This window comes from Shinella granuli (genome assembly GCF_004341885.1).
In the GTDB taxonomy this organism is placed as follows: domain Bacteria; phylum Pseudomonadota; class Alphaproteobacteria; order Rhizobiales; family Rhizobiaceae; genus Shinella; species Shinella granuli.
Window position 1 is genome coordinate 1 of sequence record NZ_SLVX01000007.1, and the last position, 55148, is coordinate 55148.

Here is a 55148-nt window from a genome sequence, read left to right on the forward strand (position 1 = left end):
TCCGCTGTCCGTACCCGGAATTCACTCCCGTGTTCGGCGCTGAACATCAAATTCACGCCGACCGCTGGCGTGTCGCCGGCGTTATAGATAATTTCTAAGAAACGTTCCAGAGTGCCGGCCGGCAAATCGGGACAATTTTTTGCGTTGCGACCAAGGTCGTAAAGGGAAAGTGAAACATCATGCGGCTCGTCGCCGAAGGATTGAGTGCCAAGCGCGGCGAGGATTTGATTTTCCACGATATTTCCTTCGAAATCGCCGGCGGCGAGGCGCTTGTCGTCAAGGGGCCGAACGGCTCCGGCAAGTCGACGCTGCTGCGGGTGCTCGCGGGCCTTCTGCCGGCGGAATCGGGAACGGCGAAACTTCTTGCTGCAGCGCAACCGGTCGAGCGCGTCGGCGAGGCCGCGCATTATCTCGGCCACCGCAATGCGATGAAGCGCGAGCTGACGGTGGAGGAGAACCTTACCTTCTGGAAGGCCTTCTTCGGCGATTTTGCCGGAGGCGAGGGCGTCACCGTCGATGCGGCGGTGGAGGCCGTCGGCCTCGGCGGCATCGCCCACCTGCCGTTCGGCTATCTCTCGGCCGGCCAGCAGCGCCGCATGGCGATGGCCAAGCTGCTCGTCGCCTGGCGGCCGGTCTGGATCCTCGACGAGCCGACGGCGGCGCTGGACGTCGCAGCCGAGGAGATGTTTTCCGGCCTCGTCATGGCGCATCTGGCCCGCGGCGGCCTCGCCATCGCCGCGACGCACCAGCCGCTCGGGCTTGAGGGTGCGCGGGAGCTGCGGCTGGCGGGGTTCGTGTCGGTCGACGCGGGAGGCTGGGCATGATTCCCCTCCTCTTGCGCGACATCAAACTCTCCGTGCGTGCCGGCGGCGGCGCGCTGATCGGTGTCCTCTTCTTCATGACGGTCGTCGCGGTCATTCCCTTCGGTGTCGGGCCGGACCTCAACCTGCTCTCGCGCATCGGCCCGGCGATCCTGTGGATCGGCGCGCTGCTCGCCGCGTTGCTCGGGCTCGACCGGCTGTTCCAGGCCGAGCGTGAGGACGGATCGCTCGATCTTCTCCTGATGCAGGAGACGCCGCTGGTGCTGACGGTGTTCGTCAAGTGCCTGGCGCACTGGATCGCGACCGGCCTGCCGCTCGTTATGGCCTCGCCGCTGCTCGGGCTCTTCATGAACATGGACGAGATTGCGATCGGGGCGACGACGCTGACGCTGCTTGCCGGCACGCCGGCGCTCACCTTCATCGGGGCGGCTGGGGCGGGCATTGCCGTGGCGCTGCCGCGCGGCGGCCTGCTCGTGTCGATCCTCGTTCTGCCGCTCGCCATTCCTGTGCTGATCTTCGGCGTCAGCGCGGTCCATGCGGCGATTGAGGACCCGGCGCCCTTCCTGCCGCCCTTCCTCGTCCTCGTCGCGCTCAACCTGTTCTTCGCCGTCATCGGCCCGGTGGCGGCGGCGGCGGCGCTTCGGCTTTCGAGCGACTGACGCGACGAATTGACGGGAATGTGATTGCGGCAGATCAATTGAAGCGGGGGGGCTTCCGCGTTAAAGAACCATCATGAGCGAACCAAGCCTTGCCATCCGCAAATTCAGCGACCTCGCCAACCCGACCCGGTTCCTGGCGCTGGTCGCGATCGTCTGGCCCTATCTTGCCGGGCTGACGCTCTGTCTTTTCGCCGCGGGGCTCTATCTCTCCTTCACCACAACAGGCGACTACCAGCAGGGCGAGACGGTGCGCATCATGTATGTGCATGTGCCGGCGGCCTGGCTTTCCATGATGTGCTATACGGTCATGGCGCTTTCGGCGCTCGGCACGCTCGTCTGGCGCCATCCGCTCGCCGATGTGTCCGCCAAGGCGGCCGCGCCGATCGGCGCCTGCTTCACGCTGGTCGCGCTCATCACCGGCTCGCTCTGGGGCAAGCCCATGTGGGGCACCTGGTGGGTGTGGGATGCGCGGCTCACCTCCGTCTTCGTGCTGTTCCTGATGTATCTCGGCCTGATCGCGCTCAACCGGGCCATGGACGACCCGACGCGGGCGGCCAAGGTCAGCGCCGTGCTGATCCTCGTCGGCTTCGTCAACATCCCGATCATCAAGTTCTCCGTCGAATGGTGGAACACGCTGCACCAGCCGGCCAGCGTCGTGCGGCTCGACGGGCCGACCATCGACCCGGAATTCCTCTGGCCGCTCCTCGTGATGGCGGTCGCCTTCACGTTCCTGTTCTTCACGCTGCACGTCCTTGCCATGCGCAACGAGATCCTGCGCCGGCGCATCGCCGTGCTGCGTCGGCATGCCGCCCGCTCCGCCGGCCGTCCGGGAGATGCGGCATGAGCCATGCCTTCTATGTGACGGCCTCCTATGTCGCCGCCTTCGCCGTCGTGGCGGTCCTCGTCCTGTGGGTCTGGCTGGACCATCGCGCGCGCCACCGCGAGCTGGCGCAGCTCGAAGCGGCGGGAATCCGCCGCCGTTCGGCGCGCAGCGGGGAAAAGCCATGAGCAGCACCGACGGCAATGCGGAGAGCGGCGGCAAGCGCACGCGCCTCGTCCTTGCGGCGCTTCCCCTGGCGATCTTCGCGGGCATGGCGGCGATCTTCTTCACCATGCTGACCGATCCCAACCGCAACACGTCCGAAATCCCCTCCGCGCTGATCGGCACCAAGGCGCCCTACCGCGACCTGGAGCCGCTGGTCGGGGCGATGAAGGACGGCGCGCAGGTGCCGGCGCTGACGGCCGAGAGCGGCAAGGGCAAGCTGACGCTCGTCAATTTCTGGGCGTCCTGGTGCGTGCCCTGCCGACAGGAGCATCCGGTCATCCTGGCGCTGTCCAAGGACCCGCGCCTCAACGTCGTCGGCGTCAACTACAAGGACGGCAGCGAGAACGCGCTGCGCTTCCTCGGCGAGCTCGGCAATCCCTTCTCCGCCATCGGCCTCGACCCCGTCGGCAAGATGGCGATCGACTGGGGCGTCTACGGCATCCCGGAATCCTACCTTGTCGGGCCGGACGGGACGATCCTCTACAAGAAGGTCGGCCCCTTCGACGACAGGAGCCTCAAGGACGGGCTCTATCCCGCCATCGAAAAGGCGCTCGGCACGCCGGCGCAGGCCGGCTGAGGCAGGCCGCCGACCGGGCCATGGAGCCCGGCCGGAATGGCCATCAGGCGGCGAGGCCCTTCTTTTCCAGCATGGCCTCCGGGCTCGGCAGCTTGCCGCGGAAGGCCTTGTAGGCGTCTTCCGGATCGACCGAGCCGCCGACGGCGTAGATATAGGTCTTCAGCCGCGCGGCCATGGCCGGGTCGAAGGCATCACCTGTCTCGGTGAAGGCGGCGAAGGCGTCGGCGTCGAGCACCTCCGACCACATGTAGGAATAGTAGCCCGCCGAATAGCCGTCGCCGGAGAAGACGTGCTGGAAATGCGGCGTGGCGTGGCGCATGACGATGGATGCCGGCAGGCCGATCGTTTCCAGCACCTCCTGCTGCACCGCCATCGGGTCCTCGACGGCGCCGCGCGTGTGGAAGGCCATGTCGACCAGGGCGGAGGATGTGAACTCCACCGTCGCGAAACCGGAATTGAAGGTGTGGGCGGCGAGCACCTTGTCGAGCAGCGCCGCGGGCATCGCCTCGCCGGTCTGGTAGTGCACCGCATAGCGCGTCAGGATCTCCGGCACGGTAAGCCAGTGCTCGTAGAGCTGCGAGGGCAGTTCGACGAAATCGCGCGCGACGCCGGTGCCCGAGACCGAGGGGTAGGTGACGTCGGAGAGCATGCCGTGCAGGGCATGGCCGAATTCATGGAAGAGCGTGCGCGCATCGTCGAGCGAAAGCAGCGCCGGCTTGCCTTCGGCAGGCTTGGCGAAGTTGCAGACATTGTAGATGATCGGCAGTTCGCCGACCGTGCCGTTCTTGAGCGGCAGGCGGTGCTGGCTCTGGTAGGAGCTCATCCACGCGCCCGAACGCTTGGAGGCGCGGGCGAAGTAGTCGCCGAGGAACATGGCGACAAGCCGGTCGTCGCGGTCGCGGACCTCGAAGACGCGGACATCGGGGTGATAGACCGGCACGCCGGTCTTCTCGACGGCGCGGATGCCGAACAGCCGCCCGGCGACGTCGAAGCAGGCGTCGATGATCTTTTCCAGTTGCAGATAGGGCTTCAGCTCCGCCTCGGAGAAGCTGAACTTCTTCGCGCGCAGTTTTTCGGCATGATAGCGCCAGTCCCAGGGCATGACCGCATGGTTGTGGCCTTCCTCAGCGGCGAGGGCGGCGAGTTCCGCCTCTTCCTCGCGCGCCCGCGCCACGGCCTTTTCCCAGACCTGCATCAAGAGGCCGTTCACCGCCTCCGGCGTCTTGGCCATGGTGTTGTCGAGTTTCAGCGCGGCGAAATTCGTATAGCCGAGCAGGCCGGCCTTTTCGGCGCGCAGCGCCAGCGTCTCCCTGACGATGCCGCGATTGTCCGTCTCACCATCGTTCTCGCCCCGCGCCACCCAGGCGCGAAAGGCCTGTTCGCGCAGGTCCCGGCGGGCGGAGAAGGTGAGGAAGGGCTCAATGATCGAGCGCGACAGCGTGACGGCGAAGCGGCCGTCCTCGCCGCGTTCGCGGGCCGCGGCGGCCATGGCGTCCTTCAGGAAGTCCGGCAGGCCGTCGAGCGCATCGCCCTCGTCGAGCAGGAGCGCCCAGTTCTTCTCGTCGGCCAGCACGTTCTGGCCGAATTTCGCGCCGAGCCCGGCCAGCGTCTCGTTGATCGCGGCGAGCCGGTCCTGTTCCGGCTTTGCCAGCCTGGCGCCGGACTTGACGAAGCCCTTCCAGTGCCGCTCCAGCACGCGGGTCTGTTCCAGCGAGAGGTTCAGCGTCTCGCGGGCCTCCCAGAGCGCGTCGATACGGGCGAAGAGCGCGGCATTGGTGCCGATCTTCGAATAGTGCCGCGACATCTTTGGCGCGATGTCGCGTTCCAGGGCCTGGATCGTGTCGTTGGTGTTGGCGCCGGCCCGGCTCCAGAAGAGCGCGGAGACTCGGGAGAGTTCGTCGCCGGCAATTTCGAGCGCGGCGATCGTGTTGTCGAAGGTCGCGGGCTCCGGATTGCCGGCGATGGCGTCGATCTCCGCCTCGTGCGCGGCGAGCGCGGCGGCAAACCCGTCCGCGAAGGCGTCGTCCTTCACGAGATCGAAACGCGGCAGGCCGTTGAGGCCGGTCCACTCGACGAGGGCGGGATCGATGCGCGTTTCGGTCATGGGAGTCTGGTCCTTTCTGGCAAATCAGCGTGCGGCGAATATAGGAATGGAGGAGGGCTTTGGTACAGGGCGGCCGCGCAAAATAGACGGGAACCGCTGGGCGATCACGGCGTTAGGGCACGAGCGGCGGCCCGCCTCTTGACGCGGAGGGCAACTTCGGTGAAAAGATGGCCATCCGCGGCCTTTGACATCGGGTTGCCGCGGTGAACCTTGGTGCCGGGCCCCTCTGGCGAGAGTTTTTACGGCGCTCTCGTGATGTCGGTACCGCCAGCAATTAGCCGGCGGATTCATACGCACATGAACATCCTGACCATGCCTGACCCGCATGCCCTTCGCGGTATGCGTTTTTCGCTTTCCCGTACCTCCAGCATGGAGGCGCTGTCATGATCGGCAACGGCGAAGGCAAATCCACCCTTTCCTACCTGAAGTGGGCGTTCATCTTCACCGCCATCGGCCTGGTGCTCGGCGCCTGGCTCGGCTGGCAGACGACCGGAACGCTTTCCGGCATGGCGACCGTCTTCTTCATCTGCGCCGTGCTTGCGGTGCTGGAGATCTCGCTCTCCTTCGACAACGCCATCGTCAATGCGAACAAGCTGAAGGACATGACGCCGGTGTGGCAGCACCGCTTCCTGACCTGGGGCATCATCATCGCCGTCTTCGGCATGCGCATCGTCTTCCCGCTGCTGATCGTGGTGATCGCGGCCCGCATCGGCCCGTTCGAGGCGATCCTGCTGGCGGCCCGCGAGCCGGCGGAATATGCCCGCATCATGAACGACGCGCATCTGCCGATCGCTGCCTTTGGCGGCACCTTCCTGATGATGGTCGGCCTTACCTACTTCTTCAACCATGAGAAGGACGTGCACTGGATCGGCTTCATCGAGAAGCACATGGCCCGCTCGGCCACCGTCAAGGGCATCGAGATCGCCTTCGTGCTGCTGCTGATCCTGGTCTTCTCGAACCTGCTTGAGGGCGAGGACGCCAACACCTTCGTCTTCTCCGCCATCTACGGCCTCCTGACCTTCCTTGCGGTGGAAGTCGTCGGCGGCCTGCTCGATGCCTCGCAGAAGGCGATGTCGGAAGCGGCCAAGGGCGGCCTCGGCGCCTTCATCTACCTGGAAGTGCTCGATGCCAGCTTCTCCTTCGACGGCGTCATCGGCGCCTTCGCGCTGACGCAGAACCTCTTCATCATCGCGATCGGCCTCGGCATCGGCGCCATGTATGTGCGCTCGATGACGATCATGCTCGTCGACAAGGGCACGCTGGCCGAATACCGCTACCTGGAGCACGGCGCGTTCTACGCGATCCTCATCCTCTCGGTGGTCATGTATTGCCAGACGCTGGTGCACATTCCGGAAGTCATCACCGGCCTTGGCGGCGCGACGCTGATCGGCATCTCGCTCTGGTCGTCGATCCGCTACAACAAGCGGGAACGCGCGCGGGAAATCCATGGCGACCTGCACGGCTCCGACCGCGTGGCGGCCCATCTCGGCGAACGCGCCTGAGGCACCATGGGCCGGCCGTTCCGACGGCCGGCTTCCTTCTTCTTCAGAAGAAGACGAAGCCCTGAATATAGAAGGCCCGCCGGTCTTGCGACCAGCGGGCCTTTCGTTCAAGGAATTCTCTCTACGGCGTCAGATGCGCGGGAAGTCGGCGGGATTGATGCCGAGCGTTCTCAGGTCGCGTTCCTTCGGGCGGCGGTGCCCTTCGACAGCCGCGGCGGCTGCATTGGCAGCGCTCAGTACGGCGAAGGCCCGGCCGAAGAAGCCCTGGGCGAAGGAGTTGCGGAGGGTGGTCATTGGATTGCTCGCTTTCTGTTTTAGCTTACGAGCAGAAGATGATGTCTCGGGCCTCAAAGGACAAGTAACGGAATCTCAGCCCAGCCATGCAACGGACGCAGGCCGGAAACGGGTGTTTCCGGCCTGCGTCTTGTTCGGCCTTGGGAGGGACCGTCGGTAAGGTTCAGTCTTCGTTGGCCGCGAACTGCGAGAGCACTTCGCCCTTGCCGCGGGCGCGCAGGATGAGCGGCACGACGACGGCGAGGATCGCCAGCACGAAGAGTACGGCGGCGATCGGCGACAGGAAGAGCGCGGAGACATCGCCCTGACTGATCGCCAGCGCCCGGCGCAATTGCTGCTCCGCCATCGGCCCGAGGATGAGGCCGACGACGACGGGCGCGATCGGATAGCCGAAGATGCGCATGGCAAAGCCGAGCAGGCCGAAGACGAGCAGCATGCCGAGTTCGAAGACCGACGGGTTGGCGCCGATCGTGCCGAGCGTCGCAAAGAGCAGGATGCCGGCATAGAGCCAGGGTTTCGGGATCGTCAGCAGCTTCACCCAGAGGCCGATCAGCGGCAGGTTCAAGACCAGCAGCATGAAATTGGCGATGAGCAGGCTGGCGATCAGACCCCAGACGAGCTGCGGATTGGTCGCGAACAGGAGCGGGCCTGGCTGCAGGCCGTATTGCTGGAAGCCGGCGAGCATGATCGCCGCCGTCGCCGTGGTCGGCAGGCCGAGCGAGAGCAGCGGCACGAGCGTGCCGGCGGCGGACGCATTGTTCGCCGCCTCCGGGCCGGCGACGCCCTCGATGGCGCCCTTGCCGAACTCTTCCTTGTGGCTGGAGAACTGCTTTTCCGTCGAATAGGACAGGAAGCTGGCGATATCGGCGCCGCCGGCCGGCATGGCGCCGATCGGGAAGCCGATGAAGGTGCCGCGCAGCCACGGTTTCCAGGAGCGGGCCCAGTCCTGCGCGCTCATCCAGATCGAACCCTTCACCGCCTCGACCTTGTCGGGGATGCGGTCGCCCTGGCAGGCGACGTAGAGCGTCTCGCCGATGGCGAACATGGCGACGGCGAGCGTCGTCACCTCGATGCCGTCGAGCAGGTCCGGAATGCCGAAGGAAAGCCGCGCCTGGCCGGTCTGCTGGTCGATGCCGATGACGGCAAGGCTGAGGCCGACGAAGAGGGCGGTGAGGCCGCGCAGCGTCGAATCGCCGAAGGCCGCCGAAACGGTGACGAAGGCGAGCACCATCAGCGCGAAATATTCCCGCGGGCCGAAGGAGAGCGCGAACTTGACCACGAAGGGCGCGATGAAGGCGAGACAGAGCGTGGCGATGAGACCGGCCACGAAGGAGCCGATCGCCGCCGTCGCAAGCGCCGGCCCGCCGCGGCCGGCGCGGGCCATCTTGTTGCCCTCGAGCGCGGTGACGACGGAGGCGCTTTCGCCCGGCGTGTTGAGCAGGATCGAGGTCGTCGAGCCGCCATACATGCCGCCGTAGTAGATGCCCGCGAACATGATGAGGGAGCCGGCCGGATCGAGCTTGTAGGTGACGGGCAGCAGGAGCGCCACGGTGAGGGCCGGGCCGATGCCGGGCAGAACGCCGACGGCGGTGCCGAGCGTCACGCCGATCAGCGCATAGAGCAGGTTCATCGGCTGGGCGGCAATGGTGACGCCCTGCAGCAGGAATTCGAATGTACCCATCGTCAGCTCCTCAGAAGAACAGGTGTTCCAGCGGCCCGGCGGGCAGCGAGAGCTGCAGGAAGCGGCCGAAGATGATGTAGACGACGAAGCTGAAGGCGATGCCGATCGGCAGCGAGATCCACAGCTTGCGCCGGCCGAAGCCGAAGGCGGTCAGGGCGAAGAGCACGCCCGTCGCAATCGAGAAGCCCGCAGTCTTGAGCAGCAGCATCTGCCCGGCAAGGCCCGCCACGATGAAGACGACCGGCTTGACCTCGATCGGCTCGCGCTCCGGGAAGTCGCCGCGCCAGGCTTCGAAAGCCGTCCAGACGGCGAGCAGGGCAAGGCCGATGGCAACGACATGCGGCACGGTGGCGGGGCCGATGCGGGAATAGTTGCTCATCTCCGCAAGGCGTCCGGCATCCCACCAGATCACGGCGGCGATGGCGAAGAGGACGGGGGCGATGACCAGCGCCGCCCGGTCGGGGCGGCGCCTTTCGTTGGAGGGGACCCCGCTCATTTGACGAGCCCGATGTCCTTGAGGATGCTTTCCGTCGCGGCGACGTCCTTTTCGAGCTGCTCCTTGAAGGCATTGCCGGCCAGATAGGTGTTCTGCCAGCCCTTGGTCTTCAGGGTGTCCTGCCAGGCGGCGGAGTTCACGACCTTCTCGATATCGGTGTTGATGGCTGCCACCTGCTCGGCCGAAAGGCCGGGCGCTGCGGCGACCATGCGCCAGTTCTCGACGACGACGTCGAGGCCGCCTTCCTTGATGGTCGGGGCGTCGATGCCGTCCACGCGCTCGGCGCTGGAGATGGCGATCAGGCGCAGCGTGCCGGCCTTCACCTGGGCCTCGAACTCGCCATAGCCGGAAATGCCGGCCGTCACCTGGTTGCCGAGAATGGCGGCAAGCGCCTCGCCGCCGCCGGAATAGGCGATGTAGTTGATCTTGGTCGGATCGACGCCGGCGGCCTTGGCGATCAGGCCGGCCGTGATGTGGTCCGTGCCGCCGGCCGAGCCGCCGGCCCAGGAAACGGCGCCCGGATCGGCCTTCAGGGCCGTCACGAGGTCGCCCATGGTCTGGATCGGCGAGGCGGCCGGAACGACGATCGCTTCATATTCGCCGGTGAGGCGGGCGATCGGCGTCACGTCGTTGAGCGTCACCGGCGACTGGTTGGTGAGGATCGCGCCGACCATGACGTAACCGCCGACGATGAGGGCGTTCGGGTTGCCGCTGTTCTGGCTGGCGAACTGGGCAAGGCCGATCGTGCCGCCGGCGCCCGGAACGTTCACCACCTGCACGCTGCCGGAGATCTTCTCGTCCTGCAGGACGGTCTGCAGCGAACGGGCCGTCTGGTCCCAGCCGCCGCCCGGGCCGGCCGGGGCGATGATCGTGTAATCGGCGGCAAGCGCCGGAAGCGCCATCGCGCCGGCGATGAGGGATGCCAGGAAGAAGTGTTTCAAGAGTGTATCCTCCGTCAGGCGCGGCTTTGCGCGCATCGTTGCCTCTGGCGGGAGGATGGGCGGCCGGTGGCGGCGCGAACGGCTGTCCGCGGGCGCGATCTCGGCAGAATTCTCCTCCCGGTCTTCCGTCCGCCTCCACGGACGATGAAGAGCCCAAAGGCACCACAGGAAGCTGACATCTACCTGACATTGCGCTGCCGCACGGTCGCGCTTCGCGCTACTGCGTGCGCAGAACCTCGTTCCAGCGGGCGATCAGCCGGGCCCGCTTCACCTGGTCGAGATAGACCATCAGGCCCGGGCTGACAGGCACGGGCTTGAGCTGCGCGCCGAGCAGCGCGCTCATCGTGCGCGCCGTGTTGGTGCCCGACACTTCGGGGCTGACGGCGGCGATCTGCAGTTCGCGGGCCATGATCGTCTGGCCCTCCTTCGACATGAAGAAGGCGAGGTAGCGCCGGCCGAGTTCGGGGGAGGCGGCGGCCTGCGGCACGAGGCCGATGCGCGACATCACGACGGTATAGTCCTTCGGCAGCACGATGCCGACATCGGGATGGCGCGAGGCCCAGTCCGCCGCGTAGGAGCCGAGGATGTTGTAGCCGAGCACGAAGCGTCCGTCGGCGACGCGCTCCAGGATGGCCGAGCTGGTGGAATAGAGCTTCACACCCGCAGCCCCCATGGCCTGGATCACCGTCCAGATGTCGCCGAACTGCTCCTGGTCGCGCGCCATGAAGAGGAAGCCGACGCCGGAACGCTCGATGTCGTAGGTGCCGATGCGGCCATAGACCGTCTCGCCCTGCCGCTTGAGGTAGTCGACGAACTCGGCGCGCGAGGCCGGCGGCTTTTCGTCCTTGAAGCTCGGCTTGTGGTAGACGAAGACGGCGGGCTCGAAGGTCAGCGCATAGGCGGTGTTGCGCCAGTTGGCCCAGGCCGGCCAGCGGTCGCTCATCGGCAGGTCGCTGCGCTGGGCATAGCCGTCATTGCTGAGCTTGACCTGGAGGTCCATCGCCGAGGAGAAGGCGAAATCGGCCGTCTTCTCCCCGGCATCCGTCTCGCGCACGATGCGGTCGTAGACCTCGCCGGTCAGCATCTCGTCATAGCGCAGCGCCACATCCGGATTGGCCTGCTGGAAGCCCTCGATCATCGGCCGGGCGAGCGGTTCGTCCAGCGAGGAATAGACGACGAGCACCGGCGCATCCGCATCGCCGTTGCGGGCCGGGAAGAAGGCCGGCTCGGAAAATGCGGGCAGGGGCGCTGCCAGGAGCGCGAGAAGCATGAGGACAAGACGCATGGGGCGACCTTGCCAAAGCGCGAGGCCGTTCACAAGTGCGCCGCCCGCCGTTAAGTTCACGGCGGGAGGACGAACGGCGTGCGCATTCTGCTGGTCGAGGACAACGAAGCCCTGGCGGATGGCCTGTCCGCCATCCTGAAGGGCACCGGGCATGCGGTGGACGTGGTGCGCGACGGCGCCTCGGCCGATGCCGCCATCGCGTCGGAGAGCTTCGACCTCGTCATCCTCGACCTCACGCTGCCCGAAATGGACGGCCTCGACGTGCTGCGCGCCATGCGGGCGCGCCGGAGCAAGGCGGCCGTCCTGATCCTCACCGCCCGCGGCGCGCCGGAGGAGCGGGTGCGCGGCCTCGACCTCGGCGCCGACGACTACATGATAAAACCCTTCGACATCTCGGAATTCGAGGCGCGCGTGCGCATGCTGCTGCGCCGGCAGGCGGGGCTGCGCTCGGCGGCGATCACCTTCGGCGGTGTCGTGCTTGATCTCAATTCGCGCAGCTTTTCCGCCGACGGCGCGCCGCTCGACATTCCCGCCCGTGAACTCGGCCTGCTCGAAATCCTCTTCATGCGCGCCGGAAAGGTGGTCGCCAAGGAAGCGATCATGCAATCGCTCGCCGCCTTCGACGACGATCTCTCGGCCAATGCCATCGAGCAATATGTCAGCCGACTCCGCAAGAGGCTGGCGCCGCACGGGCTGACCGTGCGCACCGCCCGCGGCATCGGCTACTATCTCGACAAGGCGCCCGCCGCTTGACGCTCCTTCCGGCCTCATCGCTGCGCCGCCGCCTGCTGCTCTGGCTGCTCGTCTCGACGGCGGTGATCGGCACGGTCGCGCTCGTCGATACCTATCACGAGGCCGTCAAGACGGCGAACGAGGTTTCCGACCGGGTGCTCGCTGGGTCGGCGCTGGCGATTGCCGAGCGGGTCGTGGTGACGGAGAACGGCACGCTCGAGGTGGACATTCCCTATGTCGCCTTGGAAATGCTGACCTCGGCCGCGCAGGACCGGGTCTTCTACCGCGTCGACGGGCCGCCCGGCCAGTTCATCACCGGCTACCAGACCCTGCCGACGATCCCGGAGACGGCGGGCCAGCCGATGGGCTTTGGGGATGCGACCTTCCGCGGCGAGCCGATCCGCATCGCGGTGCTGCAGCGTTCGGCGTCTACCGGCATCAATTCCGTGCCCTTCGCCGTCACCGTCGCCGAGACCACCATCGCCCGCCGCCAGCTGACCCAGACGATCCTGCTGCGGTCGGCGCTGCGCCTTACCATGATGATCGCGGGGGCCGCCCTCATCGTCTGGATCGCCGTCACCGTGTCGCTCCGGCCGCTCTACAGGCTCAGCGACGCCATTGCCGAACGCAGCCCGAACGACCTGCACCCGATCGAGCAGCGTGTGCCGAGCGAGGTGCAGGGCCTCGTCGATACGGTCAATTCCTTCATGGTGCGCCTGCAATCGGCGCTCGACGCGCTCCGGCATTTTTCCGGCAATGCCAGCCACCAGCTGCGCACGCCGCTCGCCATCATCCGCACCCAGCTCGCGCTGGCGAGCCGCGCCGGCACGCTGGAGGAGGCGCAGGAGGCCGCCCGCAAGGGCGATGCCGCCGTCGCCCATGCCGAGCGCATCCTCGCCCAGCTCCTGCTGATGGCCAAGATCGATGCCGCCGGCTCCAACGAGCCGCAGAAAACGGCGCCAGTCGATATCGCCGCGCTCGCCCAGCAGCTCACCGCCGACCGCGTGCCCACGGCCGCCGAGGCCGGCATCGATCTCGGCTTCGAGGGAGAGGGACCTGCCTTCGCCCGCGCCGAGCCGCTGCTTTTCGGCGAGCTCCTGCGCAATCTCTTGGAAAACGCCATCGCCTATGCCGGCAACGGGGCGGAGGTGACGGTTCGCGTGCGCCGCGCCGCGGGTGCCGTGCTTCTCGGCGTGGAGGATAACGGTCCCGGCATTCCGCCCGAACGCCGCGGCCTCGTGCGCCAGCGCTTCTCCCGCGGCGAGCATCGCGATGCGCCGGGCATGGGCCTCGGCCTGCCCATCGTGGAGGAAATCGCCGCCCTGTTCGATGCGACGATGGTGCTGGACAGCGGTGCGGACGGCCGGGGCCTCTGCGTGACGATCCGCTTCCCCGCGGTAAATCCCTAGGTGTACATTCTTCCTAGCTATGTGGGTAAGCGGTGTGACAACGGGTTTTCAGCGATAAGGCTGGGCCTTCGCAAAATATGCGATAGCTAAATGTATGACGAAACCGCTTGGGGATTGCCGCGAAAAAATTGTTGGCACTCAACCAGAAGATTCGACAAGAGCCCCACGAATCGCTCAAAGTGAAAAGGTCCATGCGTCTTGCACACGCATGGACCTTGAGTGGAAACAGCCGGTGCGGCTGCGTTGTGATCACCACGGCACCATGATTCATGTCGTGGGAGACGTCAAGACCGTGCCGGCCCTTTTAACGATGGAAGGGCCAGATATGGCTACATTGATGCACCCCGTCACCGGGGTAAAAATTAATCCAGTGATCATCGAACGGAAGTCTTTGACGTTCGATGAAGCGGTGACTGCGCATATCATGCGAATGCAGGGCGTAAAGTACAACATCATCGCCCAACAACTCGGCACCAACACTCACCGCCTCGGTGAAGTGTTCCGTGGTGAGAAGCACAGCGGTTCGAAAGAGGCCGCAATCGCGCTCCTCCGCAAGATAAGCTAGCCCTAAAACATCTGGCCGCCGACGCTTCAGCCGGCGGCCTTTTGGTGTGCGGGAGACGCTATGAATAGCAGTGCTCACGCTTGCCGAGACATCGGCCCGCAGTGCGGGGCAGCCATGACCGTGCCGAATAGCAACCGGGCTGCTTATCTATCCTATTGAATTTTCATGATACTAGTTATTTCTATCCGGGGATGCCCAGCAAAATTTGCCGTTTCGCAAGGCAGCCATGCGCCGCAGTCGTGGCTTGGCGGTTGTTCCTTCCGGCAATGCATAGTAAGCTACGCTTACAATAAGCCAGAAAGTGAACATGTCCTCTCGACCCGATCCCGACGCCCTCGGTTTCGTCCTCATCGACGTTGCCCGTATGCTGCGCAGCGCTTTCGAGCGCCGCATCGCCACCGCCGGTCTCGGCCTCACGCCGGGCGAGGCGCGCACCCTTGTGCGCATCGCCACGCTGGAGGGCAGCCGCCAGCTCGACATCGCCCAGCGCATGGGCATCGAGCCGATGACGCTCTCGACCTATCTCGACCGCCTGCAGAGCCTCGGCTTCATCGAGCGCCGTCCCGACCCGGCCGATCGCCGGGCCAAGCTGATCTTCACCACGCCGGCGGCCGGCGCCCTCATCGCCAGTATCCGCACCGAGCAGGTCGAGCTGATGGAGCATGTGACGAGCGGCATCGGCCCGGAGGAGCTGGAACTGATCCGCGACCGGCTGAAGCGGCTGCGCGCGAATCTCTGTGCCCTTGAGGAGGACAGCGCCGCCCCAGCGCTCGCAAAGGACGCCGGCCGATGACGACGCCGCGCATGAGCGAGCGCCGCACCAGCATCATCGCCGCCTTCCTCGTCGCGCTCGGTCCCGTTTCCATGGCGCTCTATACGCCGGCCATGCCGGAGCTCGTGCGCGCCTTCTCCTCGACGGAATCGGCGATCAAGCTGACGCTTTCGCTCTATTTCGCCGGTTTCGCGCTGTCGCAGCTCGTCTCCGGCACCATGTCGGACGTGCTCGGCCGGCGAAAGACCACGCTGGTCTTCATGACCGTCTATCTCGCCGGCAGCCTGATGGCGGCCTTCGCGCCGAGCGTCGGCGTGCTCCTGGCCGGCCGCCTCGTGCAGGGCATCGGCGCGTCGGTCGGCATGACCGTCTCGCGCGCCATCGTGCGCGACCAGTTCACCGGCACCGAGGCCGCCCGCATCATGAACATGGTCGGCATGATGCTCGCCGTCGGTCCGGCCGTCTCGCCGACGCTCGGCGGCTTTGCGCTCGGCCTGTTCGGCTGGCAGTCGATCTTCTTCCTGATGGTGGGCTTTGCGCTGGCGGCCTGCGGCGCGGTCTATTTCTTTATGGCCGAGACCACGGTGCCGGATCCGGCGAAGGGCCGCATCGGCCCGATCCTTGCGGGCTACGCAGCGCTTGCCACGAGCCGCCGCTTCGTTTCCGCCACGCTCGTCATGGCCGGCGCGGTCGGGGCGCTCTACGGCGAGGCGACCATGCTGCCCTTCGTCCTGATCGGCACGGTCGGCCTGACGCCGACGGAGTTCGGCGTCGGCATGCTCATGCAGTCGGGTTTCTTCTTTGCCGGCACGGTCTGCGTGCGCCTTCTGATGCGCACGGTCGCGCCCGCCCGTATCGTCCTGCCCGGCCTTTGCTTCATCGGCTTTGCCAGCATTTTGATCGCGCTCACGTCGCATCTGCTGACGCCGAGCTTCCTCAGCGTCATGGGGCCGGTCGGCATCTACGCCTTCGGCATCGCCTTCGTCATGCCCTATATGATGACGGCCGCCATGGAGCCCTTCCCCGAGATCGCCGGTTCGGCTTCCGCGGCCATGGGCTTCATCCAGATGGGGGCCGGCTTTCTTGCGGGCCTGCTTGCCGCCGCCATCGGCATGCCGCTTTTCGCCTTCGGCACCATCATTCCCGCCATGGGCCTGATGGGGATCCTGTCCTACGCCTGGTATCACGCGATCTGCAGCCGCGATGCGCAGCTTGCCGCCGCCGAGCCGGCGGAATAACGCCTGCCGGAAACGAAAAGGCCCGCTGCCGGGAACGGCAGCGGGCCTCTTGTCTGGTCGCGATCCGGCGATCAGCCGCGGCGCTTGCGGGCGGCGAGCGTGCGCAGGCGCAGCGCGTTCAGCTTGATGAAGCCGGCGGCATCCTTCTGGTCGTAGGCGCCCTGGTCGTCCTCGAAGGTGACCAGCTTGTCGGAATAGAGCGACTTGTCCGATTCGCGGCCGATGACCATGACATTGCCCTTGTAGAGCTTCAGCGTCACTTCGCCCTCGACATGTTCCTGGCTCTTGTCGATGAGGGCCTGCAGCATCTCGCGCTCCGGTGAGAACCAGAAGCCGTAATAGATCAGCTCGGCATAGCGCGGCATCAGCTCGTCCTTGAGATGCGCGGCGCCGCGGTCGAGCGTGATCGATTCGATGGCGCGGTGCGCGGCGAGCAGGATCGTGCCGCCGGGCGTCTCGTAGACGCCGCGCGATTTCATGCCGACGAAGCGGTTTTCCACGAGGTCGAGGCGGCCGATGCCGTTGTCGCGGCCGTAATTGTTGAGGGTCGCCAAAAGCGTCGCCGGCGACATGCGCACGCCGTTGATGGAGACGGCATCGCCGCGCTCGAAACCGACCTTGATGACGGTCGCCTTGTCCGGTGCGGATTCCGGGGAAATGGTGCGCATATGCACATATTCCGGTGCCTCGACGGCCGGGTCTTCCAGCACCTTGCCCTCGGAGGAGGAGTGCAGGAGGTTCGCATCGACCGAGAACGGCGCTTCGCCCTTCTTGTCCTTGGCGACCGGGATCTGGTGCTGCTCGGCGAATTCCAGGAGATGCGTGCGGCTCTTGAAAGACCAGTCGCGCCAGGGCGCGATGATCTTGATGTCGGGGTTCAGCGCATAGGCGGACAGCTCGAAGCGGACCTGGTCGTTGCCCTTGCCGGTCGCGCCGTGCGCGATGGCGTCGGCGCCGGTCTTGGCGGCGATCTCGATGAGATGCTTGGAGATCAGCGGGCGGGCGATCGAGGTGCCGAGCAGGTAGACGCCCTCGTAGACGGCATTGGCGCGGAACATCGGGAAGACGAAATCGCGCACGAATTCCTCGCGCACGTCCTCGATGAAGATCTCCTTGATGCCGAGCATCTCGGCCTTCTTGCGCGCCGGCTCCAGCTCTTCGCCCTGGCCGAGATCGGCGGTGAAGGTCACGACTTCCGCGCCAAGTTCGGTCTGGAGCCATTTCAGGATGATCGAGGTGTCGAGGCCGCCCGAATAGGCCAGCACGACTTTCTTCACGTCTTTGTGTGATGCCATGGTGATGAGGTCCGTTGCATGGAGGGACGCGGCAAACCCGCGAAAGCCCGGTGTCGCGGCACTTTTAGCGAGATTGGCGCGTGACGCAAGGGCGCGTGCCGCCGCATGGCGGCGCGCGGGCGGATTTGACCCTGTCGGCATAGACCCCATATCTTCCCGAGTGGACCATGGAAGGGGATGATCCCATGACGAACGTTCAAGACATTCTCAAGGAATCCAATGTCGCCGTCATCACCGGCGGGGCCGCCGGCATCGGCCTTGCCGCCGCAAAACGTTTCGCCGAGGCCGGCATGTGCGTTGCCATCGCGGACCGCAATGTCGACCGGCTGGGCGAAGCCCGCGTCGAGCTCGAAACCATCGCCGGCGAGGCGAATGTCATGGCCGTGGAGACGGACGTCGCGCACCGGCATGAGCTGGAGGCGCTGGAGCGCGCCGTGCTGCAGCGTTTCGGGCGCGTGCATGTGCTGATGAACAATGCCGGCATCCAGCCGGACACCTCCATCTTCAGCGCCGAGGCGAACTGGGACCATATCCTCGCCGTCAACCTGATGGGTGTCATCCACGGCACGCAGGTCTTCGGCCCGAACATGCTGGCCCATGGCGAACCGGGTCTCATCATCAATACCGGCTCCAAGCAGGGCATCACCACGCCGCCCGGCAACCCCGCCTACAATGTCTCCAAGGCCGGTGTGAAGGTCTTCACCGAGGCGCTCCAGCATGAATTGCGCAACACGGCGGGGGCACGGCTCTCGGCCCATCTCCTGATCCCCGGCTTCGTCTTCACCGAGCTGACGAAGGGCGAGCGGACGGAAAAGCCGGATGCCGCCTGGACGCCGGCCCAGACCGTCGATTTCATGATGCAGAGCCTGGAGCGCGGCGATTTCTACATCCTGTGCCCGGACAACGACGTGCCGCGCGCGCTTGACGAGCGCCGCATGGCCTGGGCGATCGGCGATGTCATCGAGAACCGCCCACCGCTGTCGCGCTGGCACAAGGACTATGCCGAAAAGTTCCGCGCCTTCGTCGAAGGCGCCTGATGCCGGCGAGCCTTGCCCAGGCATCCCGACAGGGCGACGGGTGAGGGGACAAAGGATTGCCGTTACAGCCGATCATAGACTTTGATTGGCATTTTCCGGAAAGCCGGATTAGAGGTTTTTCACCTCCTCCGGCTTTCAGGGCTTCGCCATGGACTTCCTGCCCACGCTTCCGACGCTTCTCGCCTTCACGGCCGCGAGCCTGCTGCTCGCGATGACGCCCGGTCCCGACATGACGCTGTCGATCAGCCGTGCGCTCTCGCAGGGGCGCGGGCCGGCGCTCTATGTGGTGGCCGGCACCAGCCTCGGCATCGTGGTGCACACGCTGCTGGTCGCCTTCGGCATCTCCGCCCTCATCACGGCCTCGCCGACCGCCTTCCTGATGCTGAAGACCGGTGGCGCCGCCTATCTCCTGTGGCTGGCCATCCAGGCGATCCGCTACGGCTCCAGCCTCTCCGTCAAGGCGACGGCGGGGCCGCGCGGGACGGCGCTTGCCAATATTTCCCGCGGCTTCTGGGTGAACCTGCTCAATCCGAAGGTCATCATCTTCTTCATGACCTTCCTGCCGCAGTTCATCAGCGCGGGCGATCCCGATGTCACCGGCAAGCTGATCTTCCTCGGCCTGTTCTTCATCGTCGTCGGTATACCCGTGAACATCCTGGTGATCCTCGCCGCCGACAAGCTGGCATCCTGGCTCCAGCGGAACCCCAGGGTGCTGCGCGGCATCGACTATACCTTTGCCGGCGTCTTCTCCGTCTTCGCGGCGAAGATCCTGTTCACGCAGGCGCGCTGAGCGGGGTCACACCCGGTAGCGGTAGTGACCGGTGAGGGGATAGGCGAAGAGCACGTCCTCCAGCCGCGCTCCGGCACCGATATTGTGCACGAGGAGGGGGCGCGCGCCGTCGGCGCTGCGGTCGTCCGCCACGATGCCGATATGCGGCAGGTTGCCCGGCAGCATCTGCGAGACGATGTCGCCCGGCCGGTAGTCCGCGCCGTCCCTGCTGACCGGCAGGGCGGCACCCGCCCGCTTCAGGAAGGTCTGCAGGTTCGGTACGCGGCGATGGTCGATGTTGCGGTCGGTGCGCTTCAGGCCCCAGAGCGCCGGATAGGCGGAAAAGGCCTTGCGCATGTCCTCGTGCACGAGGACCTGGAGATCGATGGCAAGGCCGTCGCGATAGGCGCGCACGATGACATCGGTGCACACGCCCCGCTCCCGCGGCACGTCGCCGCCGGGATAGTCCAGCCGGGAATAGGCGGGATCATAGGTCAGCGTGACGCCGATCTGCCGCCGCGCCGCGACCACGAGTTTTTGCGCGCCGCCTTCGGCCGGTTGTGCCCGCAAGCCCGCCGGCAAAACGAGGGCGGCTCCCGAGACCAGGCCGCCTGCAAGCAGCGTGCGACGAAACAGCATGGGCGCCTCCTTCTCCGAGGCGGCACGCTGCGCAGGGAATCGGGCGCTTTGTTGGCGCCTCAGCCGATCAGCAGCGCGTCGTCGTCCAGCGTCTGGCCGCGCATCTTGCGGAACATGGCGATCAGGTCCTCGACCTGCAGCGTCTTGCGGCTGTCGCCAGCGACGTCGAGAACGATCTCGCCGCCGTGCAGCATGACGGTGCGGTGGCCGTAGTCCAGCGCCTGGCGCATGGAATGCGTCACCATAAGCGTCGTCAGCTTGCGCTCGGAGACGATCTTCTGCGTGAGGGTCATGATGAACTCGGCCATGCCGGGATCGAGCGCCGCGGTGTGCTCGTCGAGCAGCAGCACGTCGGAGCCGGCGAGCGTCGCCATGACGAGCGAGACGGCCTGGCGCTGGCCGCCGGAGAGCAGGTCCATCCGGTCGCGCATGCGGTTTTCGAGGCCGAGGTTCAGTTCGGCGATGCGCTCGCGGAAAAGTGCGCGCCGCTGGGGGCCGAGGGCGGAGGCAAGGCCGCGCCGTTCGCCGCGGCGGGCGGCGAGCGCAAGGTTCTCCTCGATGGAGAGCGCGCCGCAACTGCCCGTCAGCGGGTCCTGGAAGACGCGGGCGACGCGGCCTGCGCGGGCGGCGGTGCCCTGGCGGGTCACGTCCGTTGTGCCGATCTTGACCTGGCCTTCGGTGGCGATGACATCGCCGGCGAGAACGCCGAGCAGCGTCGACTTGCCGGCGCCGTTCGAGCCGATGACGGTGACGAACTGGCCTTCCTCGATGGTGAGGCTGACGCCGTTCAGCGCCTGCTTCTGCAGCGGCGTGCCCTTGCCGAAGACGACCTTGATATCGGAAACGGAGATCATCAGGCGGCTCCCCCGCGGCGAAGGCGCGGCAGGACGAGCGCCACGGTGACGAGCAGGGCCGTCACGAAATTGAGGTCGGAGGCCTGGAGGCCGAGCACGTCGGAGGAGAGCGCGAGCTGGATGGCGATGCGGTAGAGGATCGAGCCGAGCACGCAGCCGATCAGCGCGATGAGGATGCCCCTGGCACCGAACAGCGTCTCGCCGATGATGACGGCGGCAAGGCCGACCACGATGGTGCCGACGCCCGAGGTGACATCTGCAAAGCCGTTCGTCTGGGCAAAGAGCGCACCGCCGAGTGCGACGAGCGCATTGGAGAGCGCGATGCCGAGATAGATCTGGCGGTTGGTGTCGACGCCCTGCGCGCGGGCCATGCGGGCATTCGCCCCCGTCGCGCGCATCGAGAGGCCGGCATCGCTTTCCAGGAAGCGCCAGACGACCACGACCGCGACGATGACCAGGATGCCGACGAAGAGCGGGCGGACGTAGAAATCGCGCAGCCCATGGCCGAAGAACGGGCTGATCATCGTGTCGGCATTGATCAGCGCGACGTTCGGCTTGCCCATGACGCGCAGGTTGACCGAGAAGAGTGCGATCATGGTCAGGATCGAGGCGAGCAGGTTGAGGATGCGGAAGCGCACGTTCAGCATCGCCGTGACAAGGCCGGCAATGGCGCCGGCCACCATGGCGACCGCGGCGGCGATCCAAGGATTGACGCCTGCGATGATCAGCACGGCTGCGACGGCCGCGCCGAGCGGAAACGAGCCGTCCACCGTGAGATCCGGAAAATCCAGCACGCGGAAGGCAAGGTAGACGCCGATCGCGACGAAGGCATAGACCAGCCCCAGTTCGACGGCACCCCAGAAGGCAATCAGGCTCACGGTTTCGGCTTTCTCTTTGTCACCCGTTCCGCATTTTCCGCGGGAAGGGCCTTCTTAACAGATCAACCGCTGCCGGGCGATCCGGCAGCGGTTGATTCCGATTGGAAATGTCCGGGAAACCCGGGCTTATTCGATCACGCGGGTCGCGCGGCCGACGACGGCTTCCGGAAGCGTGACGCCCATCTTGGCGGCAGCACCCTTGTTGACGACGAGGTCGGTGCCGGCGGCAACCTTCACGGCGATGTCGCCCGGGTTCTCGCCCTTGAGGATGCGCACGACGACTTCGCCGGTCTGCCGGCCGACGTCCTTGTAGTTGAAGCCGAGCGCCGCGATGGCGCCGCGCGAGACGGAGTCCGTGTCGGCGGTGAAGAGCGGCAGCTTCGCCTCCTCGGCAACGGCGACCGCGCCTTCCAGCGCGGAGATGATCGTGTTGTCTGTCGGGATGTAGATCGCATCGGCGCGGCCGACGAGCGCGCGGGCGGCGCCCTGCACTTCGGCGGACTTGGTGGCGGCGGATTCGACGACGGTCAGGCCAGCCTTCTCGGCTTCTTCCTTCAAGACGGCGAGCAGCGACACGGAGTTCGCCTCACCCGAATTGTAGAGGTAGCCGATCGTCTTGGCTTCGGGCAGGATTTCCTTGATCAGCGCCAGGTGCTCGGCGACCGGCGACATGTCGGACAGGCCGGTGACATTGCCGCCGGGCTTGTCCATGTCCTTGACGAGCTGTGCGCCGAGCGGGTCGGAGACGGCCGTGAAGACGACCGGGATGTCCTTCGTCGCGGAAACGACGGCCTGGGCGGACGGCGTGGAGATCGGCACGATGACGCTGGGGTCTTCACCGGCGAACTGGCGGGCGATCTGCGCGGCCGTCGCGGGGTTGCCCTGCGCCGATTCGTAGAGGAACTTCAGGTTCTCGCCTTCCTTGTAGCCGGCGGCCTCCAGCGCTTCCTTCACGCCGTCACGGGCGGCGTCGAGGGCCGGATGTTCGACGATGGCGGTCACGGCAACCGTGACGTCCTCGGCCTTGGCCGGCAGCGAAATCGCGAGCGTCGCCGCGAAAGCGAGCAGAAGGTGGCGCATGGATGGTCTCCCTAGAATGATTTTAGGCTGGTTCTAGGCAAAACAGCCCTTCAAATCAATTCTCGGAATCGACTGCTTCAATCACAATTCATGATGGGATGGGTGCGGCAAAGTGCCGAACAAGGGGCATTGTCCGCGCCCGGCCCCTCGGAGAAGCGTCTCGCACGGGGAGGATGGCCAGCAGGCATTGCCCCACCCACTTCGTCATCCTCGGCCCCGAGCCGAGGATTTACCTGACACCCGCGGCGTGGATGCTCGGGTCAAGCCCGAGCATGACGGAAGAGAGGTTCTCAACCTCGGGAGGATGCGGCCCCCGGCGCGACCGGATGAAGGCCCCTCAGTCGTCCTCGCCGTGCCCGACGATCATCATCGCCTCGAAGGCCATGCGGTCGACCTTGCGCATGCGCTCGGATTCCGATTTCAGCTGGCCGCAGGCGGCGAGGATGTCGCGGCCGCGCGGGGTGCGGATCGGCGAGGCATAGCCGGCCTGGTTGATGAAATCGGCGAAACGCTCGATCTGCTCCCAGTCCGAACACTGGTAGTTGGTGCCCGGCCAGGGATTGAAGGGGATGAGGTTGATCTTCGCGGGAATGCCCTTCAACAACTGCACCAGCAGCTTGGCATCCTCCAGCGTGTCGTTGACGTCTTTCAGCATCACATATTCGAAGGTGATGCGCCGGGCGTTCGACAGGCTCGGATAGGCGCGGCAGGCGTCCAGCAGCTCCTTCAGCGGATATTTTTTATTGATCGGCACCAGCATGTCGCGCAGGTCGTCGCGCACGGCATGCAGCGAGATGGCCAGCATGACGCCGATCTCCGAGCCGGTCCGATAGATCTCCGGCACGATGCCCGAGGTGGACAGCGTCACGCGGCGCTTGGAGAGCGACAGGCCGTCGCCGTCGGTGGCGATCAGCAGCGCCGTCTTGACGCTCTCGAAATTGTAGAGCGGCTCGCCCATGCCCATCATGACGATGTTGGAGACCTTGCGCCCTTCCGCCGGCACGATGGCGCCGGCCGGCGTGTCGCGGTCCGGGAAATCGCCCAGCCGGTCGCGAGCGAGCAGCAACTGCGAGAGGATTTCCTCGGCCGTCAGGTTGCGCACCAGCTTCTGCGTGCCGGTGTGACAGAAGGAGCAGGTGAGCGTGCAGCCGACCTGGCTGGAAATGCAGAGCGTGCCGCGGCCTTCCTCGGGAATGTAGACGGTTTCGATCTCGACCGGCCGGCCGGCGCCGCGCGGGGGGAAGCGCAAGAGCCATTTGCGCGTGCCGTCGCTGGAGATCTGCTCGTCGACGATCTCGGGACGGGCGATGGTGAAATGCGTCTTTAGCATTTCGCGCATGTCCTTGGAGACATTGGTCATGTCGTCGAAATCGGAAACGCCGCGCACATAGAGCCAGTGCCAGAGCTGGCTGACGCGCATCTTCACCTGGCGCTCGTTGACGCCCTTTTCGACGAGCGCACGGCCCATCTCCTCGCGCGAAAGGCCGATCAGCGAGGGCTTTTCAGCGGCGGGAAGGGTGCGCACGAGCGGCGCCTTGATGGGCTCGGCCGTGTTGAGAAAGTCCATGCTTGCCATCGGGTCATCCTCAAGATCATGGCACGCCGGCGCAGGTTCCTGCGCCGCAAGCGGTCCATGCTCGATAGAAGTTCATTGGGGGCCTGCCGGTGCCGCTCGATGCGGCGCAAGGCCCGGTTGCCGGCCCTTTAGCATTGTTCCGGCACAAAGTCACCTGTCCGCCCGGCCGCTGAAAACGAAAAGGCCGGCGGGGCGCCGGCCTTTTCCGTTTCTGCCTGCACGACGGATCAACGGCAGCTTTCGATCTGCTTCAGCGCCGCCGAAATGCCCGACAGCGAATAGGAGTAGGACGTGCCCGTGCCGCGGCGGGATTTCGCCTGGACCTGCATGTCCCTGCCGCCCTTCATGGCCGCAACGAGGGCCGGCTCTTCCGCGGCGTTCTCCACCCAGGCCGAATTGCCCTTGGTGAACATCACGAAGGTGCGCCCGTCGATGACGACGTTGACCTTGGAGGCCTCCTGCAGCGGATAGCCCATCATCGCCTGCGGCTCGTAGCTGATGTTCTGGCCCGGGCGCTGGGAGACGAGGAAGAAGACGTCGCCGTGGTCGACGCCGGCCGGGTTCTTCTCCTTCGGCACCGACAGCACGTAGCAGACCTTGCCGCCCTTTGCCTGGTAGGAATAGGCACCCCAGGCATTGAACTGCTGAATGCGCGTCGGCGTCTGGGCCGAGGCAACGCCTGCGGTCACGACGACGAGGGCGAGTGCGGTTGCGAGCTTTCTTACGAACATGTTTTCCTGCCGGTTGTCTTGCCAGTGATTGCCCGGCCGAAGGCGGTGCCCTCGATGCCGGTGTCGGCCACGCATGATGACGATTTGATTTATTTTGACTTAATTCAGGTTACCAAACCGTCAACATGCATTCATTTTACAAAGGTCTGCCGCGCCGCACCGGGACAAATTTGCGTCGAAATACGCCGCTGCCTTCCAGAAACGCCGCCGCTCTTCGTCGGTGCAATTCCGCTTCGCCTGTTTGCCGGAACTGCTGAGAAAGGCGCGCGTGCCCAGTCCCCATTTGGTGAGATAGAACCCGTCGAGGCCATTTAAGGCACAAGGAATAGGGCAAGAATTTGACTTCTCGCCCTGAGGTCGAGCGCGGGAAGGGCGGCGGCCGGGTTCAGCCGGCCGGCTGCGCATCCGGCTCGTCCGCGAGCGCCTTGTCGGCGGCCACGTAGTGGTCTTCGCGGATGTGCCCGCGGATGGCGGCGAAGGCGGCCGTCAGCACGGCGATATCGTCGGAAAAGCCGACCAGCGCGAAGAAATCCGGGATACCGTCGAGCGGCAATACGAAATAGGCGAGGGCGGCGAGCAGGATGCCGCGTACCTTGGTCGGCGTGCGGGGATCCAGCGCGCAATAGTAGGCGGCGACGAGATCGCGGGAGAACGGCACCTGCCGCATCGCGCGCTTGAGGACCGGCCAGAACCGCTTCTTCACGCGGTTCTCCTGACGCTCCTGCTCGTCCTCGTCTCCCGGCAGAAGGATCTCGCCGATCTTCACATCATCCATGCACGGCCTCCTTCAGGTGGCGATGCCGGAAAAAACCCGGCGGGAATGATATGGGAACGGCTTCACGGGTCTTCAACTCTTCGTGCGCAGGGCCGCCGCCTTGTCCATTGCCGTCGCCAGCTTGACATCGAGCTCGGTGAGACCGCCCGCATCGTGGTTCGTGAGGCGCACCTCGACGCGGTTGTAGACGTTGAACCATTCGGGATGATGGTTGAATTTTTCCGCCGCCAGCGCGCCCTCGGTCATGAAGCCGAAGGCCTCGCGGAAGTTCTTGAACTTGAATGTCTTCTTGATGGCGATGCCGTCATCCGAGCGGGTCCAGCCGTCAAGGGCCGCGATCGCCGCGGCGATTGCCTCTTCGCTCAACGTTTCCTGTTTCATGGCGCGCTCCTTTCCGGTCGATCCGACCATGGAAAACGGCGCCCGAAGGCGCCGTGTTCCGTTTGCGATGAAAGGCGGTCAGACGAAGAACTGGCCGCCATTCGCCGAGATGGTCGAGCCGGTGATGAAGCCGGCATCGTCCGAGGCGAGGAAGACGACGATGCGGGCGATCTCGTCCGGCTCGCCGAGGCGGCCGACCGGGATCTGCGGGATGATCCGCTCGTTCAGCACCTTTTCCGGGATGGCGCGCACCATTTCGGTGCCGATGTAGCCCGGGCAGATAGCGTTGACCGTGATGCCCTTGGCGGCGCCTTCCTGGGCGAGCGCCTTGGTGAAGCCGAGGTCGCCGGCCTTGGCGGCGGAATAGTTCGCCTGGCCCATCTGGCCCTTCTGGCCGTTGATCGAGGAGATGTTGATGACGCGGCCGAAGCTGCGGTCGCGCATGCCGGACCAGACCGGATGGGTCATGTTGAAGAGGCCGGTGAGGTTGGTGTTGATCACCGCGCCCCACTGGTCCGGGGTCATCTTGTGGAACATCGCGTCGCGGGTGATGCCCGCATTGTTGACGAGGACGTCCACCGGACCGAGGTCGGCCTCCACCTTGCCGATCCCCTCGACGCAGGATTCGTAGCTCGAAACGTCCCATTTGTAGACCGGGATGCCGGTCTCCGCCTTGAAGGCGTTCGCGGCATCGTCATTGCCGGCATAGTTCGCGGCCACCGTGTATCCCGCGGCCTTCAGCGCCACCGAAATGGCCGCGCCGATGCCCCGCGATCCGCCCGTTACCAATGCTACCCTGCTCATGTGGCTCACTCCCCTGAAACTGTTTTTCGAGTCGACCCGTCGCCCCGCCGGCGGCGGGTCATGGCAAAGCAGTCCGTAAGCTAATGCTTACATGCTCTCAACGCACATCGCCACGCCCATGCCGCCGCCGATGCAGAGCGTGGCAAGGCCCTTCCTGGCGCCGCGGCGCTTCATCTCGAAGAGGAGCGTGTTGAGGATGCGGGCGCCGGAGGCACCGATCGGGTGACCGATGGCGATGGCGCCGCCGTTGACGTTGACGATCGAAGGATCCCAGCCGAGGTCCTTGTTGACGGCGCAGGCCTGGGCGGCGAAGGCCTCGTTGGCTTCCACGAGGTCGAGGTCGCCGATCTTCCAGCCGGCGCGCTCCAGCGCCTTGCGGGAGGCGGGGATCGGGCCGGTGCCCATGATCTTCGGGTCGACGCCGGCCGTCGCCCAGGAGACGATGCGGGCGAGCGGCTGGATGCCGCGGCGGGAGGCTTCGGCTTCGCTCATCAGGAGGGCGGCAGCGGCGCCGTCATTGATGCCGGAGGCATTGGCGGCCGTCACGGTGCCTTCCTTGTCGAAGGCGGGCCGCAGCTTGGCCATCGAATCGAGCGTCGCGCCATGACGGATATATTCGTCGGCGTCGACCGTGACGTCGCCCTTGCGGCCCTTGACGATGAAGGGGACGATCTCGTCCTTGAAGCGGCCGTCCTTCTGGGCGGCCTCGGCCTTGTTCTGCGAGGAAACCGCGAAGGCATCCTGCTCGTCGCGCGAAAGCTGCCACTGCTTGGCGACGTTCTCGGCGGTGATGCCCATGTGGTAGCCGTAGAAGGCGTCGGTCAGGCCGTCCTTGATCATCGTGTCGATCATCTTGAAATCGCCCATCTTCACGCCGCCGCGCAGGTGCGCGCAGTGCGGCGCCATGGACATGGATTCCATGCCGCCGGCAACGATGATGTTCGCATCGCCCGTGGCGATCTGCTGCATGCCGAGCGCGACCGCGCGCAGGCCCGAGCCGCAGAGCTGGTTCATGCCCCAGGCGGTCGCCTCCTGCGGGATGCCGGCCTTCATGGCGGCCTGGCGGGCCGGGTTCTGGCCTTCGCCGGCCGGCAGGACCTGGCCGAGGATCACCTCGTCCACCTCGCCCACTGCCACGCCCGCGCGCTCCAGAACCGCCGAAATGACCGCCGCCCCGAGCTCGTGGGCAGGCGTGTTGGCAAAGGCTCCGTTGAAGGAACCGACCGCGGTGCGGCCGGCGCTTGCGATGACGATGGATGGGGTGCTCATGTGTGCTTCCTCAGTTCTGACGACCTTGCGGTCGGCCTTGGAACCAGGCCCGGCGCGCGAACGGCGCGAGCTTGGCGGTTCTCCCGAAATCAAAACTGGCAAAGCGGAGGGGGAGAGTCAAACGGGATATCCGGTGCCGCTAAAATTTCATGGAAGCGGCATGCAGCATGAAAAACCATGTTGCGCAGCATTGCTCGCCGCATCGCACAATTCGATTGTCAGCGCGCGTCTTTTTGCCGATACTCGCCGGGACCAAAAAAGAAATGGAAATACGGGGATGAGGAGACCCTAATGGCCAGGAACGACGGTCAGATCGTCATCAAGAAATATGCGAACCGGCGGCTCTACAACACGGGCACGAGCACCTATGTGACGCTGGACGATCTCGCGGTCATGGTGAAGAAGGGCGAGGATTTCACCGTGCAGGATGCCAAATCCGGCGAGGACATCACCCATTCGGTGCTGACGCAGATCATTTTCGAGCAGGAATCGAAGACCGGCAACACGCTTTTGCCCATCTCGTTCCTTCGCCAGCTCATCTCCTATTATGGCGACCAGATGCAGATGGTGGTGCCGAGCTATCTCGAGCACTCCATGCAGGCCTTCACCGAGCAGCAGTCGCAGATGCGCGAGCAGATCAACAAGACCTTCGGCGACACGCCGCTCGGCAAGAACCTGCAGGTGCCGATGGCGCTGATCGAGGAGACGACGCGGCGCAACACGGAACTGTTCCAGCAGGCGATGAAGATGTTCTCGCCCTTCGCCAATGCCGCGCCGCCGAAGGAGACGCGCAAGGCCGAGGCCAAGGATCTCGACGAGCTGAAGGAACAGCTACGCGCGCTGCAGACGAAGCTCGACAACCTCAGCTGAAAACGGGCCGGCGCGGGCAGGCCCGCGCCCGTCACAGCCCGATCGAAAGATCCCGGCTCGCCGTGCGGATCGACACGGCAAAACCCGCGATGACATCGATGAAGGTGATCGTCATCAGGATGAAGAAAATCTGCGTCGCCGCGCCCTGCACCAGCAGGAACTCGACGAGAAACACCACGAACAGCACCATGGAGAGCATGTGATCGAGCAGCGCGCGCGAACCCGGGCGCGTGGCCTTCAGGATCTCCACGAAGAGCAGCACGAGCGCGATCAGGATGAGGAGGTCGCCGAAGGCCATGGTCCAGGTCGTGCCGGACAGCATGTTGACCGCCATTACCTCGCTGTCGAGCACGGCGACGCCGCCGTCCCCGAAAAGGCCGGTCATGGCGAGGTTGTAGAGGGCGAAGGGGATGATCAGCAGCGGTATGGCCAGAAGCATGGGCGGCGGTCTCCTAGGGCAATTCCAGCAAAAGTGCGAAGCGGTCCTGCGCCCGGAACTGCGTAAAACAAACAGATAGGGCGTTTTCGCGATTCGAAGAAAAGCGGAAATACCCTAACGATCATCGTCGCACGAGCGGCCTCATGGCCCTCTTAGCCCAAGAATCGGCACAAGAAAATGTCGTCGCGGCGGCGGCCAGGCATTCCGGGGGCGGATGGCCCAAAAGAAAAGGGCCGGCAAGCCGGCCCCCGATCTCTGCTGATGCCGAAAACGCTTATGCGTTTTCCTTCGGCGTCAGAACCTGGCGACCGCGGTACATGCCGGTCTTCAGGTCGATATGGTGCGGACGGCGCAGTTCGCCCGAGTTCTTGTCTTCGATGTAGGTCGAACCCTTCAGAGCGTCTGCGGAACGGCGCATACCGCGCTTGGACGGGCTCGTTTTTCTTTTCGGTACAGCCATTTCACTAACTCCACTTATCGGGCAAACACATCCACGGGCCACCGGATGGGCGACAGGGACATGTCTTTATCTCGGAAATTGGGCCGGCTTATACACAGCAAAAACCCGCTTGACCAGTCCCCGGACGGTTTTTTTCGATTCCGCCGGTCAGACCTCGTCTTCGGGCACGATCCACGGCTCGGCCAGCGCCGCCGTCTGCCACGTCCGCCAGGCCGGATGTGCCTTCATGCGCGCCATATAGGCCAGGACGGTTTCGTCGCGTGTCAGGCAATAGGCCTCGAACCGGTTGACAACAGGCGCATACATCGCATCGGCGGCGCAAAAGGCGCCGAACAGGAACGGTCCGCCGGAGCGTGCGAGCGCCGTCTTCCAGATCGTCTCGATGCGGGCGACGTCATCCGTCACGCCGTCCGGCAGGTCGATTTCGCCCGGCTTGCGGCGGATGTTCATCGGGCAGGCGCCGCGCAGCGCCCGGAAGCCGGAGAGCATCTCCATCGAGATTGCCCGTGCCTCGGCCCGGGCCGCGCCGTCCTTGGGCCAGATGCCGGCATCGGGAAAGAGCTCGGCGACATATTCGATGATCGCGAGCGATTCCCACACCCGCACCGCGCCATGGTGCAGCACCGGCACCTTCCCCGTCGGCGAGATCTTGATGAATTCCGGGTTGCCGGCGGGAAAGTCGAAGGGGATGACCTTGTCGGTGAACGGCACGCCGGCCGCCGCCATGGCGATCCAGGGCCGGAAGGACCAGGAGGAATAGTTCTTGTTGCCGACATAGAGGATGAGGTCCGACATGGTGCTCCCGCGCGCTTTTGACATGGCGGAGACCCTAGGACTTCACCGGGGCCGGCACCAATGAAAAGGCCTGAACTCACTCATAAAGGCACTTGATATATTCGCCCGAGCGGCTGGCGCGCCGCTCGATGAGGTGGGCGAGGCGCTGCAGGCCGCGGCCCGGCTTTCCGGCATTGCGCTCGTAGGGATTCGGCAGCGAGACGGCGAGAAGGGCGGCCTGCCGGCGCGAGAGCTTGGCGGCCGGCACCTTGAAATGATGCTGCGCCGCCGCCTCGATGCCGTAGATGCCGGGGCCCCATTCGGCGATGTTGAGGTAGATCTCCATCAGCCGCCGCTTGCTCCACACGAAATCCGCCGCGACGGCGAGCGGCAGTTCCATTGCCTTGCGCACGAAGGAGCGGCCATTCCAGAGGAAGAGGTTCTTGGCCGTCTGCATCGGGATCGTGCTGGCGCCGCGCGTCTGCTCGCCGGCCAGCGCCTCGTTGACGACGGCGCGCATCTCGCCCCAGTCGACACCGGCATGGCGGCAGAACTGACCGTCCTCGGACATCATCACCGCCTGCACCAGGTTGGGCGAGATATCGTCGAACGCCACCCATTGCCGGTCGTAGCCGCGCAGGAGCGCGAGATCGCGCAGCATCAGCGTGGAAACCGGGCGCACGAATTCGATCGTGTAGAGCAGGATCAGCACATAGGGCAGCGCGACGATGGCCAGGACCACCAGCACGAGGCGTCGCCAGTTCCGGCGAAGCCGGCTCATCCAACCGTCCTTCTCACCGGCTTCTGTCTCCGTGTTGACCGTATCTGCGCGTGTTTCCGGTACGATGTCCAAGAGCCGGCGTCCGTCCTTCCGTCGTTGCGCCTTCATACCGTCACGGCTCGCCAAAAACCAGTCTGCGGCGCGATTCTTTGAAGCAGCCCGGGCATGGCCGTTGCTTCGGCCCGGAGCCCATGCCAAAGAGCGGCCATGAGCGAACGTTACCAGGAATTCCAGTCCCTGCTGAAGGGCAACGCCGAGGCGGTGGAGGCACTGCTGGCAATGCTGCTGTCCGGCAGCGTCGCGGCGGACGAGATCGCCCGCCCCGAACGGCTGCTCGCCGCCATGCGCCACGGCGTGCTCAACGGCGGCAAGCGGCTGCGGCCCTTCCTCGTCATCGAATCCGCCGCGCTCTTTCCGGGCGTGGAGCGCACGGCGGCGCTGCGCGTCGGCGCCGCGCTCGAATGCATCCACTGCTATTCGCTCGTGCATGACGACCTGCCGGCCATGGACGACGATGACCTGCGCCGTGGCCAGCCGACCGTGCACATCGCCTTCGACGAGGCGGCAGCGATCCTTGCCGGCGACAGCCTGCTGACGCTCGCCTTCGACATCGTCGCGGCGCCCGAGACGCGCCTGCCCGATGCCACCAAGACGGCGCTGGTGCTGGCGCTCGCCCGCGCCGCCGGCATCGGCGGCATGGCCGGCGGCCAGGCGCTCGACCTTGCGGCCGAGACCGATGCGCCGGACGAGGCGGGCATCGTGACGCTGCAGAAGATGAAGACCGGCGCGCTGCTGCGCTTTGCCTGCGAGGCCGGCGCGATCGTTGCGGGCGCCTCGGCGGGGGACCGGCTGACGCTGCGCCGCTATGGCGAAACGGTGGGCCTTGCCTTCCAGATCGCCGACGACCTGCTCGACCTCACCGCCGATGCCGCGACCATGGGCAAGGCGACCGGCAAGGATGCCGATCGCGGCAAGGCGACGCTGGTCGCCCGGCGCGGCCAGGCCTGGGCGGAGAACCGCCTGCGCGAACTCGTTGCGGAGGCCGAGGCGCTTCTTGCGCCGTTCGACCATCGCGCCGGCATCCTGATCGAGACCGCCCATTTCATCGCTAATCGCAGGAACTGACGCCATGAGCAAATTCTGGTCGCCCATCGTCGCCACGCTCAAGCCCTATGTCGCCGGCGAACAGCCGCGCATCCAAAACCTCATCAAGCTCAACACCAACGAAAATCCCTACGGCCCGTCACCGAAGGCGATCGCCGCCATGCAGGCCGCTATCGCCGACAGCCTGAAGCTCTACCCGGATCCGAGCGCGCTGGCGCTGCGCCAGTCGATCGCCCGTTTCCACGGTGTGGACGCGGACGAGGTCTTTGTCGGAAACGGTTCGGACGAGGTGCTGGCGCACGCCTTCGTCGCGCTCCTCAAGCACGACAAGCCGCTCGTCTATCCCGACATCACCTACAGCTTCTACCCGACCTACTGCCGGCTCTTCGGCATTCAGGCGGAGGAGATTGCGCTGAAGGACGATTTTACCATCGACCTCTCGGACTATGATCGACCCTGCGGGGCCATCATCCTGCCGAACCCGAACGCCCCAACCGGCATCGGCCTGCCGCTTGCCGCCATCGAGGCGCTGGTTGCCGGGCACCCGGACCAGCCGGTGGTGGTCGACGAGGCCTATATCGACTTCGGCGGTGAAAGCGCGATCCCGCTGACCAGGAAATACGACAACCTGCTCGTCGTCCACACGCTGTCGAAGTCCCGCTCGCTGGCGGGCCTGCGCGTCGGCTATGCCATCGGCCAGCGCCCGCTGATCGATGCGCTGGAGCGCGTGAAGGACAGCTTCAACTCCTATCCGCTCGACCGCATCGCGCAGGCCGGCGCCGCGGCCGCCATCGATGATCGCGAATGGTTCGACGAGACGCGGGGCAAGGTCATCGAAACACGCGAACGCGTCACCGGGGCGCTCCGCCAGCGCGGCTTCGAGGTGCTGCCCTCGCAGGCGAACTTCGTCTTCGCCCGTCATCCGGCCGTGAGCGGCGAGGCGCTGGCGAAGGGTCTGCGCGAGCGCGCCGTGCTGGTGCGCCATTTCGCCAAGCCGCGCCTCTCCGATTTCCTGCGCATCACCATCGGCACGCCCGAGGAATGCGACCGGCTGATCGCCGCTGTCGAGGAGATCGTCTGAGGTTTGGAGCATTTCCAGGAAAGCGGATCCCGGTTTCCATGTGGAAATGCGACAAACCCTCCAGGGCCGCCCCTACTCGGCGGCCGCCTGGCCCTGGCCGTAGCGCTTCTCGATATAGTCGTTGACGAGCGTCTCGAATTCGCCGGCGATGTTGGTGCCGCGCAGCGTCATGGCCTTCTTGCCGTCGACATAGACGGGAGCGATCGGCAGTTCGCCGGTGCCGGGCAGCGAGATGCCGATATCGGCATGCTTGCTTTCGCCCGGGCCGTTGACGATGCAGCCCATGACCGCGACCTTCAGCCCCTCGACGCCCGGATATTTTTCCCGCCAGACCGGCATGTTCTTGCGGATGTCGTCCTGGATCTTCTGGGCGAGTTCCTGGAAGACCGTGGAGGTGGTGCGACCGCAGCCCGGACAGGCGGCGACGACGGGGATGAACTGGCGGAAGCCCATGACCTGGAGCAGTTCCTGCGCCACCTGCACCTCGCGGGTGCGGTCGCCGCCGGGCTCGGGGGTCAGCGAGATGCGGATCGTGTCGCCGATGCCCTGCTGCATGAGGATGCCGAGCGAGGCGGAGGAGGCGACGACGCCCTTCGTGCCCATGCCGGCTTCCGTCAGGCCGAGATGCAGCGCATGGTCCGAGCGCGCCGAGAGCATCGCATAGACGGCGATGAGGTCCTGCACGTTGGAGACCTTCGCCGAGAGGATGATGTGGTCGCGCGGCAGGCCGATCTCCTCGGCAAGCTTGGCGGACAGCAGCGCCGACTGGCAGATCGCCTCGCGCATCACCTGCTGGGCGGTCAGCGGAAAGCCCTTGTCCTGGTTCTCGTCCATCAGCCGGGTCAGGAGCTCCTGGTCGAGCGAGCCCCAGTTGACGCCGATGCGCACCGGCTTGTCGTGGCGGATCGCCGTCTCGACGATGGCGGCGAACTGCCGGTCCTTCTTGTCCTTGAAGCCGACATTGCCGGGATTGATGCGATATTTCGCCAGCGCCTCGGCGCAGGCCGGATGGTCGGCGAGCAGCTTGTGGCCGATATAGTGGAAGTCGCCGACGAGCGGCACGTCCATGCCGAGGCGCAAGAGGCGTTCGCGGATCTTCGGCACGGCCGCCGCGCTCTCGTCGCGGTCGACCGTGATGCGCACGATCTCCGAGCCGGCGCGGTGGAGGGCGGCGACCTGCGCCACCGTCCCGTCGATATCGGCCGTATCCGTATTGGTCATCGACTGCACGACGACCGGCGCACCGCCGCCGACGAGCACGCCGCCGACATCGACGCCGACGGACCGGCGTCGCGGCTTCGGTTCAAAGTCGAAGGAGAAGGACATTCTGGAGCCTCTTGCTCGAAAACCGGCCGCGCACGGCATCGCTCGCGCAGCCCTTGCCCTCAGGTGGATCAGGAAACGGGGCTTGTCAACCGCCGGGACGGGAACGCGCGACGATTTGATCGCCGCCCGTCCCGCGTTCAGGGGCGTTCGCGCACATCCGCATGCAAGGCGTGGTGCGAGAGCAGCAGCACGACGATGAAAAGCACCGGCAGCAGGGCGAAGATGATGGAAAAGCCCGTATGCTCGGCGATGAAGCCGATGACGGAGGGGGCGAAGAGCGAGCCGGAATAGCCCATGACCGTCGCGACGGAGAGCGCGACCCCTTGAGCGAAGCCGGGCAGGTTGCCGGCGGCGGAAAAGGCGATCGGCACCATGTTGGAAATGCCGATGCCGCAGATGGCGAAACCGAGGACCGCTACATAGGCATTCGGCGCCATGCCCGAGATCACCATGCCGATCATCGCCATGACGGTGCAGAACCGCAGCGTCCTCACCGCGCCGAAGCGGTCGCGCACATGGTCGCCGGCAAAGCGCATGGTGGCCATGGTGAGCGAGAAGGCGCCGAAGGCGAAGCCGGAAACCGCCAGCGAGGCGCCGAGTTCGTCGCGCATGTAGAGCGCGCCCCAGTCGAGGATCGCGCCTTCCGGCACCATGGAGAACAGCGCCATGAGGCCGATCAGCCAGGGCAGCAGCGTCGTCGGCAGGCGCACCTTCTGGCGCTTCTCGCTGGGGTGCGGCGCATCGTGCAGCACGAAGGGCCAGGCAAGGCCGAGCGCGACGGCGCCGAGCCCGGTGAGCAGCACCGCATGGCCCATCACGCCAAGGGCTTCGATGAGGAAACCGCCGGTCGTGGCGCCGAGGAAGGCGCCGAGGCTCCAGAAGGCATGGCAGGACGACATGATCGCGCGCCGCATGGATTTTTCGACCTCGACGGCATTGCCGTTCATGGCGACGTCCATCGCGCCCATCAGGCCGCCGAAGAGGAAGATGGCGAAGGCGCCCAGCGGAACGGTCGGGGCGAGGGAGAGCAGGATCAGGGTGGACAGGAAGAGGATCGCGGCGCCCTTGACCGTGCGCGTCGTGCCGTAATGGGCGATCAGGATGCCGGCGATCGGCATCAGCACGAGCGAGCCGATGCCGAAGCACATGATCATCAGGCCGAGCCCGGATTCGGAGAGCGACAGGCGGCTGGCGAATTCCGGGATCTTCGGTGCCCAGGCGCCGGCGAAGGTGCCGTTCAGCAGGAAGAGGCCGGAGACGGCAAGCCGCGTCGGTGGAAAGGCGGTTTTCGCGAAAGTGGTGCCTTTGATGGCATTTTCGGGCGTCGTCATGGGAGGTCCGTTTCGGGATGCTGGGAGGGGCGCCTATCCGGCCCGCAGGATGTCGATGCCGGTGGCTGCGAGCAGGGCGGCTTCGCTCTCGCCCGCATCCGCCTCGATCACGGCGCTGGCCACGCGCGGCAAGGGGATGACAGAATAGGGGGCTGCGGTGAAAAGCTTGTCGTTGGTGACGATGACGATCACCGTCCGGCTGCGCGAGGCGACGAAGCGCTTGAATTCCGCCTCCTCGAACGTGTCGGCGGTGACGCCGGCCTCCGGATCGATGCCGCAGACGCCGAGCACCAGGATGTCCGGCCGCAAAGCCTCGGCGTCGCGCATCGCCTTGGCGCCGATCGCCGCGCCCGAGCGGGCATCGATCAGTCCGCCGAGCTGGATCGTCGCGATGTCGCGTTCGAGAAGCGCCGCGGCAATGGCCGGCCCGTTGGTGGCGACGGTAAGGCCGGCGCCTGTCGGCAAGGCGCGGGCGAGCGCGACATTGGTGCTGCCGGCATCGAGGAAGACGGTGGCGCCGGCGGGGATGAGCCCGGCGGCCGCGCGGGCGAGCGCCGCCTTGCGTTCGCCGGCAATCGCCATGCGCTCGTTCATCGTGGTGGAGGCGTGCGTCATGCGGAGAGCCCCGCCATAGACCCGGCGGCAGAGGCCGGAGGCCGCCATTTCACGCAGGTCCCGCCGGATCGTGTCTTCCGATACGCCGAGTTCCTGCGCCAGCTCCGCCGCGATCACCCGCCCCGAAAGGTCGAGCCGCGCGCGGATCAGGTCTTGCCGTTCGCCAAGCAGAAGAAGGTCCTGTCCCGACATTGCCGAATCCAATCATGCATGATTGCGTAGCAATGCGCATGAATCGGCAGAAACGTCAATGAACGGGGATGATCACGTTTGATTGCCGGACGAAACGGTAAGGTTTTTTAGCACGACGCCGATGAAGAGGCCCGGGTTGAACCCAGGCCCCTGCGGGCTGCTTCACCGTCAGGCGTATCAGGCGTAGGCGAAATCCGTGGTCTTGCTGACCAGCACGGCGCGCAGTTTTTCCAGCGCCCGGTTCTCGATCTGGCGCACGCGCTCCTTGGAAATGCCGAGCACGGCGCCGAGTTCCTCGAGCGTCGCGCCGTTCTCCGCCAGCCGCCGGGCGCGAATGATCTTCATCTCGCGCTCATTGAGCTGGCCGAGCGCGGCATGCAGCCAGTGATGGCGGCGTTCACCGTCGATGCTGCCTTCCGCCTGCTCGTCGGGAAGGGGGGCATCGCTGGTCAGGAAGTCGAGCCGGTTCGAGCCCTCCCCCTCGGCGGAGGAGATCGGCGCCTGGAGCGAGACGTCGGAGGAGGAAAGGCGGGCATCCATGGTGCGCACGTCGGCGGTGCTGACACCGAGCGCGGCCGCGATCTCCTGGTGCATCGCCTCGGCGGTGAGGTATGTGTCGCCGCGGGCGAGGCGCGCGCGCAGGCGCCGCAGGTTGAAGAAGAGCGCCTTCTGCGCCGAACTGGTGCCGCCGCGCACGATCGACCAGTTGCGCAGCACATAGTCCTGGATCGAGGCGCGGATCCACCAGCTGGCATAGGTGGAAAAGCGCACCTGCCGTTCCGGCTCGAAGCGGGCGGCGGCTTCCAGGAGCCCGATATAGCCTTCCTGTACGAGATCGCCGAGGGGCAGGCCGAAGTTCCTGAACTTCCCGGCCATCGAGACCACCAGGCGCATATGGGCCATGGCGATGCGGTTGCGGGCTTCCTGATCCTTGTTGTTCTTCCAGGCCTGGGCCAGCGCCTGTTCCTCGTCCCGTTCGAGATAGGGCGCGGACATTGCGAGCTTGATCATGCGGCGGTCTGCGGTCGTCGTAGCCATGGGGGTCTCTCCACGTTAACCGAACCGGCGCAAGCAGGCCCATTCCTGCTCCTGGCCTTGCGCCCTGCTTGACGATGACGTTTCGGAAAGACCAACGGATCACTCGAAAACGGTTTCCGAGAAAATAAAGTGGGCAAGCCACACCGCCGGGCGCCCTAAGCCGGTCGTCCTCGCGTGAGCAACGGCCGACGACCGGAAAAGTTCCCATAAAAAAACCCGGCTGTTGCCAGCCGGGCTTTAAAATCGAGCGTGCCGCCCTAGATCAGGCCGCTTCGTCCTGCGAGTCGTCCTCTTCGATGGCCTTGCCACGCTTCGGACCCTTGGCGAGGTTCGTTTCGACGAGGCGGACGGCCTCGGTTTCCGACATCTTGTTGACGGCGGCGATTTCACGGGCCATGCGGTCGAGCGCGGCTTCATAGAGCTGGCGCTCGGAATAGGACTGTTCCGGCTGGTTTTCCGCGCGGTAGAGGTCACGGACCACTTCGGCGATCGAGATCAGGTCGCCCGAATTGATCTTGGCATCGTATTCCTGCGCGCGGCGCGACCACATGGTGCGCTTCACGCGGGCCTTGCCCTGGACAACCTTCAGCGCGCGGTCGACGAAATCGGTCTCCGACAGTTTGCGCATGCCGATCGAAACGGCCTTGGCAACCGGCACCTTGAGACGCATCTTGTCCTTTTCGAAATCGATGACAAAAAGCTCAAGCTTCATGCCGGCGACTTCCTGCTCCTCGATGGCCACGATCTGGCCAACGCCGTGAGCGGGATAGACGATCGATTCACCGGTCTTGAAGCCCTGGCGCGTGGAAGATTTCTTCTGCTGGGTCGTCATTCTGTTCAAATACTCCCTGTTACGCTCCCGGCATGGCCGGGTGGGTCCGGGGACCCGGGAAAGACGGGGGGCACCGTTGCGGTGTCACCACTCTGGTCCGTCCGCCATGCGCAAAAAGGTCCCCGGCGACGCGTTCACATTTGAGCAACCGGAGCTGCCTATGGGAGGTGAGCGGCGTCGAGGGATCGTTTGCTTTCGTGGTGGTGTTCGGGCACGCAAAATGCCGCGATGTGGATCAGTATCGGGACCCTACCACAAAAAAGTGCCGAAATCAATAATTTGCTTCGCATGGGTCATCAAGCCTGTCCCATCGCCTTTTGACGGGAGCATGCTTTTTTCCCCAGCTTCGCTTGCCGCGCTATGCGGCGATCAATCGCCCTGGCCCGGATTGGGAGAGAAGTACTTCTCGTACTTGCCTTCCACGCCGTCCATTTCCTTCGCTTCCGGCATCGCATCGCGCTTGACCGTGATGTTCGGCCAGATGGCGGCGAATTCCGTGTTGACCTGCAGCCACTTGTCGAGCCCCGGCTCGGTATCCGGCTTGATCGCCTCGGCGGGACATTCCGGTTCGCAGACACCGCAGTCGATGCATTCGTCGGGGTGGATGACCAGGAAATTCTCACCCTCGTAGAAACAGTCGACGGGGCACACTTCCACGCAGTCCGTGTACTTGCAGCGAATGCAGTTGTCGGTCACGACATACGTCATGAGGAACTCCAGAATCGTCATAAGGCGGGTGCGGACGAGACCATCCGTCACCGCAGTATCCGTCACGCGATCGGCTTGCCGGACAGGAGAGACCGCGCGCGTAAAGGGCCATCCGGAGGCTGAGGTAAAGGCTTTGCGGGCGGTTTGCAAGCGTAATACATGCGCTGCCAGGCGCATGCGAGGTATAGAATTCTAATCCTCGTCGTCGCCGGGAAAACCGTGCAGGCGGTCGGTTTCGCGGCGTTCCCGCTTGGTGGGCCGGCCGGCGCCGCGTTCGCGCGTCGCCTGCTCGAAGAGCGAGCGCTCCTCGCGCGGCGGCGGGGGCGGCGTCATGTCGCTGTAGAGAAGGCGGGCCTCCTCGTAGGGCCCGCGGCGTTCGCCCGGCTGCAGCACCTTCACCACCATGTCGTGCCGGTCAAGCGAGAGCACCACGACATCGCCGGGACGCACCATGTGCGAGGGCTGGCGGATGTTCTGGCCGTTGACGCTGACATCGCCCGTTTCCACGGATTTCGCCGCCAGCGAGCGGGACTTGCGCAGCCGCGCGAAGAACAGCCACTTGTCGATGCGCTGTCGCGCCTGACCTGCCGGCTGTTCCTCGTCGCGTGCCATCGGCCTACTTCTTCATCTGCTCCTTGAGCGCTGCGAGCTTGGCGAAGGGGGAATCCGGGTCGATCGGCTTTTCCTTGCGGGGCGGCCGGGCCTCGAATTTCGCCTGCTGCGGCTTGCCGCCGCGATCGTTGCGATCGGGGCGATGCTCATTCCGATCCGGGCGATTGCCGCCCTGCGGCTTTCCGTCGCGGCCCTTGGCCTGGTCGGGCCGGCCGCGGCCGCCGTCACGCCGCTCGCCGCGTTCGCCGGCCGGCTGGCCGCGATGGCGATCACCGCCGCGACGCTCGCCCTGTCCTTGACGCTCACCGCCGTGGCGGTGGCCCTGGCGCTGGTTGTCGTGGCGCGAGCCCGGGCGCCAGAGCAGCACGGGCTTGGCTTCGACCGGTTCGCCTTCTGCAGCGGCTTCTGCCGGTGCCGGATCTTCGACGGTCTCGGCGGCCGGGGCTTCGACGGGGGCAACCGATGCCTCGACGGCGGCAGCCGGGGCTTCGCCTTCGCCCTCCGCTGCATCGGCGTCGTGTTCGTCGGACGCTTCCGTATTTGCTTCGGCCGGCGCTGCGGCGGCGGCATCGGCCGGAGCCGGGGCCTGCGCGGCGAGATGGGCGGCGACTTCCTCGGCCTTCACGCTGTCGGCGCGGTAGCCGAGGCCCTTGAGGATCTCTTCCATGTCGTCCGGCGTCGCGCCGAGGATGGAGAGCATGGCGGTCGTCGCCATGAAGCGGCGGCCGTCATAGGCGCCCTCGGGGCGCGGCGTGCCCGGCTTCCACTGCAGTAGCGGGCGGATGAGGTCGGCAAGGCGCTCCAGGATGTCGATGCGCACGGCCCGCTTGCCGAGGAAGCGGAAGCCGGCGAGCTTGTAGAAGGCGCGCTCGAAGCTCGGATCGGTGACGACGGAGGTGCGGCCGGCGGCGAGCACCGGGATGAGGTCGCCGTAGCCCGGCTTGTCGAGGCCGTCGTTCTTCAGCGCCCAGAGCAGGGTGATGAGTTCGGCCGGGGCCGGTTTCAGGAGCGCGGGCATGAAGATGTGGTAGGCGCCGAAGCGGATGCCGTGCTTGCGGATCGAGGCGCGGGCTTCCTGGTCGAGCGACTTCACGTCCTCCGCCACGTCGCGGCGGAAGAGCACGCCGAGGTTTTCGACGAGCTGGAAGGCGAGGCCCTTGGCGAGGCCCTGCAGGTCTTCGGCGCGCGAAAGGTCGTCGAGCGGCTTCAGCACGGTCGCGATGTGATGGTTCACGAAACGCTCGATGCGGGCAGCGACGTGGTCGCGCGCATTGCCGGTCAGCTGCTCGTCGGAGAGCAGGATGACGCGCGGGCGCATGACGTGGTCGCTTGCCGCCAGGCGCGCGACGGGATCGCCGAGCCAGCGCACGGTGCCGTCGGAGCCGAGCGCGAGATCGCTGTTGCCGGCGGCGTGCAGGCGTGCGGCGCGGGCTTCGAACTCCAGCGCGAGCGCCTTCTGCGCAGCCGCCTGCACGGCCTTCGCATCGGGACCTTCCGTTCCGGAGGCCAGCGTAAACCGGAAACCGGCCAACTGCCCGACATGATGTCCCTCTACGAAGACATCGCCATTCACACTGATTTCAGCTTCCAGCATCGCATTCTCTCTCAGGCGCTTCATGAGCACAGATGTCCTGCGATCAACAAAGCGTTTCGTCAACCGTTCATGTAGCGCATCGGACAATCGGTCTTCGATTTCCCGCGTCTTTTCCTGCCAGTGTGTCGGATCGGCAAGCCATCCGGGCCGATTCGACACATAGGTCCATGTCCTTATCTGTGCGATTCGCGCCGAAAGCGTGTCGATCTCGCCATCGGTTCTATCGGCGCGGCGCACCTGGTCGGCCATGAAGTCTTCGTTAACCGTGCCGCGTTTTATGAGGTCCGCATAGAGCGTCGAGATGAGGTCGGCGTGCTGGGCGGGGGTGATGCGGCGGTAGTCGGGAAGCGCGCAGGCCTCCCAGAGCTTTTCGACGCGTTCCGGCGTCGTCGCGAGATCGCGGACGTCGGGGTAGCGTGACAGGTGCTCCAGCGCCTGCTGGTCGACGGCCGGCAGCGCCCGCGTCAGCCCACCTATCGGCGGCGGCGCATCGAGCGACTTGCGCAGGTTTGCAAGAGACGAATAGTCGAAGCGGGGCGTGCGCCATTGCAGGACGCGCACCGGGTCGAACTGGTGCGTCTCGATGCGCTTGACCAGCTCGTCGTCGAAGGGATCGACGCGGCCCGTCACGCCGAAGGTGCCGTCGCGCAGGTGCCGGCCGGCGCGGCCGGCGATCTGGGCGAGCTCGGCGGGATTGAGGTTGCGGAACTGGTAGCCGTCGAACTTGCGGTCCTGGGCGAAGGCGACATGGTCGACGTCGAGGTTGAGGCCCATGCCGATCGCATCGGTGGCGACCAGATATTCGACGTCGCCCTCCTGATAGAGGGCGACCTGCGCATTGCGGGTGCGGGGGCTAAGTGCGCCGAGCACCACCGCCGCCCCGCCCCGCTGGCGGCGGATCAGTTCGGCGATCGCGTAGACCTCGTCGGCCGAGAAGGCGACGATAGCCGTGCGTTGGGGCAGGCGGGTGATCTTCTTGGAGCCGGAATAGAAGAGCTGGGAAAGCCGCGGGCGCTCGACGACGTTGAGGCCCGGCAGCAACTGTTCGAGGATCGGCTTCATGGTGGCGGCGCCAAGCAGCAGCGTCTCGTCGCGGCCGCGCAGATGCAGCACCCGGTCGGTGAAAATGTGGCCGCGTTCGAGATCGCCGGCAAGCTGCACCTCGTCGATCGCGACGAAGGAGGCGCGCGTCTCGCGCGGCATCGCCTCCACCGTGCAGACCGAATAGCGCGCCATGTGCGGCGTGATCTTCTCCTCGCCGGTGACGAGCGCCACATTGTGCTGGCCGACCCTGTCGACGAGGCGCGTATAGACCTCGCGCGCCAAGAGGCGCAGAGGCAGGCCGATGATGCCCGTCTCATGTGCCACCATGCGTTCGATTGCGTAGTGGGTCTTGCCCGTATTGGTCGGGCCGAGCACCGCGGTGACCCCGCGGCCGCTCAAGATCATGGGTGCTTGCGACAAGTCACGCCCCGGCAGGTTTCAACTCTCGCCGGACGCATCCGGCAGGCAACAGATGCCCATCGAGGCGGACAATGGCAAGGGGCAAGGCGAAAAGCGCCGCTTTTCTCCAGCATTGAACGGTGCCTGGAACAGTCTGCGAACAAATCGGAGACGAATCGCTGACATGGGATGATTCAGGGTTTGTTCACCACAATGGATTGGTGGGGTTGGCTGCGGCGCCACAAAATACCGAATCGCATCAAGGATTAAGCGCGATGCGGCTGCGCCCTGATGGGCCGACCGGCGCGAAGCGAAGTCGCGAGCGGCCATGATTCCATCTTCCCGTGTCGGACCGTGACCGCTTCGTTCGTCCTTGAGGGGTGACAAGCGGAGACAAGCCAGATGAAGATCCATTTCAGCCGTAATCCCAACCCTCGCCTGACGGTCGCTGCGGCCCGATTCTTGGACGCTGACGTCGAATTCGAGTTCGCCGCTCCCCGCGCTCCGGGCCAGGCGGAGCGTTACATTTCACTCAATCCGAACCTGCTGTTGCCAATTCTGGAGCTGCCCGGCCGGACGTTGTGGGAGAGCGATGCCATCGTCTGCTGGCTCTCGCGCAGCGCCGGTTCGAACTTCTGGCGGACGGACGACGAGGAACCGGACATGATCCGCTGGATCAGCTGGGCGAAGGAAAACTTCGTCAAGGCATGCGACATCGTGCATTGGGAGCGCGGCACGAAACAGCGTTACGGCTTCGGGCCCTGCGACGAGCGGATGGTTGAAGAGGGACTGCAGCAGTTTCACAAGGCCGCCGCCATGCTGGAGAGCGAACTGGCAAACCGCGCATGGCTCGTCGGCGATGCGGTTTCCTTTGCGGATTTCCGCATGGCGACGTTTCTGCCGTTCAACGACGCCGCCCGGCTGCCGCTCGCCGAATATCCCGCGATAGAACGCTGGAACGAGCGGCTCGAAAAGATGGATGCGTGGCGCGATCCCTTTCAGGGCCTGAACGCACCCGATTTGCCGCCGCTGCCCGGTTAGGGCGGTCCTCTCCTGGAGATGTGCGCCGTATCGCCGGTCAAACCGGATGGTCGCGCAGGTCCGCGCCGTCCCAGCCGCCGCCGGACTCGTAAAGCGGGAAAACCTCTTCCGTGAGGTATGGCCCGCCGCCGACGGATTCCTTCGAGGACATCAGCACGAAGCGGTTCACCGTGAAGGGGGCGGTGTGGAAATTGCCGCGACCGGAAAGGTAGTGGGCGACGTCCTCGATGCGGGCGTTGCGCAGGCGGGCGAGCGTGACGTGGGGCGTGAACTTTCGCGGATCGGCGGGAAGGCCCAGGCGCTGGCAGATGCGCTCGATTTCGCCCTGGAGGGCGTACATTTCCGGCGCCTGCGTCACGCCGGCGAAGACGGAATGCGGCTTCTTCGAGCCGAAGGAGCCTAGGCCCGACAGGGCGAGCTGGAATTCCGGGCGCTCGATGCGGTCGAGCTTGTCGACCACCTCGTCGGCGGTGCGGCCGTCGATATCGCCGATGAAACGCAAGGTAATGTGGAAGTTCTCGACATCGATCCAGCGGGCTCCGGGAAGTCCGCCTCTCAGCAAGGAGAGGCTCATGGCAGCATTGCGCGGCACTTCGAGGGCGACGAAAAGTCTCGGCATGGCGACTTCTCCCTGCTGGAATGTACTGTCAGCGAATCACGCAATGGATTTTTGCGCAACCCTTATTTCGCACCCGCGAAAACTACTCCTTCGCCGGTATCGATTTGATGAACGCTTCGGCGGCCGGAAGCATCGTCGCGACCATCACGTCAACCCCCTCGGAATTCGGATGCATGCCGTCGTCGAGCTGCAGGTTCGCCTTGGTGACGACCCCGTCGAGGAAGAACGGATAGAGCGCGGCGCCGTGCTTTTCCGCCATGCGCCGGTAGATGCCGTTGAAGCGCTCGCCGTAGTCGGGGCCCATGTTCGGTGGGGCCAGCATGCCGGCAAGCAGCACCGCGATGCCGCGCTCCTTGAGGCGCGTCAGCATGGCGTCGAGGTTCTTCTCCGTCTGTTCCGGAGGAATGCCGCGCAGCGCGTCGTTGGCGCCGAGTTCCAGAATCACGCCCTGCGTGCCCTCGGGGATCGACCAGTCGAGCCGGGCAAGGCCGCCGGAGCTCGTGTCGCCGGAAACGCCGGCATTGGCGATCTCGACCTCGTAGCCCTTTTCGCGCAGCGCCTTCTCCAGCTTCACCGGAAAGGCGTCCGTCGCGGGTAGCTGGTAGCCGGCCATCAGGCTGTCGCCGAAGCCGACGAGCTTCACGGGCTCCGCCCGGGCGGCATTCACGGATAACAAAGCTGTGATTGCAAGTGAGGCGAAAAATCCAAGCGCCGCTTTAAACGACATGTCGCTGATCCTAGATTGCTGGCATTCCAGTTGCTTCAAGACATATAGGGCAGAATTCCTTGGCCAAAACCATCATCGATCTCAAAAAAGCCGATCTCACCCTCGGCCGGGCGGCCGCCTCCGTTCATGTGCTGAAGGGGATCGACCTTTCGATCGAGGGGGGCGAATCGGTCGGCATCGTCGGCCCGTCCGGCTCCGGCAAGTCGACGCTCCTGATGGTGCTGGCCGGGCTCGAACGGCTGGACAGCGGCGAGATCCATATCGACGGCGCGGGCCTGCACGGCATGAGCGAGGACCAGGTGGCCGATTTCCGCGGCCGCAATATCGGCATCGTCTTCCAGTCCTTCCACCTCATTCCCAACATGACGGCGCTGGAAAACGTCGCTGTGCCGCTGGAGCTCGCCAATGTGCGGGACGCCTTCGAGATCGCCCGGCGGGAACTGACGGCGGTCGGCCTCGGCGAGCGCCTGTCGCATTATCCCGGCCAGCTCTCGGGCGGCGAGCAGCAGCGCGTGGCGATCGCCCGGGCGCTCGCGCCCTCGCCGAAACTGCTGATCGCCGACGAGCCGACCGGCAACCTCGACACCGAGACCGGCCGGCAGATCGCCGATCTTCTCTTCGCCAAGCAGGCCGAGCGCGGCATGACGCTGGTGCTGGTGACGCATGATCCCGCGCTCGCCGCCCGGTGCAGCCGGCAGGTCGCCATGCGCTCCGGCGAGATCGTTTCCGGCGCGGCGCCGATCAAGGCGACGCTGGCCGAGGCGGTGCCGGCATGAGGATCGGCACAGTCCTGAGACAGTTTCCGCTGGCGCTTCGCCTGGCGCTGCGCGAAATGCGCGGCGGCCTCAAGGGGTTCTACATCTTCCTCGCCTGCATCGCGCTCGGAACGGCGGCGATCGCGGGCGTCAATTCGGTGTCGAGCGCCATCACCCAGGCGATCGCCTCGCAGGGGCAGACCCTGCTTGCCGGCGACGTGCGCTTCGAATTCAACAACCGCTTCGCGACCCCGGAAGAGCTGAAGCACTTCCAGGGGTTGGGTGATGTTTCCCTCTCTTCCAGCCTGCGCTCCATGGCGCGCCTGCCCGACGGGTCCGACCAGACGCTGGTCGAGGCGAAAGGCGTCGACGGCGCCTATCCGCTCTACGGCACGCTGGAAACCAGCCCCCAGCAACCGTCCGCGACCCTCTTCGCCAGGGACGGCGAGGCCTTCGGCGCGGTCGTCGCGCCGCTGCTGCTCGACCGTCTCGGCATTGCCGTCGGCGACGAGATCCTGCTCGGCACGGTCCGGTTGAAAGTGACGGCGACGCTGGTGCGCGAGCCGGACGCGGTTTCGGAAGGGTTCGGCTTCGCGCCGCGGCTGATGATCTCGGAAGAGGCCATGCAGGCGAGCGGTCTCGTGCAGACCGGCAGCCTCGTGGAGAACGCCTACCGCATCCGGCTTGCCGATGCCGGCATGTCGCTGTCCAGGGTGCGGGCGGACGCCACGAAAGCCTTCCCGCAGGCCGGCTGGTCGATCCGCACCTCCAACAGCGCGGCGCCTTCGCTCACCAACAACATCACGCGCTTCTCGCAGTTCCTGACGCTGGTCGGCCTGACGGCGCTGATCGTCGGCGGCGTCGGCGTTGCCAATGCGGTGCGCGCCTATCTCGATTCCAAGCGCTCCGTCATCGCCACCTTCAAGTGCCTCGGCGCGCCGGCCTCGCTGGTGGCGCTGGTCTATCTTGCGCAGATCGCGCTGATCGCCGTGGTCGGCATCCTGATCGGCCTCGTGGCGGGCGCGCTGATGCCCATGGTGGCGATGGGCTTCCTCGACGGCGTGCTGCCGGTGCCGGCGGAGGCGACGATCTATCCCGCGGCCCTGCTGCTCGCCGCCGTCTTCGGCCTCTTGACGGCGCTGGCCTTCGCCATCATGCCGCTCGGCCATGCCCGCGAGGTGCCGGCGACAGCGCTCTTCCGCGAGCAGGGTTTCGAGGCCGGCCGCCTGCCGAGTTGGCCCTATGTCGCGGGCGCGGCGCTGCTTCTTGCGGCGCTCGCCGGGCTTGCCATCGCCACGGCCTATGACCGCTACATCGCCGTCGTCTTCCTCGGGGCGATCGCCTTCGCCTTCGTCGTGCTGCGCGCCGTCGCCATGCTGATCACCGCGGTCGCGAAACGCAGCCCGCGCGTCAATTCGCCGGCCTTGCGGCTGGCGGTCGGCAATATCCACCGGCCGGGCGCGCTGACCTCCTCTGTCGTGCTGTCGCTCGGCCTCGGCCTTGCGCTTCTCGTCACGCTGACGCTGATCGACGGCAATCTGCGCCGGGAGCTCACCGGCAACCTGCCGGAGCGCGCGCCGAACTTCTTCTTCGTCGATATTCAGGGCAGCGAGCTCGACGGGTTCCGCACCGTGCTGCAGGCGAACATGCCCGACGGCAAGATCATCGAGGTGCCCATGCTGCGCGGCCGCGTCATGGAGCTGAACGGTGTCGAGGTCTCGAAGGTCAAGGTGCCGCCGGAGGGGCAATGGGTGCTGCGCGGCGACCGCGGCATCACCTATGCCAAGCGCACGCCGGAAAACTCCACGCTTGCAGAAGGCGAATGGTGGCCGGAGGATTATTCCGGCGAGCCGCTCGTCTCCTTCGCTGCAGAGGAGGGCCGCGAACTCGGCCTCAAGATCGGCGACAGCGTGACGGTCAACGTGCTCGGCCGCAACATCACGGCGCGCATCGCCAATTTCCGCAATGTCGAATGGGAATCGCTGTCGATCAACTTCGTCATGGTCTTCTCGCCGAACACCTTTGCCGGCGCGCCGCATGCGTGGCTGGCGACGGTGATCGACCCGCAGGCGACGGCCGGGCAGGAGGCGGCGACCTTGAAGGCCGTCACCAATGCCTTCCCGACGATCACCAGCGTGCGCGTCAAGGATGCGCTCGACGTGGTCAACGAACTGGTCGGCCAGCTCGCCACCGCCATTCGCGCCGCCGCGGCCGTCGCGCTCATTGCCTCGATCCTCGTGCTCGCAGGGGCCCTCGCCGCCGGCAACCGGGCGCGCGTGCACGATGCCGTGGTCCTCAAGACGCTGGGTGCGACGCGCGCCACGCTGATCCGCGCCTTCAGCTACGAATATCTGATGCTGGGGCTGGCGACGGCGGTCTTCGCGCTCTTTGCCGGCGGGGTGGCGGCCTGGTTCGTGGTGAGCCGCATCATGACGCTCCCGTCGAGCTTCCTGCCGGACGTGGCCGTCATGACGGTTGTCACGGCGCTCCTCATGACCGTCGGCATCGGCCTTGCCGGCACCTGGCGCATCCTGGGGCAGAAGGCCGCGCCCGTGCTGCGCGAGCTTTGAGACCGGCAGGATCCGGGGCCCCGTAGGGGCCGCGGGTCTTGTACGAGACACAATTCATGCGCATATTGAACGCAGGCAAGCTGGAGCCCCGCAGCGGATGCCCGGATTCCGTGCCGACCATCGGCGAATAAACGGGAACCCGACACCGTCACCACAGGGGGCTTTACGAGAGGAAAACATGGCTGATCTTCGCAACTACCAGACCCGAACGGCCCATGCCGGCGCTCAGGCCGGTGCCGTCATCGACGAGGGCCTGCGCGCCTATATGCTCCGGGTCTACAACCTGATGGCCCTGGGCCTCGCGATCACCGGGGTCGTGGCGTATTTTGCTTCGCAGGCCGCCTTTGCCGGTGGCCAGCTCACGAGCTTCGGTTACGCGATCTATGTGAGCCCGCTGAAGTGGGTCGTGATGCTCGCCCCGCTGGCGCTGGTCTTCTTCCTGAGCTTCCGCATCCACAAGATGAGCGTTTCGGCCGCGCAGGCGACCTTCTGGGTCTATGCCGGCCTGATGGGCCTGTCGCTGTCGTCGATCTTCCTGATCTATACCGGCGCCAGCATCGCGCAGACCTTCTTCGTCTCCGCCGCCGCCTTCGGCGCGCTGTCGCTGTTCGGCTACACGACGAAGCGGGACCTCTCCGCGATCGGCTCGTTTCTGATCATGGGCCTGTTCGGCCTGATCATCGCCTCGCTCGTCAACCTGTTCCTGCAGTCCTCCGCGCTCGACTTCGCGATCTCCGCGATCGGCGTCCTGGTCTTCGCGGGCCTGACGGCCTGGGACACGCAGAAGATCAAGGAAATGTATTTTGAAGCCGACGAGGTCGCCGTTGCCGGCCGCAAGGCCATCATGGGCGCGCTGACGCTCTACCTCGACTTCATCAACCTCTTCCTGTTCCTGCTGCGCTTCCTCGGCAACCGCGAGTAACGCCAAGCCGGATGAAGGGTTGAATGAAAGAACCCCGCCGGAGACGGCGGGGTCTCACTTCGAAGAGAGACAGTCCGCCAAACCTCTCCTCCGCCATGGTCGGGCTTGAACCGACTACCCACGCTCCGGGCCGTCGGTGGATCCTCGGCTCAAGGCCGAGGATGACGTCGGGGGTGAGGCGAGGTTCGCCAACAAACAAAAACCCCGCCGTTTCCAGCGGGGTTTTTGTTTGGCAAGATGCCTATTCGCTGATGATCTTGAACTTTTCGCCCGGGCGGACGGTGCTTGCCGCCGTCATCGCGTTGATCAGGCGGAAGAGGTCGAGCTTGCGGTCCGTGCCCATCATCCGCCCGGCCAGCGAGGCGACGGTGTCGCCTGCTCGGGCCGTGACGACGCGCACGCGCAGCGGCTTCAGCGAGGCGACTTCGGGCGGCGTCAGCTTGCGGAACGAGGTCCTGAGGATCGCGGCGGTCGGCTCCAGCGCCGTCGAGCCCACCGGAACCGCCGTCAGGAAGCGGTAGATCTGGTTGTCGATGCGCACGACCGTGACGTCGAATTCCCAGCGGTCCGCCGCCGCCTTGGCCGTCGCCGCCTCCAGCCCGTTGATCGTGATGGGCTGGATCGTCTCCGGCTTGAGCCCGGTCACCCAGCCGCTCGAAATGTAGTTGACGAGGTTCTGCTTGCGGCTGTCGGCGACACCGTCGAAGCGGATCGCGACATCCCCGGGACCCGTCGCCAGCACCGCATCGGCCTTGTTGTCGATCTGGAAGCCGGCCGGCACGTCGAAGCGGATGCCGAGCTTGCCGTGCAGGAAGGTCTGGCCGCGCACATAGCCTTCTTCCGGCGCATCGCCGTAGAGCAGGCCGTCGATGCCGGCGAGGTAGTAATCGCGGCCGCGGTCGCCGATCGAGCCTTCCGCCCCGAAGGCCCGGGCATGCAGGCGCGCCAGCTCCACGCGCTGCGGCGCGTTCGGGTGGCTCGACAGGAAGTCGAGGCTCTGGTCGGAATCGGGATCGACCGCGGTGAAGCGGGCATAGGCCGCCATGGAATCGAGGAAGCGGGCGGCGGCATAGGGATCGTAGCCCGCCTCGCCCAGCATGCGCACGCCGATCACGTCCGCCTGGAGTTCCTGGTTGCGCGAGAAGGCGGCAAGGCGCAGTTTTCCGCGCGCCAGGGCCTGCTTGCCGGCGATGTTGCTGGAAAGCACCTCGGCCACGACGCGGCTGGCGATGACCTCGGCCTCTTCCTTCTTCTGCCGCTCGATGCCGTGGTTGGCGGTGACGTGCGCCATTTCGTGCGAGAGCACGGCGGCGACCTCCGAGGCGTCGTTGGCAAGCGCCAGCAGGCCGCGGGTCACGTAGAGATAGCCGCCCGGCAGCGCGAAGGCGTTGATCGCGGGGGAATTCAGGATGGTGATGCGGTAGGACTGGTTCGGGTTTTCCGAAACGAGCGTCAGCGCGCCGGCAATGCGGGCGACGAGCCGCTCGGTCTTGGCGTCCTTGTATTCGCCGCCGTAGCTCGCGACGATGCGCGGGTGCTCGCGGGCGCCCATCTGGGCGCGCGGGTCGTTCTTCTGCACCTCTTCGACGATCTGCGGATTGGACGAGGGCGAGATCGTCGGCTCATAGGTCTGCTCGATGATCGACTGGCAGCCTGACAGCAGCGTGCCGGCAAGCATCAACGCCGCAAGGGGCTTCAAAACCCCGCGTCCGCATACCATTGCAGCTTCCTGCGATGCTCTCGCCATATCTCTTGCCCACAGCCCGAACCGGGTCCTCGAATGGATGAGATAGACGCACCATACCTGGCCGGCAACTCCCGATTCGACAAACGCTTCCCTTGTGGCTCCGGTGACACAGGGGGGCGTCCAAATTGTGGCGTGCCGCCGGAACGCCCCGCCGGTCGCGCCGCTAAAGCGCGGAATGACCGAGGAATTTTGCAACGGCCGGTGGTTCCCGACGCGAGAGGAAATCGCCGACGGGCTCATCGAGAAGGATCGCGCCCGCCTCAAGGAACATCACCCGGTCGGCCAGCCGGCGGATGTCCTCCGGCTGGTGGGTGATGAAGAGCATCGTGCTCTTCGTCTCGCTCCGCAGTTCCGCCAGAAGTTTCGCCATCTCCGCCCGCATGGCCGGATCGAGCGCGGCGAAGGGCTCGTCGAGCAGGAGGATCGGCCGGCGCCGCACCAGGGCGCGGGCGAGCGCCACGCGCTGCCGCTCGCCGCCGGAAAGCGAGCCCGGCAGCCGCCGCTCGTAACCGCCGAGACCGACACGGGCGAGCGCCGTGAACACGCGCTGGCGTGCAGGTGCGTCGAGCCGCAGTGCCGGATCGATGCCGAGGCCGACATTGTCGGCGATCGTCAGATGCGCGAAGAGGTTGTTGTCCTGGAAGATGATCGAGACCGGCCGTTCCGCGGGATCGCGCCCCGCCATGTCTTCGCCGAGCAGCCGGACATCGCCTGAGGCCGGCGCCTGGAAGCCGGCGATGACGTTGAACAGCGTCGATTTTCCTGCGCCCGAGGGGCCGGCCACGGCGACTGCGGCACCGGTGGGAATGGCGCAGTCGAAGGAAAGCCGCTTCTCCTCGAAGCGCACGATGACATCGGTGAGGCGGATGGCAAGGTCAGGCATCGGCGCTTTGTCTTTCGGTCGGGCGCTCCGCCGTGGTCGAGGGCAGCGTCAGGAGAAGGCATATCACGCCGAGCAGCAGCGCGATGCCGGCGGCGTCCGCCGTGCGATAGCTCGCCATGCGGGAGAAAAGCAGCCAGGGCAGGGTGATGAAGCCTTCCGCGCCGAAGATGGCGACGGCGCCGAGATCGCCGAGCGACAGCGCCATGGCGAAGGCGAAGGCCGTGAGCAGCGGCTTCTTCAGGGCCGGCAGGTCGATCCATCGCAGGCGATGCAATCCGGTGACGCCGAGGCTGAGCGCGAGCCGGGTGGTGCGCGAGAGGTGGGTGCGATAGGCCGGCTCCAGCACGCGCACGACGAAGGGCAGCGCCATCAGCGCATTGAGGACGGTGATGACGGCAGGGGCGAAGCGCCCGGTCTCGCTGAAGGTCCTCAGCACGAGGAACCAGCCCGTGGCGACGACGACCGGCGGCACGAGCAGGATGAGCGAACCGACTGCCGGCAGTGCGCGGCCCATCAGCCGTGTCGCGATGCCCGCATCGCCCGTTTCGGCAAGCCGCGGCACGAGCACGATGGGCAGTGCGATCGCGAGGCTGAGGCAGGCCGAGGCGAAGGAAATGGCAAGGCTGGTGAGGAGCGCCCGGTGCAGCAGCGGATCGAGCGCCAGCCGGCCGAGATCGGCGGAAAGGCCTGAGACAAGGGTGGCGGCGAGCGGGGCGGCGGTGAAGAGGGTGAAGAGAAGGATGACGAGGCCGTCGGGGACGCGCCGCCTGCGGCCGTCGAAACGGCGGATGGCGCGGCCCGCTGTCATGCCTTCCTCGGGCGGGTGGCCGAACAGCGAGATCAGCCAGAGCAGGCTTGCCGTGACGAGGATCTGCAGGAAGGCGAGCAGCACGGCGCGCTGGGGGTCGAAATCGAAGCGCAGCGCCTGGTAGATCGCCACTTCGATCGTGGTCGCGGCCGGTCCGCCGCCGAGCGTCAGCACGATCGTGAAGCTCGTTGCGCAGAGCATGAAGACGAGGCCGGCGATGCCCGGCAGGACCCGCCGGATTACCGGCCATTCGACGAGCCGGAACACCGCGCCGCCGCCCATGCCGAGATTGGCGGAGGTCAGCCAGTATTCCGCCGGAATGCGGTCGAGGGCCGCCAGCAGGAAGCGCGCGGCGAGCGGCAGGTTGAAGAAGACGTGGGCGATCAGGATGCCGGCAAGCCCGTAGACGCTGACCGGGTTCTGCAGCCCGGCAAGCCCGAGCAGGTCGTTGACGACGCCCTGCCGGCCCCAGATCTCGATGACGCCGAGCGCGGCGACCAGCGCCGGCAGGCCGAGCGGCACGACGGACAGCCGGATGATCCAGACGCGGCCCGGAAAGTCCCGCTGCCGGGCGAGCGCCCGGGCGACGGGAATGGCGAGCAGGACGGACAGCAGCGTGGAGAGCGTCGCCTGCAGCAGCGTGAACCGCGCGACGCGTCCGATATAGGCATCGAGGAGCGGCGCACCGGCGCCGGGGCCGGCATGGGCGAGAAGCACGGCCGTCGCCGCACCGACGAAGGCGAGCACGGTGCCGAGGGCGAGGCCCCCGGCGACACGCAGCGTCCGTCGCTCAGTGCGGGCGAAGATCACGTTACCTGGCGCTCATCGCCGCCAGCCATTCGTCGATCCAGGCCTTGCGGTTGGCCGCGACCTCGTCCGACGACATCAGGAAGGTCTTTTCCGGCTTCACCAGCGCGTCGAAGGCTGCAGGCAGCGGATCCTTCGTCTTTGCGGCCGGCATCATCCAGTTGGTCTCCGGGATGATCGACTGGAAGTCCGGGCCGGTCATGAAGGTCAGGAACTGGCGGGCAAGATCCTTGTCGTCGGCGGTGCGCGTCAGGCCGGCGACCTCGATCTGCACGTAGTGGCCCTCGGAGAAGGCGGCGGCCTTGTAGCGCTCGGTCTGTTCCGCGATGACGTGGTAGGCGGGCGAGGTCGTGTAAGACAGCACCATCGGCGCCTCGCCCTTGGTGAAGAGGCCGTAGGCTTCCGACCAGCCGGGCGTCACCGTCAGCACACGGTCCTTCAGCTTGCCCCAGGCCCCGGCCGCCTCGTCGCCATAGACCGACTTCACCCACAGCAGCAGGCCAAGACCCGGCGTCGAGGTGCGCGGGTCTTCGATGACGATCTTCTGCGACGGGTCGCCCTCGACCAGTTCCTTCAGGCTCGTCGGCGGGGTCTTGAGCGTCTCGCTGTCATAGACGACGGCAAAATGGCCGTAGTCGTAGGGCAGGAACGTGTCGTCGGAAAAACCGCCCGGCACCGTCAGGCCTTCCGGCGAAAGGCCGTGCGCCTCGAAGAGGCCGGTCGCCTTGGCCTCGGTGATCAGGTTGGTATCGAGGCCGAGCACCAGGTCGGCCTTCGTGCCCTCGCCTTCGAGCTTCAGGCGCGTCAGGAGTTCCACGCCGTCGGCAACGCCGACCCATTCGACGGTGCAGCCGCAGGTT

General features: G+C 65.9%; 57 protein-coding genes (1 of these 57 running past the window's edge). 21 read left to right on the top strand and 36 right to left on the bottom strand.

Annotated features, from left to right (window positions below):
* The coding region (locus EV665_RS32635; protein WP_210234635.1) for a hypothetical protein at positions 1 to 236 on the bottom strand (236 nt) is incomplete at its 3' end.
* On the opposite strand from EV665_RS32635, the gene ccmA reads away from it, so the two are divergent.
* The 5 genes from ccmA to EV665_RS13110 all read left to right on the top strand — a co-directional run bounded on the left by ccmA (position 180) and on the right by EV665_RS13110 (position 3102).
* Positions 180 to 824, top strand: a complete 645-nt coding sequence (gene ccmA / locus EV665_RS13090) for a heme ABC exporter ATP-binding protein CcmA (RefSeq protein ID WP_064331897.1) — start codon at positions 180 to 182, stop codon at positions 822 to 824. The two genes, EV665_RS32635 and ccmA, sit on opposite strands and share 57 nt — an antisense overlap.
* Positions 821 to 1480, top strand: coding sequence for a heme exporter protein CcmB (ccmB, locus tag EV665_RS13095; RefSeq protein ID WP_133034443.1), 660 nt, complete (start codon positions 821 to 823; stop codon positions 1478 to 1480). The genes ccmA and ccmB overlap by 4 nt, the downstream gene beginning before the upstream one ends.
* Before the next feature lie 73 nt (positions 1481 to 1553).
* Positions 1554 to 2324, top strand: coding sequence for a heme ABC transporter permease (locus tag EV665_RS13100; protein WP_133034444.1), 771 nt, complete (start codon positions 1554 to 1556; stop codon positions 2322 to 2324).
* The gene (gene ccmD / locus EV665_RS13105; RefSeq protein WP_064331894.1) at positions 2321 to 2488 is read left to right on the top strand and encodes a heme exporter protein CcmD; all 168 of its coding nucleotides are present in this window, start codon (positions 2321 to 2323) and stop codon (positions 2486 to 2488) included. The genes EV665_RS13100 and ccmD overlap by 4 nt, the downstream gene beginning before the upstream one ends.
* Complete coding sequence (locus tag EV665_RS13110; protein ID WP_133034445.1) at positions 2485 to 3102, top strand: DsbE family thiol:disulfide interchange protein; 618 nt, start codon at positions 2485 to 2487, stop codon at positions 3100 to 3102. Before ccmD ends, EV665_RS13110 begins: the two co-directional genes overlap by 4 nt.
* Positions 3103 to 3145: 43 nt before the next feature.
* Here EV665_RS13110 and EV665_RS13115 read toward each other — a convergent pair whose 3' ends face one another.
* A complete protein-coding gene (locus EV665_RS13115) occupies positions 3146 to 5206 on the bottom strand; it encodes a M3 family metallopeptidase (protein ID WP_133034446.1) in 2061 nt (686 codons plus the stop codon).
* Positions 5207 to 5589: 383 nt separating this feature from the next.
* Between EV665_RS13115 and EV665_RS13120 the strand changes: the two genes are divergently transcribed.
* The gene (locus tag EV665_RS13120; protein WP_064331891.1) at positions 5590 to 6708 is read left to right on the top strand and encodes a DUF475 domain-containing protein; all 1119 of its coding nucleotides are present in this window, start codon (positions 5590 to 5592) and stop codon (positions 6706 to 6708) included.
* 129 nt (positions 6709 to 6837) lie between these two features.
* Here EV665_RS13120 and EV665_RS32320 read toward each other — a convergent pair whose 3' ends face one another.
* From EV665_RS32320 to EV665_RS13140, 5 genes are all read right to left on the bottom strand, one after another.
* Positions 6838 to 7002, bottom strand: coding sequence for a hypothetical protein (locus tag EV665_RS32320; RefSeq protein ID WP_162853057.1), 165 nt, complete (start codon positions 7000 to 7002; stop codon positions 6838 to 6840).
* Positions 7003 to 7165: 163 nt separating this feature from the next.
* A complete protein-coding gene (locus EV665_RS13125; protein WP_064331890.1) occupies positions 7166 to 8683 on the bottom strand; it encodes a tripartite tricarboxylate transporter permease in 1518 nt (505 codons plus the stop codon).
* A 10-nt stretch (positions 8684 to 8693) separates the two neighbouring features.
* Entirely contained in the window at positions 8694 to 9179 is a 486-nt protein-coding gene (locus EV665_RS13130; protein WP_133034447.1) for a tripartite tricarboxylate transporter TctB family protein, read from the bottom strand.
* A complete protein-coding gene (locus EV665_RS13135) occupies positions 9176 to 10120 on the bottom strand; it encodes a Bug family tripartite tricarboxylate transporter substrate binding protein (RefSeq protein WP_133034596.1) in 945 nt (314 codons plus the stop codon). The genes EV665_RS13130 and EV665_RS13135 overlap by 4 nt, the downstream gene beginning before the upstream one ends.
* Before the next feature lie 217 nt (positions 10121 to 10337).
* Positions 10338 to 11405: an ABC transporter substrate-binding protein gene (locus EV665_RS13140; RefSeq protein WP_380686142.1), complete on the bottom strand. Its 1068-nt coding sequence runs from the start codon at positions 11403 to 11405 to the stop codon at positions 10338 to 10340.
* A gap of 78 nt (positions 11406 to 11483) precedes the next feature.
* Between EV665_RS13140 and EV665_RS13145 the strand changes: the two genes are divergently transcribed.
* The 5 genes from EV665_RS13145 (at position 11484) to EV665_RS13165 (ending at position 16121) form a co-directional block, all read left to right on the top strand.
* Complete coding sequence (locus EV665_RS13145; protein WP_064331887.1) at positions 11484 to 12158, top strand: response regulator; 675 nt, start codon at positions 11484 to 11486, stop codon at positions 12156 to 12158.
* Complete coding sequence (locus EV665_RS13150) at positions 12155 to 13546, top strand: sensor histidine kinase (RefSeq protein ID WP_133034448.1); 1392 nt, start codon at positions 12155 to 12157, stop codon at positions 13544 to 13546. Before EV665_RS13145 ends, EV665_RS13150 begins: the two co-directional genes overlap by 4 nt.
* 94 nt (positions 13547 to 13640) lie before the next feature.
* The gene (locus EV665_RS32640) at positions 13641 to 14111 is read left to right on the top strand and encodes a hypothetical protein (protein ID WP_210234633.1); all 471 of its coding nucleotides are present in this window, start codon (positions 13641 to 13643) and stop codon (positions 14109 to 14111) included.
* A 307-nt stretch (positions 14112 to 14418) separates the two neighbouring features.
* The gene (locus tag EV665_RS13160) at positions 14419 to 14904 is read left to right on the top strand and encodes a MarR family winged helix-turn-helix transcriptional regulator (RefSeq protein WP_133034449.1); all 486 of its coding nucleotides are present in this window, start codon (positions 14419 to 14421) and stop codon (positions 14902 to 14904) included.
* Positions 14901 to 16121, top strand: coding sequence for a multidrug effflux MFS transporter (locus tag EV665_RS13165; protein ID WP_133034450.1), 1221 nt, complete (start codon positions 14901 to 14903; stop codon positions 16119 to 16121). The genes EV665_RS13160 and EV665_RS13165 overlap by 4 nt, the downstream gene beginning before the upstream one ends.
* A gap of 71 nt (positions 16122 to 16192) precedes the next feature.
* On the opposite strand, the gene EV665_RS13170 is transcribed toward EV665_RS13165, so the two are convergent.
* Positions 16193 to 17416 (bottom strand): argininosuccinate synthase, encoded by a 1224-nt coding sequence (locus tag EV665_RS13170; protein WP_064331883.1) that lies wholly within the window; start codon positions 17414 to 17416, stop codon positions 16193 to 16195.
* 185 nt (positions 17417 to 17601) lie between these two features.
* Between EV665_RS13170 and EV665_RS13175 the strand changes: the two genes are divergently transcribed.
* Positions 17602 to 18453 (top strand): SDR family NAD(P)-dependent oxidoreductase, encoded by an 852-nt coding sequence (locus EV665_RS13175; RefSeq protein ID WP_133034451.1) that lies wholly within the window; start codon positions 17602 to 17604, stop codon positions 18451 to 18453.
* Positions 18454 to 18601: 148 nt separating this feature from the next.
* Positions 18602 to 19243, top strand: a complete 642-nt coding sequence (locus tag EV665_RS13180; RefSeq protein WP_133034452.1) for a LysE family translocator — start codon at positions 18602 to 18604, stop codon at positions 19241 to 19243.
* 6 nt (positions 19244 to 19249) lie between these two features.
* Here the strand turns inward: EV665_RS13180 and EV665_RS13185 are convergent, their stop codons facing one another.
* From EV665_RS13185 to EV665_RS13210, 6 genes are all read right to left on the bottom strand, one after another.
* Entirely contained in the window at positions 19250 to 19861 is a 612-nt protein-coding gene (locus EV665_RS13185) for a DUF1287 domain-containing protein (RefSeq protein ID WP_133034453.1), read from the bottom strand.
* Positions 19862 to 19920: 59 nt separating this feature from the next.
* Positions 19921 to 20715: an ABC transporter ATP-binding protein gene (locus tag EV665_RS13190; RefSeq protein ID WP_133034454.1), complete on the bottom strand. Its 795-nt coding sequence runs from the start codon at positions 20713 to 20715 to the stop codon at positions 19921 to 19923.
* Positions 20715 to 21593: an ABC transporter permease gene (locus EV665_RS13195; RefSeq protein WP_133034455.1), complete on the bottom strand. Its 879-nt coding sequence runs from the start codon at positions 21591 to 21593 to the stop codon at positions 20715 to 20717. The genes EV665_RS13190 and EV665_RS13195 overlap by 1 nt, the downstream gene beginning before the upstream one ends.
* Before the next feature lie 126 nt (positions 21594 to 21719).
* The gene (locus tag EV665_RS13200; RefSeq protein WP_064331877.1) at positions 21720 to 22673 is read right to left on the bottom strand and encodes an ABC transporter substrate-binding protein; all 954 of its coding nucleotides are present in this window, start codon (positions 22671 to 22673) and stop codon (positions 21720 to 21722) included.
* 337 nt (positions 22674 to 23010) lie between these two features.
* Positions 23011 to 24240, bottom strand: a complete 1230-nt coding sequence (gene rlmN / locus EV665_RS13205; RefSeq protein WP_380686163.1) for a dual-specificity RNA methyltransferase RlmN — start codon at positions 24238 to 24240, stop codon at positions 23011 to 23013.
* Between the two features lie 236 nt (positions 24241 to 24476).
* The gene (locus EV665_RS13210; RefSeq protein ID WP_064331875.1) at positions 24477 to 24980 is read right to left on the bottom strand and encodes an invasion associated locus B family protein; all 504 of its coding nucleotides are present in this window, start codon (positions 24978 to 24980) and stop codon (positions 24477 to 24479) included.
* Positions 24981 to 25034: 54 nt separating this feature from the next.
* Here EV665_RS13210 and EV665_RS13215 point away from each other — a divergent pair, with 54 nt between their 5' ends.
* Positions 25035 to 25295 carry a hypothetical protein gene (locus EV665_RS13215; protein ID WP_133034457.1) on the top strand — a complete coding sequence of 87 codons (261 nt, stop codon included), beginning with the start codon at positions 25035 to 25037 and terminating at the stop codon, positions 25293 to 25295.
* A gap of 70 nt (positions 25296 to 25365) precedes the next feature.
* Here the strand turns inward: EV665_RS13215 and EV665_RS13220 are convergent, their stop codons facing one another.
* The 4 genes from EV665_RS13220 to EV665_RS13235 all read right to left on the bottom strand — a co-directional run bounded on the left by EV665_RS13220 (position 25366) and on the right by EV665_RS13235 (position 28209).
* Positions 25366 to 25755: a YkvA family protein gene (locus tag EV665_RS13220; protein WP_064331874.1), complete on the bottom strand. Its 390-nt coding sequence runs from the start codon at positions 25753 to 25755 to the stop codon at positions 25366 to 25368.
* Positions 25756 to 25827: 72 nt separating this feature from the next.
* On the bottom strand, positions 25828 to 26136 hold the full coding sequence (locus EV665_RS13225) for a 4a-hydroxytetrahydrobiopterin dehydratase (protein WP_133034458.1): 309 nt from the start codon (positions 26134 to 26136) through the stop codon (positions 25828 to 25830).
* 78 nt (positions 26137 to 26214) lie between these two features.
* Positions 26215 to 26940 carry a beta-ketoacyl-ACP reductase gene (gene phbB, locus EV665_RS13230; protein WP_133034459.1) on the bottom strand — a complete coding sequence of 242 codons (726 nt, stop codon included), beginning with the start codon at positions 26938 to 26940 and terminating at the stop codon, positions 26215 to 26217.
* Between the two features lie 87 nt (positions 26941 to 27027).
* Entirely contained in the window at positions 27028 to 28209 is a 1182-nt protein-coding gene (locus EV665_RS13235; protein WP_064331871.1) for an acetyl-CoA C-acetyltransferase, read from the bottom strand.
* Between the two features lie 291 nt (positions 28210 to 28500).
* On the opposite strand from EV665_RS13235, the gene phaR reads away from it, so the two are divergent.
* On the top strand, positions 28501 to 29079 hold the full coding sequence (phaR, locus tag EV665_RS13240) for a polyhydroxyalkanoate synthesis repressor PhaR (protein WP_064331870.1): 579 nt from the start codon (positions 28501 to 28503) through the stop codon (positions 29077 to 29079).
* 31 nt (positions 29080 to 29110) lie between these two features.
* Here the strand turns inward: phaR and EV665_RS13245 are convergent, their stop codons facing one another.
* The 4 genes from EV665_RS13245 to mtgA all read right to left on the bottom strand — a co-directional run bounded on the left by EV665_RS13245 (position 29111) and on the right by mtgA (position 31605).
* Positions 29111 to 29518, bottom strand: a complete 408-nt coding sequence (locus EV665_RS13245; RefSeq protein WP_064331869.1) for a hypothetical protein — start codon at positions 29516 to 29518, stop codon at positions 29111 to 29113.
* A gap of 274 nt (positions 29519 to 29792) precedes the next feature.
* A complete protein-coding gene (rpmF, locus tag EV665_RS13250; protein ID WP_064331868.1) occupies positions 29793 to 29978 on the bottom strand; it encodes a 50S ribosomal protein L32 in 186 nt (61 codons plus the stop codon).
* A gap of 147 nt (positions 29979 to 30125) precedes the next feature.
* On the bottom strand, positions 30126 to 30773 hold the full coding sequence (locus EV665_RS13255; RefSeq protein ID WP_133034460.1) for a glutathione S-transferase family protein: 648 nt from the start codon (positions 30771 to 30773) through the stop codon (positions 30126 to 30128).
* Positions 30774 to 30849: 76 nt separating this feature from the next.
* Positions 30850 to 31605 carry a monofunctional biosynthetic peptidoglycan transglycosylase gene (gene mtgA / locus EV665_RS13260; protein WP_371328573.1) on the bottom strand — a complete coding sequence of 252 codons (756 nt, stop codon included), beginning with the start codon at positions 31603 to 31605 and terminating at the stop codon, positions 30850 to 30852.
* Positions 31606 to 31740: 135 nt separating this feature from the next.
* Here mtgA and EV665_RS13265 point away from each other — a divergent pair, with 135 nt between their 5' ends.
* Together EV665_RS13265 and hisC are read left to right on the top strand one after the other, a co-directional pair.
* Complete coding sequence (locus EV665_RS13265; RefSeq protein WP_133034461.1) at positions 31741 to 32658, top strand: polyprenyl synthetase family protein; 918 nt, start codon at positions 31741 to 31743, stop codon at positions 32656 to 32658.
* A gap of 4 nt (positions 32659 to 32662) precedes the next feature.
* Positions 32663 to 33718 (top strand): histidinol-phosphate transaminase, encoded by a 1056-nt coding sequence (gene hisC / locus EV665_RS13270; RefSeq protein ID WP_133034462.1) that lies wholly within the window; start codon positions 32663 to 32665, stop codon positions 33716 to 33718.
* Positions 33719 to 33790: 72 nt separating this feature from the next.
* On the opposite strand, the gene ispG is transcribed toward hisC, so the two are convergent.
* The 8 genes from ispG to EV665_RS13310 all read right to left on the bottom strand — a co-directional run bounded on the left by ispG (position 33791) and on the right by EV665_RS13310 (position 43415).
* Positions 33791 to 35044 carry a flavodoxin-dependent (E)-4-hydroxy-3-methylbut-2-enyl-diphosphate synthase gene (gene ispG, locus EV665_RS13275; RefSeq protein WP_133034463.1) on the bottom strand — a complete coding sequence of 418 codons (1254 nt, stop codon included), beginning with the start codon at positions 35042 to 35044 and terminating at the stop codon, positions 33791 to 33793.
* A gap of 137 nt (positions 35045 to 35181) precedes the next feature.
* On the bottom strand, positions 35182 to 36375 hold the full coding sequence (locus EV665_RS13280; protein WP_133034464.1) for an MFS transporter: 1194 nt from the start codon (positions 36373 to 36375) through the stop codon (positions 35182 to 35184).
* 33 nt (positions 36376 to 36408) lie between these two features.
* Complete coding sequence (locus EV665_RS13285) at positions 36409 to 37182, bottom strand: DeoR/GlpR family DNA-binding transcription regulator (protein ID WP_133034465.1); 774 nt, start codon at positions 37180 to 37182, stop codon at positions 36409 to 36411.
* Between the two features lie 177 nt (positions 37183 to 37359).
* The gene (locus EV665_RS13290; RefSeq protein ID WP_064331862.1) at positions 37360 to 38220 is read right to left on the bottom strand and encodes an RNA polymerase factor sigma-32; all 861 of its coding nucleotides are present in this window, start codon (positions 38218 to 38220) and stop codon (positions 37360 to 37362) included.
* 262 nt (positions 38221 to 38482) lie between these two features.
* The gene (locus EV665_RS13295) at positions 38483 to 39052 is read right to left on the bottom strand and encodes a CarD family transcriptional regulator (protein ID WP_119257839.1); all 570 of its coding nucleotides are present in this window, start codon (positions 39050 to 39052) and stop codon (positions 38483 to 38485) included.
* Positions 39053 to 39421: 369 nt separating this feature from the next.
* Positions 39422 to 39760 carry a ferredoxin FdxA gene (gene fdxA, locus EV665_RS13300; protein ID WP_133034466.1) on the bottom strand — a complete coding sequence of 113 codons (339 nt, stop codon included), beginning with the start codon at positions 39758 to 39760 and terminating at the stop codon, positions 39422 to 39424.
* A gap of 192 nt (positions 39761 to 39952) precedes the next feature.
* Positions 39953 to 40372: an RNA-binding S4 domain-containing protein gene (locus tag EV665_RS13305; protein WP_064331860.1), complete on the bottom strand. Its 420-nt coding sequence runs from the start codon at positions 40370 to 40372 to the stop codon at positions 39953 to 39955.
* 4 nt (positions 40373 to 40376) lie between these two features.
* Positions 40377 to 43415, bottom strand: coding sequence for a helicase-related protein (locus EV665_RS13310; protein WP_133034467.1), 3039 nt, complete (start codon positions 43413 to 43415; stop codon positions 40377 to 40379).
* Between the two features lie 396 nt (positions 43416 to 43811).
* Between EV665_RS13310 and EV665_RS13315 the strand changes: the two genes are divergently transcribed.
* Positions 43812 to 44450: a glutathione S-transferase family protein gene (locus EV665_RS13315; protein ID WP_064331858.1), complete on the top strand. Its 639-nt coding sequence runs from the start codon at positions 43812 to 43814 to the stop codon at positions 44448 to 44450.
* Between the two features lie 37 nt (positions 44451 to 44487).
* On the opposite strand, the gene thpR is transcribed toward EV665_RS13315, so the two are convergent.
* Together thpR and EV665_RS13325 are read right to left on the bottom strand one after the other, a co-directional pair.
* A complete protein-coding gene (gene thpR / locus EV665_RS13320; protein ID WP_064331857.1) occupies positions 44488 to 45069 on the bottom strand; it encodes an RNA 2',3'-cyclic phosphodiesterase in 582 nt (193 codons plus the stop codon).
* Between the two features lie 82 nt (positions 45070 to 45151).
* On the bottom strand, positions 45152 to 45796 hold the full coding sequence (locus EV665_RS13325) for an arylesterase (protein ID WP_133034468.1): 645 nt from the start codon (positions 45794 to 45796) through the stop codon (positions 45152 to 45154).
* A gap of 59 nt (positions 45797 to 45855) precedes the next feature.
* Here EV665_RS13325 and EV665_RS13330 point away from each other — a divergent pair, with 59 nt between their 5' ends.
* The 3 genes from EV665_RS13330 (at position 45856) to EV665_RS13340 (ending at position 50043) form a co-directional block, all read left to right on the top strand.
* Positions 45856 to 46572, top strand: a complete 717-nt coding sequence (locus EV665_RS13330; protein WP_133034469.1) for an ABC transporter ATP-binding protein — start codon at positions 45856 to 45858, stop codon at positions 46570 to 46572.
* Positions 46569 to 49121, top strand: coding sequence for an ABC transporter permease (locus EV665_RS13335; protein WP_133034470.1), 2553 nt, complete (start codon positions 46569 to 46571; stop codon positions 49119 to 49121). Before EV665_RS13330 ends, EV665_RS13335 begins: the two co-directional genes overlap by 4 nt.
* Before the next feature lie 178 nt (positions 49122 to 49299).
* Entirely contained in the window at positions 49300 to 50043 is a 744-nt protein-coding gene (locus tag EV665_RS13340; RefSeq protein ID WP_064331853.1) for a Bax inhibitor-1/YccA family protein, read from the top strand.
* 241 nt (positions 50044 to 50284) lie between these two features.
* On the opposite strand, the gene EV665_RS13345 is transcribed toward EV665_RS13340, so the two are convergent.
* From EV665_RS13345 to thiB, 4 genes are all read right to left on the bottom strand, one after another.
* Positions 50285 to 51763, bottom strand: a complete 1479-nt coding sequence (locus tag EV665_RS13345) for a M48 family metalloprotease (protein WP_064331852.1) — start codon at positions 51761 to 51763, stop codon at positions 50285 to 50287.
* 190 nt (positions 51764 to 51953) lie between these two features.
* Entirely contained in the window at positions 51954 to 52673 is a 720-nt protein-coding gene (thiQ, locus tag EV665_RS13350) for a thiamine ABC transporter ATP-binding protein (protein ID WP_064331851.1), read from the bottom strand.
* Positions 52666 to 54288, bottom strand: coding sequence for a thiamine/thiamine pyrophosphate ABC transporter permease (thiP, locus tag EV665_RS13355; RefSeq protein WP_380686160.1), 1623 nt, complete (start codon positions 54286 to 54288; stop codon positions 52666 to 52668). Before thiP ends, thiQ begins: the two co-directional genes overlap by 8 nt.
* Before the next feature lie 4 nt (positions 54289 to 54292).
* On the bottom strand, positions 54293 to 55148 hold the 3' portion of the coding sequence (thiB, locus tag EV665_RS13360; protein WP_133034471.1) for a thiamine ABC transporter substrate binding subunit. It continues 152 nt past the right edge of the window; the window shows 856 of its 1008 coding nt (coding positions 153-1008); its start codon lies off the right edge, out of view — the gene reads right to left on this strand; its stop codon occupies positions 54293 to 54295.

Bases quoted from the DNA above. Each gene is read 5' to 3' on its own strand.
- EV665_RS13170 (WP_064331883.1), bottom strand. From the start codon at position 17,416: ATGGCATCACACAAAGACGTGAAGAAAGTCGTGCTGGCCTATTCGGGC.
- EV665_RS13295 (WP_119257839.1), bottom strand. From the start codon at position 39,052: ATGACGACCCAGCAGAAGAAATCTTCCACGCGCCAGGGCTTCAAGACC.
- fdxA (WP_133034466.1), bottom strand. From the start codon at position 39,760: ATGACGTATGTCGTGACCGACAACTGCATTCGCTGCAAGTACACGGAC.
- EV665_RS13245 (WP_064331869.1), bottom strand. From the start codon at position 29,518: ATGCTTCTGGCCATACCGCTGCTGATCATCCCCTTCGCCCTCTACAAC.
- EV665_RS13115 (WP_133034446.1), bottom strand. From the start codon at position 5,206: ATGACCGAAACGCGCATCGATCCCGCCCTCGTCGAGTGGACCGGCCTC.
- EV665_RS13125 (WP_064331890.1), bottom strand. From the start codon at position 8,683: ATGGGTACATTCGAATTCCTGCTGCAGGGCGTCACCATTGCCGCCCAG.
- EV665_RS13165 (WP_133034450.1), top strand. From the start codon at position 14,901: ATGACGACGCCGCGCATGAGCGAGCGCCGCACCAGCATCATCGCCGCC.
- thiQ (WP_064331851.1), bottom strand. From the start codon at position 52,673: ATGCCTGACCTTGCCATCCGCCTCACCGATGTCATCGTGCGCTTCGAG.
- ccmD (WP_064331894.1), top strand. From the start codon at position 2,321: ATGAGCCATGCCTTCTATGTGACGGCCTCCTATGTCGCCGCCTTCGCC.
- EV665_RS13200 (WP_064331877.1), bottom strand. From the start codon at position 22,673: ATGCGCCACCTTCTGCTCGCTTTCGCGGCGACGCTCGCGATTTCGCTG.
- EV665_RS13235 (WP_064331871.1), bottom strand. From the start codon at position 28,209: ATGAGCACCCCATCCATCGTCATCGCAAGCGCCGGCCGCACCGCGGTC.
- EV665_RS13140 (WP_380686142.1), bottom strand. From the start codon at position 11,405: ATGCGTCTTGTCCTCATGCTTCTCGCGCTCCTGGCAGCGCCCCTGCCC.
- EV665_RS13345 (WP_064331852.1), bottom strand. From the start codon at position 51,763: ATGGTATGCGGACGCGGGGTTTTGAAGCCCCTTGCGGCGTTGATGCTT.
- rpmF (WP_064331868.1), bottom strand. From the start codon at position 29,978: ATGGCTGTACCGAAAAGAAAAACGAGCCCGTCCAAGCGCGGTATGCGC.
- EV665_RS13100 (WP_133034444.1), top strand. From the start codon at position 1,554: ATGAGCGAACCAAGCCTTGCCATCCGCAAATTCAGCGACCTCGCCAAC.
- EV665_RS13315 (WP_064331858.1), top strand. From the start codon at position 43,812: ATGAAGATCCATTTCAGCCGTAATCCCAACCCTCGCCTGACGGTCGCT.
- thpR (WP_064331857.1), bottom strand. From the start codon at position 45,069: ATGCCGAGACTTTTCGTCGCCCTCGAAGTGCCGCGCAATGCTGCCATG.
- EV665_RS13120 (WP_064331891.1), top strand. From the start codon at position 5,590: ATGATCGGCAACGGCGAAGGCAAATCCACCCTTTCCTACCTGAAGTGG.
- EV665_RS13265 (WP_133034461.1), top strand. From the start codon at position 31,741: ATGAGCGAACGTTACCAGGAATTCCAGTCCCTGCTGAAGGGCAACGCC.
- EV665_RS13340 (WP_064331853.1), top strand. From the start codon at position 49,300: ATGGCTGATCTTCGCAACTACCAGACCCGAACGGCCCATGCCGGCGCT.
- EV665_RS13220 (WP_064331874.1), bottom strand. From the start codon at position 25,755: ATGGATGATGTGAAGATCGGCGAGATCCTTCTGCCGGGAGACGAGGAC.
- EV665_RS13130 (WP_133034447.1), bottom strand. From the start codon at position 9,179: ATGAGCGGGGTCCCCTCCAACGAAAGGCGCCGCCCCGACCGGGCGGCG.
- EV665_RS13185 (WP_133034453.1), bottom strand. From the start codon at position 19,861: ATGCTGTTTCGTCGCACGCTGCTTGCAGGCGGCCTGGTCTCGGGAGCC.
- EV665_RS13215 (WP_133034457.1), top strand. From the start codon at position 25,035: ATGCCGGTGTCGGCCACGCATGATGACGATTTGATTTATTTTGACTTA.
- EV665_RS32640 (WP_210234633.1), top strand. From the start codon at position 13,641: ATGACGAAACCGCTTGGGGATTGCCGCGAAAAAATTGTTGGCACTCAA.
- ispG (WP_133034463.1), bottom strand. From the start codon at position 35,044: ATGTCCTTCTCCTTCGACTTTGAACCGAAGCCGCGACGCCGGTCCGTC.
- EV665_RS13210 (WP_064331875.1), bottom strand. From the start codon at position 24,980: ATGTTCGTAAGAAAGCTCGCAACCGCACTCGCCCTCGTCGTCGTGACC.
- rlmN (WP_380686163.1), bottom strand. From the start codon at position 24,240: ATGGACTTTCTCAACACGGCCGAGCCCATCAAGGCGCCGCTCGTGCGC.
- EV665_RS13110 (WP_133034445.1), top strand. From the start codon at position 2,485: ATGAGCAGCACCGACGGCAATGCGGAGAGCGGCGGCAAGCGCACGCGC.
- EV665_RS13190 (WP_133034454.1), bottom strand. From the start codon at position 20,715: ATGATCTCCGTTTCCGATATCAAGGTCGTCTTCGGCAAGGGCACGCCG.
- EV665_RS13305 (WP_064331860.1), bottom strand. From the start codon at position 40,372: ATGGCACGCGACGAGGAACAGCCGGCAGGTCAGGCGCGACAGCGCATC.
- EV665_RS13225 (WP_133034458.1), bottom strand. From the start codon at position 26,136: ATGAAACAGGAAACGTTGAGCGAAGAGGCAATCGCCGCGGCGATCGCG.
- EV665_RS13310 (WP_133034467.1), bottom strand. From the start codon at position 43,415: ATGATCTTGAGCGGCCGCGGGGTCACCGCGGTGCTCGGCCCGACCAAT.
- EV665_RS13325 (WP_133034468.1), bottom strand. From the start codon at position 45,796: ATGTCGTTTAAAGCGGCGCTTGGATTTTTCGCCTCACTTGCAATCACA.
- ccmA (WP_064331897.1), top strand. From the start codon at position 180: ATGCGGCTCGTCGCCGAAGGATTGAGTGCCAAGCGCGGCGAGGATTTG.
- EV665_RS13335 (WP_133034470.1), top strand. From the start codon at position 46,569: ATGAGGATCGGCACAGTCCTGAGACAGTTTCCGCTGGCGCTTCGCCTG.
- EV665_RS13285 (WP_133034465.1), bottom strand. From the start codon at position 37,182: ATGTCGGGACAGGACCTTCTTCTGCTTGGCGAACGGCAAGACCTGATC.
- EV665_RS13160 (WP_133034449.1), top strand. From the start codon at position 14,419: ATGTCCTCTCGACCCGATCCCGACGCCCTCGGTTTCGTCCTCATCGAC.
- EV665_RS13175 (WP_133034451.1), top strand. From the start codon at position 17,602: ATGACGAACGTTCAAGACATTCTCAAGGAATCCAATGTCGCCGTCATC.
- EV665_RS13290 (WP_064331862.1), bottom strand. From the start codon at position 38,220: ATGGCTACGACGACCGCAGACCGCCGCATGATCAAGCTCGCAATGTCC.
- phaR (WP_064331870.1), top strand. From the start codon at position 28,501: ATGGCCAGGAACGACGGTCAGATCGTCATCAAGAAATATGCGAACCGG.
- EV665_RS32320 (WP_162853057.1), bottom strand. From the start codon at position 7,002: ATGACCACCCTCCGCAACTCCTTCGCCCAGGGCTTCTTCGGCCGGGCC.
- EV665_RS13280 (WP_133034464.1), bottom strand. From the start codon at position 36,375: ATGACGACGCCCGAAAATGCCATCAAAGGCACCACTTTCGCGAAAACC.
- hisC (WP_133034462.1), top strand. From the start codon at position 32,663: ATGAGCAAATTCTGGTCGCCCATCGTCGCCACGCTCAAGCCCTATGTC.
- phbB (WP_133034459.1), bottom strand. From the start codon at position 26,940: ATGAGCAGGGTAGCATTGGTAACGGGCGGATCGCGGGGCATCGGCGCG.
- ccmB (WP_133034443.1), top strand. From the start codon at position 821: ATGATTCCCCTCCTCTTGCGCGACATCAAACTCTCCGTGCGTGCCGGC.
- EV665_RS13255 (WP_133034460.1), bottom strand. From the start codon at position 30,773: ATGTCGGACCTCATCCTCTATGTCGGCAACAAGAACTATTCCTCCTGG.
- EV665_RS13180 (WP_133034452.1), top strand. From the start codon at position 18,602: ATGGACTTCCTGCCCACGCTTCCGACGCTTCTCGCCTTCACGGCCGCG.